At 62.5% G+C, this 55,998-nt stretch carries 53 protein-coding genes and 1 pseudogene (1 of these 54 only partly in view); 27 read left to right on the forward strand and 27 right to left on the reverse strand.

Going from position 1 to position 55,998, the window contains the following annotated elements:
* Positions 1-448 precede the first annotated feature (448 nt).
* On the forward strand, positions 449-2,992 hold the full coding sequence (nirB, locus tag J1N02_RS27940) for a nitrite reductase large subunit NirB (protein ID WP_368959992.1): 2,544 nt from the start codon (positions 449-451) through the stop codon (positions 2,990-2,992).
* Entirely contained in the window at positions 2,992-3,354 is a 363-nt protein-coding gene (nirD, locus tag J1N02_RS27945; protein ID WP_027608485.1) for a nitrite reductase small subunit NirD, read from the forward strand. The genes nirB and nirD overlap by 1 nt, the downstream gene beginning before the upstream one ends.
* Positions 3,355-3,405: 51 nt before the next feature.
* Here the strand turns inward: nirD and J1N02_RS27950 are convergent, their stop codons facing one another.
* Both J1N02_RS27950 and J1N02_RS27955 read right to left on the reverse strand, forming a co-directional pair.
* Entirely contained in the window at positions 3,406-3,630 is a 225-nt protein-coding gene (locus J1N02_RS27950) for a hypothetical protein (protein WP_027608484.1), read from the reverse strand.
* A gap of 2 nt (positions 3,631-3,632) precedes the next feature.
* Entirely contained in the window at positions 3,633-5,216 is a 1,584-nt protein-coding gene (locus J1N02_RS27955) for a phytoene desaturase family protein (RefSeq protein WP_027608483.1), read from the reverse strand.
* A gap of 164 nt (positions 5,217-5,380) precedes the next feature.
* Here J1N02_RS27955 and J1N02_RS27960 point away from each other — a divergent pair, with 164 nt between their 5' ends.
* Positions 5,381-5,821 (forward strand): winged helix-turn-helix transcriptional regulator, encoded by a 441-nt coding sequence (locus tag J1N02_RS27960; protein ID WP_421148068.1) that lies wholly within the window; start codon positions 5,381-5,383, stop codon positions 5,819-5,821.
* On the opposite strand, the gene J1N02_RS27965 is transcribed toward J1N02_RS27960, so the two are convergent.
* On the reverse strand, positions 5,809-6,735 hold the full coding sequence (locus tag J1N02_RS27965) for a LysR family transcriptional regulator (RefSeq protein ID WP_421148069.1): 927 nt from the start codon (positions 6,733-6,735) through the stop codon (positions 5,809-5,811). The genes J1N02_RS27960 and J1N02_RS27965 overlap by 13 nt on opposite strands.
* Before the next feature lie 297 nt (positions 6,736-7,032).
* Between J1N02_RS27965 and J1N02_RS27970 the strand changes: the two genes are divergently transcribed.
* The 11 genes from J1N02_RS27970 (at position 7,033) to J1N02_RS28020 (ending at position 18,757) form a co-directional block, all read left to right on the forward strand.
* Positions 7,033-8,160: an FAD-dependent oxidoreductase gene (locus J1N02_RS27970; protein WP_027608480.1), complete on the forward strand. Its 1,128-nt coding sequence runs from the start codon at positions 7,033-7,035 to the stop codon at positions 8,158-8,160.
* Positions 8,161-8,175: 15 nt separating this feature from the next.
* Positions 8,176-9,192: an SMP-30/gluconolactonase/LRE family protein gene (locus J1N02_RS27975; protein ID WP_027608479.1), complete on the forward strand. Its 1,017-nt coding sequence runs from the start codon at positions 8,176-8,178 to the stop codon at positions 9,190-9,192.
* Between the two features lie 29 nt (positions 9,193-9,221).
* Positions 9,222-10,505: a histidinol dehydrogenase gene (hisD, locus tag J1N02_RS27980; RefSeq protein WP_027608478.1), complete on the forward strand. Its 1,284-nt coding sequence runs from the start codon at positions 9,222-9,224 to the stop codon at positions 10,503-10,505.
* Positions 10,505-11,257, forward strand: coding sequence for an SDR family NAD(P)-dependent oxidoreductase (locus tag J1N02_RS27985; protein WP_092356973.1), 753 nt, complete (start codon positions 10,505-10,507; stop codon positions 11,255-11,257). The genes hisD and J1N02_RS27985 overlap by 1 nt, the downstream gene beginning before the upstream one ends.
* An 11-nt stretch (positions 11,258-11,268) precedes the next feature.
* The gene (locus tag J1N02_RS27990; protein WP_027608476.1) at positions 11,269-11,700 is read left to right on the forward strand and encodes a VOC family protein; all 432 of its coding nucleotides are present in this window, start codon (positions 11,269-11,271) and stop codon (positions 11,698-11,700) included.
* Entirely contained in the window at positions 11,697-12,689 is a 993-nt protein-coding gene (locus J1N02_RS27995) for a fumarylacetoacetate hydrolase family protein (protein WP_027608475.1), read from the forward strand. Before J1N02_RS27990 ends, J1N02_RS27995 begins: the two co-directional genes overlap by 4 nt.
* 1 nt (position 12,690) lies before the next feature.
* Positions 12,691-13,632, forward strand: coding sequence for an NAD-dependent epimerase/dehydratase family protein (locus J1N02_RS28000; RefSeq protein ID WP_092356976.1), 942 nt, complete (start codon positions 12,691-12,693; stop codon positions 13,630-13,632).
* A 48-nt stretch (positions 13,633-13,680) separates the two neighbouring features.
* Positions 13,681-14,919: an MFS transporter gene (locus J1N02_RS28005; protein ID WP_421148070.1), complete on the forward strand. Its 1,239-nt coding sequence runs from the start codon at positions 13,681-13,683 to the stop codon at positions 14,917-14,919.
* 81 nt (positions 14,920-15,000) lie between these two features.
* Positions 15,001-16,425: a carbohydrate porin gene (locus tag J1N02_RS28010; protein ID WP_027608472.1), complete on the forward strand. Its 1,425-nt coding sequence runs from the start codon at positions 15,001-15,003 to the stop codon at positions 16,423-16,425.
* Positions 16,426-16,590: 165 nt separating this feature from the next.
* Entirely contained in the window at positions 16,591-17,565 is a 975-nt protein-coding gene (locus J1N02_RS28015; RefSeq protein WP_027608471.1) for a VOC family protein, read from the forward strand.
* Positions 17,566-17,590: 25 nt separating this feature from the next.
* Complete coding sequence (locus tag J1N02_RS28020) at positions 17,591-18,757, forward strand: alpha/beta hydrolase family protein (protein ID WP_027608470.1); 1,167 nt, start codon at positions 17,591-17,593, stop codon at positions 18,755-18,757.
* A gap of 26 nt (positions 18,758-18,783) precedes the next feature.
* Here the strand turns inward: J1N02_RS28020 and J1N02_RS28025 are convergent, their stop codons facing one another.
* The 6 genes from J1N02_RS28025 to J1N02_RS28050 form a co-directional block, all read right to left on the reverse strand.
* On the reverse strand, positions 18,784-20,115 hold the full coding sequence (locus tag J1N02_RS28025; RefSeq protein WP_027608469.1) for an ABC transporter substrate-binding protein: 1,332 nt from the start codon (positions 20,113-20,115) through the stop codon (positions 18,784-18,786).
* A gap of 28 nt (positions 20,116-20,143) precedes the next feature.
* A complete protein-coding gene (locus J1N02_RS28030; protein WP_027608468.1) occupies positions 20,144-21,211 on the reverse strand; it encodes a branched-chain amino acid ABC transporter permease in 1,068 nt (355 codons plus the stop codon).
* Between the two features lie 22 nt (positions 21,212-21,233).
* Positions 21,234-22,115, reverse strand: a complete 882-nt coding sequence (locus J1N02_RS28035; RefSeq protein WP_027608467.1) for a branched-chain amino acid ABC transporter permease — start codon at positions 22,113-22,115, stop codon at positions 21,234-21,236.
* Positions 22,116-22,117: 2 nt separating this feature from the next.
* Entirely contained in the window at positions 22,118-22,894 is a 777-nt protein-coding gene (locus J1N02_RS28040) for an ABC transporter ATP-binding protein (RefSeq protein WP_027608466.1), read from the reverse strand.
* Between the two features lie 10 nt (positions 22,895-22,904).
* Positions 22,905-23,960: an AMP-binding protein gene (locus J1N02_RS28045; RefSeq protein ID WP_421148071.1), complete on the reverse strand. Its 1,056-nt coding sequence runs from the start codon at positions 23,958-23,960 to the stop codon at positions 22,905-22,907.
* Positions 23,961-24,162: 202 nt separating this feature from the next.
* Positions 24,163-24,726, reverse strand: a complete 564-nt coding sequence (locus J1N02_RS28050; RefSeq protein WP_027608464.1) for a TetR/AcrR family transcriptional regulator — start codon at positions 24,724-24,726, stop codon at positions 24,163-24,165.
* 139 nt (positions 24,727-24,865) lie between these two features.
* Here J1N02_RS28050 and J1N02_RS28055 point away from each other — a divergent pair, with 139 nt between their 5' ends.
* A complete protein-coding gene (locus J1N02_RS28055; protein WP_098479358.1) occupies positions 24,866-25,558 on the forward strand; it encodes a glutathione S-transferase family protein in 693 nt (230 codons plus the stop codon).
* Here the strand turns inward: J1N02_RS28055 and J1N02_RS28060 are convergent.
* Together J1N02_RS28060 and J1N02_RS28065 are read right to left on the reverse strand one after the other, a co-directional pair.
* Complete coding sequence (locus J1N02_RS28060) at positions 25,515-26,192, reverse strand: aspartate/glutamate racemase family protein (protein ID WP_027608462.1); 678 nt, start codon at positions 26,190-26,192, stop codon at positions 25,515-25,517. The genes J1N02_RS28055 and J1N02_RS28060 overlap by 44 nt on opposite strands.
* Before the next feature lie 101 nt (positions 26,193-26,293).
* The gene (locus J1N02_RS28065) at positions 26,294-26,857 is read right to left on the reverse strand and encodes a cysteine hydrolase family protein (protein WP_027608461.1); all 564 of its coding nucleotides are present in this window, start codon (positions 26,855-26,857) and stop codon (positions 26,294-26,296) included.
* Positions 26,858-26,985: 128 nt separating this feature from the next.
* Here J1N02_RS28065 and J1N02_RS28070 point away from each other — a divergent pair, with 128 nt between their 5' ends.
* From J1N02_RS28070 to J1N02_RS28080, 3 genes are all read left to right on the forward strand, one after another.
* Positions 26,986-28,392 (forward strand): XAC2610-related protein, encoded by a 1,407-nt coding sequence (locus J1N02_RS28070; RefSeq protein WP_421148072.1) that lies wholly within the window; start codon positions 26,986-26,988, stop codon positions 28,390-28,392.
* 120 nt (positions 28,393-28,512) lie between these two features.
* The gene (locus J1N02_RS28075) at positions 28,513-29,640 is read left to right on the forward strand and encodes a saccharopine dehydrogenase family protein (RefSeq protein ID WP_146476157.1); all 1,128 of its coding nucleotides are present in this window, start codon (positions 28,513-28,515) and stop codon (positions 29,638-29,640) included.
* Positions 29,641-29,643: 3 nt separating this feature from the next.
* A complete protein-coding gene (locus J1N02_RS28080) occupies positions 29,644-30,141 on the forward strand; it encodes a DUF2269 family protein (protein ID WP_146476159.1) in 498 nt (165 codons plus the stop codon).
* A gap of 124 nt (positions 30,142-30,265) precedes the next feature.
* Here J1N02_RS28080 and J1N02_RS28085 read toward each other — a convergent pair whose 3' ends face one another.
* From J1N02_RS28085 to J1N02_RS28105, 5 genes are all read right to left on the reverse strand, one after another.
* Positions 30,266-31,603, reverse strand: a complete 1,338-nt coding sequence (locus J1N02_RS28085) for an MFS transporter (RefSeq protein ID WP_092356996.1) — start codon at positions 31,601-31,603, stop codon at positions 30,266-30,268.
* A gap of 149 nt (positions 31,604-31,752) precedes the next feature.
* Positions 31,753-32,688 (reverse strand): EamA family transporter, encoded by a 936-nt coding sequence (locus tag J1N02_RS28090; protein WP_027608456.1) that lies wholly within the window; start codon positions 32,686-32,688, stop codon positions 31,753-31,755.
* Positions 32,689-32,822: 134 nt separating this feature from the next.
* Positions 32,823-33,443 carry a LysE family translocator gene (locus J1N02_RS28095; protein WP_027608455.1) on the reverse strand — a complete coding sequence of 207 codons (621 nt, stop codon included), beginning with the start codon at positions 33,441-33,443 and terminating at the stop codon, positions 32,823-32,825.
* A gap of 140 nt (positions 33,444-33,583) precedes the next feature.
* A complete protein-coding gene (locus tag J1N02_RS28100; protein WP_027608454.1) occupies positions 33,584-35,149 on the reverse strand; it encodes a methyl-accepting chemotaxis protein in 1,566 nt (521 codons plus the stop codon).
* Between the two features lie 106 nt (positions 35,150-35,255).
* Positions 35,256-36,410 carry a GGDEF domain-containing protein gene (locus J1N02_RS28105; RefSeq protein WP_043293903.1) on the reverse strand — a complete coding sequence of 385 codons (1,155 nt, stop codon included), beginning with the start codon at positions 36,408-36,410 and terminating at the stop codon, positions 35,256-35,258.
* Positions 36,411-36,620: 210 nt separating this feature from the next.
* Between J1N02_RS28105 and J1N02_RS28110 the strand changes: the two genes are divergently transcribed.
* Positions 36,621-38,819, forward strand: a complete 2,199-nt coding sequence (locus tag J1N02_RS28110) for an OsmC domain/YcaO domain-containing protein (RefSeq protein WP_421148073.1) — start codon at positions 36,621-36,623, stop codon at positions 38,817-38,819.
* Positions 38,820-38,883: 64 nt separating this feature from the next.
* Here the strand turns inward: J1N02_RS28110 and J1N02_RS28115 are convergent, their stop codons facing one another.
* Complete coding sequence (locus tag J1N02_RS28115; RefSeq protein WP_146476165.1) at positions 38,884-40,050, reverse strand: cystathionine gamma-synthase; 1,167 nt, start codon at positions 40,048-40,050, stop codon at positions 38,884-38,886.
* A complete protein-coding gene (locus tag J1N02_RS28120; protein WP_027608450.1) occupies positions 40,047-41,423 on the reverse strand; it encodes a pyridoxal-phosphate dependent enzyme in 1,377 nt (458 codons plus the stop codon). Before J1N02_RS28120 ends, J1N02_RS28115 begins: the two co-directional genes overlap by 4 nt.
* Positions 41,424-41,669: 246 nt before the next feature.
* Here J1N02_RS28120 and atzF point away from each other — a divergent pair, with 246 nt between their 5' ends.
* A complete protein-coding gene (atzF, locus tag J1N02_RS28125) occupies positions 41,670-43,466 on the forward strand; it encodes an allophanate hydrolase (RefSeq protein WP_421148074.1) in 1,797 nt (598 codons plus the stop codon).
* Positions 43,467-43,468: 2 nt separating this feature from the next.
* A complete protein-coding gene (locus J1N02_RS28130; protein ID WP_043293882.1) occupies positions 43,469-44,161 on the forward strand; it encodes a GntR family transcriptional regulator in 693 nt (230 codons plus the stop codon).
* 282 nt (positions 44,162-44,443) lie between these two features.
* Here J1N02_RS28130 and dapA read toward each other — a convergent pair whose 3' ends face one another.
* The 4 genes from dapA to J1N02_RS28150 form a co-directional block, all read right to left on the reverse strand.
* Entirely contained in the window at positions 44,444-45,307 is an 864-nt protein-coding gene (dapA, locus tag J1N02_RS28135; RefSeq protein ID WP_027608447.1) for a 4-hydroxy-tetrahydrodipicolinate synthase, read from the reverse strand.
* A gap of 322 nt (positions 45,308-45,629) precedes the next feature.
* Entirely contained in the window at positions 45,630-46,109 is a 480-nt protein-coding gene (locus tag J1N02_RS28140; RefSeq protein WP_146476170.1) for a VOC family protein, read from the reverse strand.
* A 33-nt stretch (positions 46,110-46,142) separates the two neighbouring features.
* A complete protein-coding gene (locus J1N02_RS28145; protein WP_146476172.1) occupies positions 46,143-46,535 on the reverse strand; it encodes an ester cyclase in 393 nt (130 codons plus the stop codon).
* Between the two features lie 9 nt (positions 46,536-46,544).
* Positions 46,545-47,165, reverse strand: a complete 621-nt coding sequence (locus tag J1N02_RS28150) for a LysE family translocator (protein ID WP_098479372.1) — start codon at positions 47,163-47,165, stop codon at positions 46,545-46,547.
* A 235-nt stretch (positions 47,166-47,400) separates the two neighbouring features.
* Between J1N02_RS28150 and J1N02_RS28155 the strand changes: the two genes are divergently transcribed.
* Both J1N02_RS28155 and J1N02_RS28160 read left to right on the forward strand, forming a co-directional pair.
* Positions 47,401-48,462: an NAD-dependent epimerase/dehydratase family protein gene (locus J1N02_RS28155; protein WP_027608443.1), complete on the forward strand. Its 1,062-nt coding sequence runs from the start codon at positions 47,401-47,403 to the stop codon at positions 48,460-48,462.
* A gap of 7 nt (positions 48,463-48,469) precedes the next feature.
* The gene (locus J1N02_RS28160) at positions 48,470-49,459 is read left to right on the forward strand and encodes a helix-turn-helix domain-containing protein (protein WP_027608442.1); all 990 of its coding nucleotides are present in this window, start codon (positions 48,470-48,472) and stop codon (positions 49,457-49,459) included.
* A 177-nt stretch (positions 49,460-49,636) separates the two neighbouring features.
* On the opposite strand, the gene J1N02_RS28165 is transcribed toward J1N02_RS28160, so the two are convergent.
* The 3 genes and pseudogenes from J1N02_RS28165 to J1N02_RS28175 form a co-directional block, all read right to left on the reverse strand.
* Entirely contained in the window at positions 49,637-50,074 is a 438-nt protein-coding gene (locus tag J1N02_RS28165; protein WP_370671255.1) for a methyl-accepting chemotaxis protein, read from the reverse strand.
* A 102-nt stretch (positions 50,075-50,176) separates the two neighbouring features.
* A pseudogene (locus tag J1N02_RS28170) lies at positions 50,177-50,950 on the reverse strand (PAS domain-containing protein); the annotation flags it as partial.
* A gap of 41 nt (positions 50,951-50,991) precedes the next feature.
* Complete coding sequence (locus J1N02_RS28175) at positions 50,992-51,846, reverse strand: AraC family transcriptional regulator (RefSeq protein ID WP_092357020.1); 855 nt, start codon at positions 51,844-51,846, stop codon at positions 50,992-50,994.
* Between the two features lie 117 nt (positions 51,847-51,963).
* On the opposite strand from J1N02_RS28175, the gene J1N02_RS28180 reads away from it, so the two are divergent.
* From J1N02_RS28180 to J1N02_RS28195, 4 genes are read left to right on the forward strand one after another with little or no spacing between them, the layout of a single operon-like run.
* Complete coding sequence (locus tag J1N02_RS28180) at positions 51,964-52,152, forward strand: DUF1656 domain-containing protein (protein WP_166655288.1); 189 nt, start codon at positions 51,964-51,966, stop codon at positions 52,150-52,152.
* Positions 52,153-52,162: 10 nt separating this feature from the next.
* Positions 52,163-53,071, forward strand: coding sequence for an HlyD family secretion protein (locus J1N02_RS28185; protein WP_027608438.1), 909 nt, complete (start codon positions 52,163-52,165; stop codon positions 53,069-53,071).
* Positions 53,071-55,026, forward strand: coding sequence for an FUSC family protein (locus tag J1N02_RS28190; protein WP_146476178.1), 1,956 nt, complete (start codon positions 53,071-53,073; stop codon positions 55,024-55,026). Before J1N02_RS28185 ends, J1N02_RS28190 begins: the two co-directional genes overlap by 1 nt.
* Positions 55,023-55,220 carry a hypothetical protein gene (locus J1N02_RS28195; protein WP_027608437.1) on the forward strand — a complete coding sequence of 66 codons (198 nt, stop codon included), beginning with the start codon at positions 55,023-55,025 and terminating at the stop codon, positions 55,218-55,220. The genes J1N02_RS28190 and J1N02_RS28195 overlap by 4 nt, the downstream gene beginning before the upstream one ends.
* An 85-nt stretch (positions 55,221-55,305) precedes the next feature.
* Here the strand turns inward: J1N02_RS28195 and J1N02_RS28200 are convergent, their stop codons facing one another.
* The gene (locus J1N02_RS28200; RefSeq protein WP_421148075.1) at positions 55,306-55,890 is read right to left on the reverse strand and encodes a DUF6630 family protein; all 585 of its coding nucleotides are present in this window, start codon (positions 55,888-55,890) and stop codon (positions 55,306-55,308) included.
* A gap of 74 nt (positions 55,891-55,964) precedes the next feature.
* Positions 55,965-55,998, reverse strand: the end of a protein-coding gene (locus J1N02_RS28205) for a hypothetical protein (RefSeq protein WP_027608435.1). 605 nt of this gene lie beyond the right edge of the window; only the last 34 of its 639 coding nucleotides appear in the window; its start codon lies off the right edge, out of view; its stop codon occupies positions 55,965-55,967.

Genomic DNA, 55,998 nt, shown 5'->3' on the forward strand with positions numbered 1-55,998 from the left:
GGGCTGCGCAGCAGCCCTAAACCCAGGCACCTCAGTCCTTACAGGAAGTAAGCAGCGGCAGTGATGGGGCGGCTTCGCCACCCAGCGCGGGGCAAGCCCGCTCACCACAGCAAGCCCGCTCTTCTGTGACCCTTTGATTTTTATCCGGGAATGCACTTTTTTGTCGCGGGATGCACCAGTTGGAGGCGCTGAAGTGTGCATTCAGACTCGATGAGTACCGCCAGAAGGCGTCGCAGTAAGGCTCGCGACCAATTGGCACAGACCCTGCAAGCTCCCCCCTCAACCCACCTCGGTCAACGACGATCGACAACAGGGGTATAAAGCGGTAGATCCGGCGCAGTCGCCGATCCGATCCCGCATAAGAACAGGCAAAGGCGCCTGGAACCGCAAGGTTTCAGGCGTTTTTTTTTGCTTTTTAAACCGTGATGAACGTTGTCGGGTGCTTGCTATGAACAAACAGATGAAAACCCTGATCGTCGTCGGCAATGGCATGGTCGGCCACCATTGCGTGGAGCAATTGATCGAACGCGGCGCGCTGGATCACTACCGGTTGCACGTGTTCAGCGAAGAGCCGATGCGTGCCTATGACCGCGTGCACCTTTCCGAGTATTTCACCGGCCGCGATGCCGAGTCCCTGGCGTTGTCGGACGCCGCGTTGTACCAGACGCCGGGTGTCACCCTGCACCTGGGTGTACCGGTGCTGGAGATCGATCGCGAACGCTGTGAAGTGATCACCGCCCAGGGCTGCGTGGGCTACGACAAGCTGGTGCTGGCCACCGGTTCCTATCCGTTCGTACCGCCGATCGAGGGCGCCGAAGGCGACTCGCGCCTGGTGTATCGCACCCTCGAAGACCTCGACGCCATCCGTGCCGCAGCCGCCAATGCCCGCCGTGGTGTGGTGGTGGGCGGTGGCCTGCTCGGCCTGGAAGCCGCCAACGCCCTGAAAAGCCTGGGCCTGGAAGCCCATGTGGTGGAATTCGCGCCGCGCTTGATGCCGGTACAGCTGGATGATTTTGGCGGCCTGGCCCTCAAGGCCCAGATCGAGCGGCTCGGCGTCGGTGTGCATCTGTCCCGCGCCACCCAGTCGATCAGCGCCGGCGAGCAGTACCGCTATCGCATGAACTTTGCCAATGACGAGTTCCTTGAGACTGACCTGATTGTGTTCTCCGCCGGGATCCGCGCCCAGGATGCCCTGGCTCGCCAGGCCGGCCTGGACATTGGCCCGCGCGGCGGCGTGGTGATCAACGACGAGTGCTTGAGCTGCGACCCCAACATCTATGCGATTGGCGAATGCGCTTCCTGGAACGGCAGCCTGTTCGGCCTGGTTGCGCCGGGTTACCAAATGGCCCGTGGCGTCGCCGCGCTGTTGTGCGAGCACAGCGCCGAGCCGTTTGTCGGCGCCGACATGTCCACCAAGCTCAAGTTGCTGGGCGTGGACGTGGGCTCCATCGGCGACGCCCACGCCCATACGCCGGGTGCGCGCAGCTACCAGTTCATCGACGAGGCGACCGCCAGCTATCGGCGCCTGGTGGTGGATGCGAGCGGCAAACACGTGATTGGCGCGGTGCTGGTCGGCGACAACAGCTACTACGACACCTTGCTGCAATACATGCAGAACAGCATCGCGCTGCCGGCCGAACCGGCCAGCCTGATCCTGCCATCGTCCAGCGGCGCACCGACCCTCGGCCCAGGCGCCTTGCCGGACTCGGCCACGGTGTGCTCGTGCCACAACGTCAACAAGGGCGCGATCTGCTCGGCCATCGACGGCGGTTGCAGCGACCTTGGCCTGCTCAAGTCGCAGACCAAGGCCTGCACCGGTTGCGGTGGGTGTGCCGGGTTGCTCAAGCAGGTGTTCGAGCACGAGCTGATTGCCCGTGGCGTCAGCGTCGACAAGAGCCTGTGCGAACACTTTGCCTATACCCGCCAGGAGTTGTATGCCCTAGTGCGCGTGGAAGGGGTGACCACCTTCGAAGAACTGCTGGCCAGGCACGGCCGTGGCCACACCGGCTGCGATGTGTGCAAACCGGCGGTGGGGTCGATCCTGGCCTCGTGCTGGAACCAGCCGATCATGGACGCGTCCCTGGTGCCGTTGCAGGACACCAACGACACCTTCATGGCCAACATGCAGAAGAACGGCACCTACTCGGTAGTGCCGCGTATTCCGGGCGGTGAGATCACCGCCGACAAGTTGATCGTGATTGGCGAAGTGGCGAAGAAATACGACCTCTACACCAAGATCACCGGCGGCCAGCGCATCGACCTGTTTGGCGCGCAACTGCACGAGTTGCCGGACATCTGGGCCGAGCTGATCGCGGCCGGGTTTGAAACCGGCCACGCCTATGGCAAGTCCACGCGCACGGTGAAGTCCTGCGTGGGCAGCACCTGGTGCCGCTACGGTGTGCAGGACAGCGTGAAAATGGCGCTGCTGATCGAGGACCGCTACAAGGGCCTGCGTTCGCCGCACAAGCTCAAGTTCGCGGTATCCGGCTGCACCCGCGAATGCGCCGAGGCGCAGAGCAAGGACGTGGGCGTGATCGCCACCGAGAAGGGCTGGAACCTCTACATCGCCGGCAACGGCGGCATGCGCCCACGCCACGCCGAACTGTTCGCCACCGACCTGGATGACGCCACGCTGATCCAGTACATCGACCGCTTCCTGATGTTCTACATCCGCACCGCCGACAAATTGCAACGCACCTCGGTCTGGCGCGAAAGCCTGGAAGGCGGCCTGGATTTCCTCAAGGACGTGATCCTGCACGACAGCCTGGGCCTGGGCGCCGAGCTCGAAGCGCAGATGCAACTGGTGGTCGACCGCTATGAATGCGAGTGGGCCAACGCCCTCAAGGACCCGGAAAAACTCAAGCGCTTCCGCACCTTCGTCAACGACAAACGCCCCGACCCGGACATCCACTTTGTCCAGGAACGCGGCCAGCGTCGGCCGATCATGGCCGCCGAACTCAACCTGATTGCCGTCACCGAGGAGCTTGCCTGATGAGCCAGTCCAACACGCAGCGCAACCTTGCCACCTGGAAAAGCGTGTGCAACGAGACCGACCTGGTGAGTAATTCCGGCGTCGTGGTGTGGCTGGACGGCGCCCAAGTCGCGCTGTTCTACCTGCCCGGCGCCCGGGACCAGACGCTGTACGCCATCGACAACCACGACCCGGAATCCGGCGCGAATGTGATCGGACGCGGGCTGGTCGGCAGCATCAAGGGCGACCTGGTGGTGGCCGCGCCGATCTACAAGCAGCATTACCGTTTGGAAGACGGCCAGTGCCTGGAGGCACCGCACCAGCGTTTGCGGGTATGGCCAGTGCGGCTGAGCGGTGGGGTGGTGGAGTTGGGAGTGGACTGATGCAGCGCTGCAGGTGAGTGGCCAAGCCGCTCTCCTGCAGCACCCTGGCGCCTACTTGCCGGCTTTGCGGCTGGCCGGCCTGAACAGCAGGCTCAAGAGGAACACAGCCGTCTTGATATCAAGCAGGCGCAAGGCTGCACGTGCTTCTTCCGGTCGCACCCTGGCCAGCATGGGCATGGCGCCGAAGATCTTACCCTTGAGTACCAGGTCGTCACCGCTGCGCTCTATGGCGCTCACGGTCATCAGCTCGCTGTTGTCGCTGCCGAATATTTTCATGATCAGTTCCTTGTCACACGGTCGAAATCGATGCCCAGGTCATCGAATATTTTGATTGCGGTGCCCCGGCCGGCGCCGAATACGCCGCCGCCCGGGTGCATGAAAGGACCCACCAGGTACAGGTTGTCCAGCCCGGGTACGCTCAAGCGGCCGAGGTCGGGCGTAGGGCGGTGGGCGAAACTCTGGTAGAAGTAGGGGGCGACGCCGTGTACATCGCCCTTGACCATGGAGTTGGGCGAACTGCGTTCCAGGTCCAGCGGCGAGCACACCTTGCGGGCGATGATGTTATCCGGCGTAAGGTTCTTGACGAACTTGCGGTACGCCTGGAGGCTCAGATCGCCGAATTCCTCCTTGTACTCGTCCCAGCGTGCGGCACCGCCTTCGGCGAGGTCATAGGGTGCGAACGTCATACCGTGGAACATGCCCTTGCCTGGCGGCACGCGGGTCGGGTCGTTGATGCTCTCGTCGCCACCGGCCACCAGCCTGCGCCTGGACACCCGCCCACGGCGCAACTCGTCGAAGTCGTCGAGCATGTCGCTCAGGCGGTCGCAGCTCATCATGGTCAGCATCGTGGCGCGACCGACATCGGCGCCGGCATGAAACTCGGCCTGCCGGTGCAAGTCGTAGTGGCTGACGAACAGGCTGAATGGGGCCAGCGTGGCGCGTTCGGCGCGTGCGGTCACCCCAGGATCAAGCCCGTCGACGAAGCGTTTGATGACATGGGGGTGCAAGGCGCCGACCACCGCGTCTCGGGCCAGAATTCGCTCACCGTCGGCCAGCTCCACACCGTTGGCGCGCCCGCCTTCGACGATCACCTTGCGCACTTCGCTGTTACAACGGATCTCGCCGCCGTGGTGCTCGATGCAGCGCACCAGGGCTTCTGAAAGCTTGCCACTGCCACCCACCGGTTGCGACACGCCGTAGGTGTGCATGATGCCGACGAACACATACACACCCATACCTGTACCCAACTCGTCCGGGGCTTGCAGGTTTTCGGCGATCACCCGCAACAGGTGGATCTTGACCTTGTCGTGCTCAAACAGGTTGTCGACGATGTCCAGGGTACTGCGCTGCATGGCGTCGAACATCTCGCGGCCTTCCTGGCTCTGGTCAAGCATGGCGACCATGGCCCCCATGGGCGGCGGGGGCGAATAGAAACCGGAGAGGAACATCGGCAGCAGTCCGGCGGCCTTGGTCGCCAGCTTGCGATAGGTCTCTGCGTCGCGAGGCGACACGCTGGCGATGGATTCGCAGGCCTTGTCCAGGTCGCGGTAGGTGATCAGTGCGCTGCCGTCTTCGAAGACGGTCGCATGGGGCACATCGGAGTAGTTGTACTTGAGGCCGAACCGGCTGAACAGACCGAGCTCGTCGCGGGTGATCATGGGGTTGCCCTGGATCATGATATGCACGCTGGAGTGCTCGTCATGCCAGAAGCCTGGAGTGTTAAGCTGGCGCGTTGTCACGCCACCGCCCACATAGTCCTTGCGTTCCAGCACGAGGACTTTTTTGCCGGCCTTGGCCAGATAGGCTGCGGCCACGAGGCCATTGTGCCCGCCGCCGATGGCGACGATATCGTAATGATTCATAGGATCTTCCGCTTCTGTTGTTTTTGTTGTCGGCGTACTGCCCGGGGGCAGGGCGCCGCTGTGCCGGATACTGGGGCAGCGGGCCGGCAGGCGGAAGACGGCACTTTAATGTAGGTCGGTTACCTGAATGTACGTACCCCCCAGGGGCTGGCAGGGAGAGAGGGATGCACAAAGGTGAAGGCTCGATGCATGTGGTCGACAAGATTCAGCGCCAGGCGCTGGATGATCTGAAAGCGCGGGTGCTGCGCGGCGGCAATGATCCCCATGGGCCTGTGCGTGAATCCCTGGCTCGGCTTGGCGACCGCTGGACCCCGTTGCTGTTGCTGGTGCTGCACACCGGTACGCTGCGTTTTACCGAACTGCAACGGCAGGTCAACGATATGGCGGAGGGTAGCTTGTCGCAGCGCATTCTCACCCTCAAGCTGCGTGCGCTGGAACGTGACGGCATGCTCGAACGTCGTGTGATCGCTACCATTCCGCCGCAGGTGGAATACAGCCTCAAGCCATTGGGCGTTTCATTGGTCACCCAGTTTGAGGCGCTGCTGGTGTGGCTCGAACAACAGGCCCCGGTCATCGAGGCCGCCCGCCAGGTCTACGATGCCTGATCGGGATCCATCGAGGCGGCGGTCTCGATGATCAGGTTGCGCAACCAGGCCAGCCCGGGGTCGAGTTGCTGGTATTTGTTCCACTGCATGGACATGGTCAGCGGCGGCGCGGTCCAGGGGGCGGACACGATCCGCAGCGGCAAGTATTGTGCCCATCTCTCCGCCAGGCGACGGTGCATGGTGGCGACCCGCAGGGTACCGATCAGAAACGGCGGCACACTGTTGAAGGTGTTGGTGGTCACTTCCACCCGGCGTGTGAACCCGAAACTGCGCGCAAACCACTCATCAGCCATCGGGGCGCGATGTTCGCCGCCCCAGCGCACCAGCACGTGCCCCAGCGCCTTGTAGTCATCCATGGACAAAGGCCCATGGGCCGCCGGATGGTCCTTGCACATCACGCACACGTATTCATCGCTGAACAGCGCCACACAGGGGTGTTCCTTGAGGATGTTCTTGTCCGGCAGCACCAGGAAGTCCACGTGCCCACGCTCGATCTCAAGGGCGGCCTCATCCGTGGGCAGGAACTGTTCGATGGAGCATGACGGTGCCAGGGTGTTCAGCCTGCGACTGACCTCGGGCAGCAGCACCATGCCCACATAATCCGACGCCATCAGCGTGAAGTTTCGGCGTGCCAGGTCCGGCTGGAATCGGCTGCGGTTTTCCAAGGTGGAGCGCATCTGGATCAGCAAATCACGAATCGGCTGGGCCAGGGTTTCGGCCATCGGTGTACGGACCATCCTGCGACCGACCTGTACCAGTAAATCATCTTCGAAATAGTCGCGCAGGCGTGACAACGCCGCACTGGTGGCCGGCTGGCTGAGGTGCAGGCGCTCACCGGTACGGGTGATGTTCTGCTCCGCCAGCAGCATGTCCAGCACCACGAGGAGGTTCAAATCCAGACCGTGAAAGCGCATGGCGTTACTCCGTTTTTTATGATTGTGCTTACGGGCATCCAGGCTTGTTATACCTGCCTGGCAAAGGATTTGAAACGCAAATAGCGGTGGCTGTTGGGCTATCCATCTGATGGATGGGACCTATCCGAACAAACAATTTCCGGCATACCTGAGGGGTGAGTAAGGTTGGCCCATGTTCAGCCAGCCCCCTGTGAGGCCGGCCATAACAACAATAAATATGGAGAGCAGTCCTGTGTCCCACCTCACGCTTCCAAGCCTGTGTGCCCACTTCACTCTGCATCCAAGAGGAGTGCGTTGATGAGCGCCATCAAGCATGTGCTGATCGTCGGCGGTGGCATTGGCGGCCTCAGCGCCGCCATCGCCCTGCGCAAGTCCGGCGTAGTGGTCGATATTGTCGAAATCAGCCCCCAGGCCAAGGTGTATCACGTGGGTATCGTGGTCCAGGCCAACTGCATTCGCGCCATGGCGCAACTGGGTATTGCCGACGCGGCCGTGGCCGCGGGTTTCCCTTACAAGGGCCTGCGCATCTGCAACCAGCAGGGGGAGGTAAAAGCCGAACTCAGTGGTGCACGGCTGGCCGGCGAGCAGTATCCCGCGAACCTCGGACTGACCCGTCCGGCGTTGCATCAGGTATTGCTTGATGCGGTGGCCGCCAGTGGCGCCAACCTGCGTCTGGGCCTGACCTTCAGTGATATTTCTCAACATGAACACGGCGTCAGCGTGGGGTTCACCGACGGCAGTCGGGGTGATTATGACCTGGTGGTGGGGGCCGACGGTGTGTACTCCAAAGTGCGTACGACGGTATTCGGCGAGCAGTACACGCCGCAATTCACGGGGCAGGGCGTGTGGCGCTACAACCTGCCACGGCCCAAGGACCTGCTCTGGTCGCACATGTTTGAGGGCAAGCCGGGCGGCAAGGCTGGCTACACGCCATTGACCGAAGACAGCCTGTACATCCTGTCGGTGTTCGAAGAACCCGGCAACCCGTTCTTCGACCCAGACACGCTGGCCGCCGAGTTCCGCCGACGCCTTGAAGGCTACGGCGGCCTGGTGCCGGAGCTGAGCGCCCAGATCACCGACAACACCCAAGTGGTCTATCGCCCGCTGGAAGCCCTGTTGATGCCGGCCCCCTGGTACCGCGGGCGCGTGTTGTTGATTGGCGATGCCGCGCACGCCACCACGCCGCACATGGGCCAGGGCGCCGCGCAGGCGGTGGAGGATGCCGTGGTGCTGGGTGAACTGTGTGGCGCCGAGCTGAGTCTGGCCGAGGTGCTCGAAGGTTTCATGCAGCGTCGCTACGAGCGTTGCAAATTCATCAACCAAGGGTCCGTGCAGATCGGCGAGTGGGAGCAGCGGCCGACACCGGATGCCAACTTCGCCGGTTTGATGAAACAGATGATCGATGTGGTCGCCCAGCCTATCTGACCCAAGGACATGCTCATGCAACGTAATCCGCTCAAAGGCTGGCAGGTCGACCGCGACGCTATCGGTTTCGTCGGCCACGATCTGCAACGCCCCGAATGCATCATCGCCCAGCCCGACGGTAGCCTGTGGTCCGCCGACGCACGTGGCGGGGTGATGCATATTACCGCCAATGGCGAGCAGACCTTGTTGGCGCCCACGCAGGTGGAGGCGCAGGCGGCGTCCTTCGAATCGCGCTATGTGCAGTCCCAGGGCGCGTCGCTGCCCAATGGCCTGGCGCTGACGGAGCAGGGCGACTTCATCATCTGCAACTGGGGCCTGGACCGTATCGAGAAGCTCGACCGCCAGGGACATGTCCAGGTGCTGTTTGACCAGCTCGACGGCAAGCCCCTGGGCAAGACCAACTTCCCTCTACGGGATCGCAAGGGGCGTATCTGGTTCACGGTGACGACCACGATGCAACCGTGGACCGACTCGATCAATTCCGGCGTGCTGGATGGCTACATCGGCGTGATCGACGCCCAGGGCATTCGCATCGTCGCCGAAGGGTTTGGCGGCACCAACGAAATCCGCTTCGACGACAACGAAGAATGGTTGTACGTGGTGGAAAGCAATGTGCGGCGAATCTCCCGCCTGCGCCAGCAGGCCGACGGCTCGCTAGGGGAGCGTGAAGTGTTTGGCCCGGCGGAGCTGGAGGGCTTTCCCGACGGTTTTGCCTTCGACAGCTTCGGCAACCTGTGGGTGACCTTGGTGATGAGCGACAAGCTGATTGCCCTGACCCCCGATGGCGAAGTACTCAACCTGCTTGATGACGGTAACCCGGTCGCCACAGCGTTGCTGAACCAGCACTACCGGGCCAAAACCCTCACCCCGCAGATCATGCAGGCTGCCCACGGCACACTGGCACCGTGGATGGCCAGCCTGACGTTTGGCGGGCCCGATTTGAAAACCGTGTACCTGGGCAGTCTGCAGGGCACACGCATTCCGTTTTTCCGGGCGCCACTGGCGGGCCAACCGCTGATCCACTGGCGCTGAATACCGAATAACAAGACAGGAACCGGCTCATGATTCGTTATCTGAAAAAAGGCAAACCGGCGGAGCACAAGGCGGCACTCAACGCCCAGGTGCGCGACACGGTCGAACAGATTATCCATGCGATCGATCAGCGTGGTGAAGCGGCTGTGCGGGAGTACTCGCAACAGTTCGACGGCTGGAACCCGCCGAGCCTGCGGCTGAGCCAGGAGCAGATCCAGGCGTGCATAGACAGCCTGTCGCCCCAGGCCATTGAGGACATCACCTTCGCCCAGGCCCAGATCCGTCGCTTCGCCCAAATCCAGTTGCTGTCGATGCGCGACGTGGAGGTCGAAACCCTGCCGGGCGTGGTGCTCGGGCACAAGCACATCCCGGTGAGTTCGGTAGGCTGTTACATCCCTGGCGGCAAGTACCCGCTGCTGGCCTCGGCGCACATGAGCGTGCTTACCGCCAAAGTGGCCGGTGTGAAACGCGTGATCGCCTGTGCACCGCCATTCGATGGCCAGCCGTCGCCGGAGATCATCGCCGCGATGGCCATGGCGGGGGCTGATGAAATCTATGTGATGGGTGGCGTGCAAGGTGTCGCTGCCATGGCCCTGGGCACCGAACACATCGAGAAGGTCGACATGATCGTCGGTCCGGGCAATGCCTACGTGGCCGAAGCCAAGCGTCAACTGTACGGTCGCGTCGGTATTGACCTGTTCGCCGGGCCTACGGAAACCATGGTCATCTGCGATGACACGGTGGATGCCGAACTGGTGGCGGTCGACCTGCTGGGCCAGGCCGAACATGGGCCGACTTCACCGGCGTTTTGCGTGACCACCAGCCGCCGTATTGCCGAAGAATTGCCGGCGGCCATCGAGCAGGTGCTCGCGCGCCTGGACACCGCTCCGGTGGCCAGTGTGGCCTGGCGCGACTATGGCGAGATCATCTTGTGTGACAGCGACGAAGAGATGCTCGCCGAATCCGAGCGCATCTGCTCTGAACACGTGCAGGTGATGACCCGCGACCCGGACTGGTTCCTGGCGCGCATGACTCACTATGGCGGCCTGTTCCTGGGGCATCGCACCAATGTGTCCTACGGCGACAAAGTGATCGGCACCAATCACACGCTGCCGACCATGGGCGCCGGGCGTTACACCGGCGGGCTCTGGGTGGGCAAGTTCATCAAGACTCATACCTACCAGCGGGTGCTCACAGACGAAGCCAGCGTGGCCATCGGTGAAGTCTGCTCGCGGTTGTGTGCACTGGAGCATTTCTCCGGCCACAAGGAACAGGCGGATATCCGTGTGCGTCGCCTGAAGAAGGCCTCCTGATGGGCCGCCTGGAAGGCAAGGTCGCCGTCGTTACCGGAGCCACCGGCGGGTTGGGGGTGGTGATCTGCCATGCCCTGGCCCGCGCGGGTGCCAGCGTAGTGGCGGGGTACAACCGCTCCAGCGATGCCGCCCATACCCTGGTGACTGACCTGCCGACTGTTGCCGGTGGCCACCTCGCCGTGGCGGCACCTGTCACCGACAGCGCCATGCTCGAGCGACTGGCCACTCAGGTACAGAGGCACTTTGGGCGTTGCGACATTCTGGTCAATTGCGCCGGCACGACGCGGTTTGTCGAACATGCCGACCTTGAGGGTCTGGATGACGGGCTGATCGACAATATCCTGGCCATCAACGTGCGCGGTCCGATCGCCTGTATCCGGGCCTTGGCACCGCTGCTCAAGGCCGGCGGCGATGGGCTGGTGGTGAACATCAGCTCGATTGCCGCGCGTACGGCGATGGGCAGCAATATTGCCTACTGCGCGAGCAAGGCGGCGGTGGACAACCTGACCCGGTCCCTGGCCCGTGCCCTGGCGCCTCAGGTAAGGGTGGTGTCGGTGGCGCCGGGGTTGGCCGATACGGAGTTCGTCCAGGGCCTGGCCCAGGGCTGGCGTGACGAGCAAGCCGCACGTACCCCGTTGGGTCGCCTGGCCTTGCCCGAAGAGGTCGCCCAGGCGGTGTTGGCCCTGGCCTGCCACCTGACATTTACCACCGGCGCGGTCATCCCAGTGGATGGCGGTCGGGCACTGAACTGAGGAAGGCTGCCATGTTTGCGATCAAACCCCACCACGGCGGGATCAGCGTCCCCGACCTGGAGGCGTCCATCGGCTGGTACCGGCGGATGCTCGGTTTCGAGCTGGAAAGCCGCGCCTACATTGACCGGATCCCGGCGCATATCGCCTTTATCCGCTGCGGCGACTACCGCATCGAGCTGTTCCAGCTGGACCAAGCGCACCCGTTACCGAGTGACCGTCGCGAGCCGCACCTGGACCTCAAGACCCACGGCCACAAGCACTTGTGCTTTGCCGTGCAGGATGCCGCGACTGCCTTCCACGCGTTGCGCGGCAAAGGTGCCGACATCGTTTTTGAGACGGTCATCGAAGGCAGCCCCATGGGCTTTGTGCGCGACAACAGCGGCAATCTGCTGGAACTCATTGAATGCCCGGCCCTGTGGTCCGGGCCAGGAGCACACCGATGAAACTTGCAACCCTGAAGGATCACACCCGCGATGGGCGCTTGGTGGTTGTCAGTCGCGACCTGGGCCGCGCGGTGCTGGCCAGTGGAATCGCCGGCACCCTGCAGGCTGCGCTGGAAGAATGGCCCCGCTGCGAGCCGGCATTGCAGCAGTTGTCCGCCGCACTTAACGCAGGCCGGGCACCCCAGGCGTTCGATTTTGACCCGCGCGCGGCCATGGCACCGCTGCCCCGTGCCTACCAATGGGCCGATGCCTCGTCGTTCCTCAACCACGGCAGCCTGATGGAGCGTGCGTACAATCTGGACATCAAGAAAGATCCCGGCGTGCCTATCATCTACCAGGGCGCCGGGGACGATTTCTTCGGTGCCTGCGACGATTACCCGGTGCCCGGCGAGGACCACCAGATCGATTTCGAGGGCGAGGTGGCAGTGGTGCTTGATGATGTGCCCATGGGCGTTCAGCCAACGGCAGCGGCGGGGCATATCAAGTTGCTGATGCTGCTCAACGACGTGAGCCTGCGCGCGCATCTGTTCAAGGAGGTGAGTATCGGTTTCGGTCCACTGCGGGCCAAACCCAGTACGGTGTTTGCGCCGGTGGCGGTCACCCCGGATGAACTGGGCGAAGCCTGGCACGACGGCCGCGTCAAGCTGCCGCTGCATGTGCAGTGCAACGGCCAGCGTTTCGGCGAACCCAACGGCGATGAAATGGACTTCAGCTTCCCGGAACTGGTAATGCACCTGGCTCGTACCCGCAACTTGCGCGCCGGTACGGTGCTGGGCTCGGGCACCTTCTCCAACCGTGACTACACCGCCAAAGGCTCGGCCTGCCTGGCCGAGCGACGTGCAATAGAAGTGATCGAGCAGGGTGAGGCGAACACGCCTTTCCTGAAATTCGGCGACCGTTTGCGCTTTGAGATCTTTGGCCTGGACGGGCAAAGCCTGTTCGGCGCCATCGATCACCGGTTTGTTCCAGCCCCCGTGCAGGAGCACTGACATGCATGTATTGATCACCGGCGCCAATGGTTTTGTGGGCGCCACCCTGGTACGTCGCTTACTGGCCGATCCCTATGCACTGCCGGGCTGGACACGTTTGACCCTGCTGGACCTGGCGTTTCCTCAGATACCGCCGGACCCCCGCGTGCGCTGCCTTGCCGGCAGTATCGCCGACCTGCGGTTGCTGGCCGATGCCCTGGAAACGCCGGTCGATATCGCCTTCCATTTGGCGAGCATCCCCGGTGGGGCCGCCGAGCGCGACTACAGCCTGGGCCGTCGAGTCAACCTGGATGCCACGCTGGCGTTGCTGGAAGGGCTCAAGGATCAACCCAACCCGGCGCGGGTAGTGTTCGCCAGCACCATCGCGGTGTATGGCTCGCCCTTGGCGACCGCGGTAGACGACCACACGCCCCTGCACCCGCAATTGAGTTACGCCACCCAGAAATTGATGGGTGAGTTGCTGATCGATGATTTCAGCCGCCGTGGCTGGATCGATGGCATCAGCCTGCGCTTACCGGGCATTGTGGCCCGCCCGCCGCAACCTTCCGGGTTGTTGTCGGCGTTCATGAGCGAGGTGTTCTGGGCGCTGGCGGCGGGCACGCGTTTCGAGTGCCCGGTATCGCCGCAGGCGCAGGCCTGGTGGATGTCGGCGGCACGCTGTGTCGATAACCTGCTGCACGCCGCTACGCTGGCGCCCGAGCGACTGGTGGCGCGGCGAGTGTTCGCGCTGCCGGTGTTGCACCTGAGTATGGCGCAGTTGGTCGACGGGCTGTGCAGGCGTTTCGGCGAAGACCGCCGTGCACAGGTGGAGTACCAGCCTGATGAACACCTGGAGGCGAATTTCGGCCGCTATCCGCCCTTGCATGCCGAGGCATCCGAAGCCCTGGGCTTGCGCCATGATGGAGGCATCGAGCAACTGATCGAGCGAACCCTGCAGTTGTAATACCCAAGCGTGCGTTTCACCCTTTAATAATAACAATCCGGAGAGGCCATGAACGCTCCTACCCGCGTCACCCAGTCAAAGGCGACCCTCGCTACGTACCTGTTGTTGTTGATCAACTGTCTGTCACCGATGGCGGCCATCGTGGTAGCGCCGAGCCTGCCACAGATGCAGGCGCATTTTTCCGACGTGCCTAACGTCGAGTTCCTGATCCCGGTGGCACTGACTATTCCCGGCTTGCTGGTGGCGTTGCTCAGCCCGCTGGTGGGCGTGTTGGCCGATCGGTATGGGCGCAAGCAATTGCTGGTGGCGTCGATTGTCGGCTACGGCGTGTTCGGCCTGATGCCGATGTTCCTCGACTCGCTCTACGCAATCATCGTCAGTCGTATCGCCCTGGGCTGCGTGGAGGCGGTGGTGGTGACCATCAGCACCATGCTGATCGGCGACTACTACAGCGGTGCGCAACGCCAGAAGTACCTGGCGCTGCAAACCACCTTTGCGTCGTCGTCGGCGATCCTGTTCTTCATGGTAGGCGGCGCCTTGGGTGAACTTGGCTGGCGCATGCCCTATGTAGTCTACGCGGTGCCCCTGGCACTGGCGCTATTGAGCAAGGTCATGCTGTGGGAACCGCGCGCAGCCAGCATGGCGTCGGACGAAGAGCAGGCGCGCAACAACGTGAGCTTTCGGCCGGTGCTGATGCTGGGGATTTGTGTGGTGACCTTCATCGGCGCGGTCATGTTCATGATCCTGCAGATCCAGATGGCCTACCTGCTCGGGGACATCGGCGAACCGTCCCCGCAGACCGCCGGCCTCGTCGCGTCGGCGTGCAGCGTGATGATCGTGCTGGGTACTCTTAGCGTGCACCTGCTGACTCGCCTGGGCCTGCGTACCCCCCATTGCCTGGCCCTGGCCTTTGGCCTGATCGCTACCAGCTTTCTGTTGATTCCGGCGATGCACACCTGGCAGGCAATCATGGTTGTTGCACTGATCAACGGCCTGGGCTGCGGCCTGATGTTGCCCACCCTGGCCATCTGGAACATGCGTGAACTGCCGTGGCAGCGCCGCGGGTTGGGCACTGGCATGTGGTACGGCAGCTACTGCCTGGGCATGTTTTTCAGTCCGATCCTGGTCGTGGCCGTTGGCAAGGTCAGCGGAAGCCTGGCCACCACCATTGGCTGGGCCGGCTGGCTCTGCCTGCCGGTGGTACTGCTGGCACTCGGCGCCAGCCTGGTGAAGTGCCGGGCGGCACGCAACCTGCGCCTGACCGGCGTCAATCTCGAAGACGCCTGACCCTGGAATGACCGAACACTCCGGTGCCCTGGTACCGGAGCAGGCCCCCTTATCTCATAAAAACAACAAAAGAGACTGAACATGACGATTCGAATGGTGGTTGGTTGTGCATTGATCATCGTGACGGCAGGCCCCGCCCTGGCTGCCGACGCGCCGAGCGACGAGTACCCGAATGAAAAAGTCGGTCCGCGCGTATTGAATGTGGAGCCCAATGTGCCACCCAAAAGTGGCAAGCTTCTTGAGGCGCAGGGCAAGTGGCTCAACGACCATGGTGTGAGCCCGCACCTGTCGATGACTGAGATTTACCTGCGCAACCCCAGCGCCGGCCTGTACACCGGTAACCACGAGTCACTGACCATCTTTGCCATCGGCGCCGACTTCAACCTCGACAAGCTCATTGGCCTGCCCGGTGGGACGATCCACTTCGAGCAGCTGTACGTGCCCTGGACCAGCAACCTGGACTACGGTCGGCAGGTGGGTGATGTGATTGCCGGTAAACCGGGCCCTTACATTCCGAATGTCAGCCACCTGAGCCTGTTCACCTACGAGCAGAAATTGCTCGACGACAAGCTGTCCATCGAAGCGGGCAAGAGCAACGCCGGCAACTACTTTGCGCTGCCGCTGTGCAACGTGCCGCTGGGATGCGTGAACGCGATCCTGCAGGACACGGCCGGTATCAACCCGCCGCCCTACGCCAACTGGGGCGCGCGCGTCGGCTACGATTTCAGCCCCGCCGTGCGCGCGCAGGTCGGTGCGTGGCGCAGCAACAATGCCTATCCCTTCACCAATGGCTGGGAGCGCGACGTCGGCGAAAGTGGCGGCACCTTGAGTACGGTGTACCTGGCGAACCTGGCCTATCGCACCGACTACCGCATGCAAGCCTACCCGCAAACGTTCGAGGTGCTGGGCTTTCACAATAACGGGCAACAGACCGACCCCTATTTCACGGTCAACGGCACCTCGAAAGTCACTGACACAACTGCCGCTGCCGATACCCGCAAGGGCGTGACAGGTTTCTACCTGGGCGCCAAGAAAACCGTCTGGCGCCAGGACGGCGGCGCCACCCAAGACCTCAACCCAACGGCGGTAGCGGCCTATGCCAGCTTGACCCACACACTTGATGAAGGCACCACCAATGGCGTCGGCACCCAAGGCAACGCAGGGCTGATTCTTTCCGCACCCTTTCGCAGCCGACCGTTCGACAGCTATTCGGTGAACGTCAACTGGGCACAACTGACCAGTCGCGAGCAACGCTTCCTTGAAGAGGCCCACGCGGCATCGGGCGGTGGCAGTTACCGCCCCGGGCGCAACGAGTATGCGGTCGCGCTGGACGCCAACTTCATCCTCACCGACAGCATCGTCCTCAGCCCCTTCGTGCTGCGTACGTGGGGAGCCAGCAGTTGGTTGAACCCCTACACCGGCGTCAACCCGCGCGATGGTTATGCCGCCGGGCTGCTGTTGCATGTGCAATTCGACGAGATGCTGGGTTTGAACAGCCGTCACTGATTCGCCGCACTCCATGGCGGGCGCCTGAAGCCATCCACGCCATGGATAGAACCCATGTCGACAAACGATTAGTCGGCATGGGCCGGGCTTCTTACTCTGGCCTTAGACCCCTGTTTGACGAGGACACAACCATGCAGCGCAATTTCACTTTCCAGGAGACCTGAGATGGCGATCATCGGCATCGACACCCTGTTGTATGGCGTCGAGGACCTGGCCCTGGCCTCGCGCTTCTTTGATGATTTCGGCCTGGTGCGCCTCAGTGCCAACGATCAGGAAAGCCTGTATCGACTGGAGGAAGGCTCGACCATTATCGTGCGCGAAATGCATCACCCCTCTATTCCGGCGTCGCGCTACGAAGGCTTCGGTGTGAAGGAGACCATCTGGGGCGTGGACAACGCTGAAAACCTGGCGCGGCTGGTCGCCGACTTGTCCAGCGACCGTGAGGTTCTCCTGGGCGATGATGATGCCTGGCACTTTCTCAGCGATTGCGGCCAGGCCTTGGGGCTTCGCGTGTTCAACCGCAGGAAAGTCACTTACGCCCCCGACCCGGTCAACGCTGCCGGCAACGTCAACCGTCTCAACCAGCACCGCAAATGGCGCACGCGGGCTCGACCTAAAACCATCAACCACGTGGTGTTTGCCGTGGATGACTATTGGCAGAGCTTTGCGTTCTTTCGCGACCGTCTGAACTTTCGCCTGTCCGACCATCAGAAAGGCGTGGGTACCTACCTGCGCGCCGACGGTGCCAATGAGCACCACAACACCTTCCTGCTCAATAACAAGGCACCGGGGGCGGGCGGGGTGCCGCGTTTTCATCACACCTGCTTCGGGGTCGAGGACTTCGACGAGGTGATGGTCGGCTCCAATTACATGACCCGACGCGGTTGGCAGCATGGCTTTCTCGGTACCGGCCGCCACCGCATCGCTTCGGCAATCTTCTGCTACTTCAACTCACCCACCGGTGGTGAGGCCGAGTACGGCGCCGACACCGATTACCTCGACGACAGTTGGGTACCGCGCGAATGGGAGTTTCGCTTCGGCACGGCCCAGTGGATGGGCAACCCGCCTGCGTTCATGCAGGACGACATTCCCTGGGACGTGACCTTTTACCAGGGCGAATTCCCGGCTATGCGCCGCTGATTTTCACAAGGATTGACCCATGAGCATGTTCCAGTATTTCGAAACCAATTATGTGTGGAGCCTGGCAGTTGCGGCAGCCATCGAGATGGGCGGCAAGATCGGCGAGATCGACACCATGTGCCGGCCGCTGCTGGAGGTAGCCCGCCAGGGTGACGATGCGGGCACCCAGGCGTTTATGGCCGCCTGGGAGGCTGGAGGCGACAACCTGGTGGCCTTGGCGCAGGAAGACAAGGCGGCCGGCAGGTGGCTCAGCGCCGGTGACAAGTTGAACCGCGCGGCGGTGTATTTCATCACTGCCGAGCGTATGCAGGCTCACGGTCATGCGCCTCGCAAAGCGTTGTACGCCAAGTTTCTGCGCACCTTCGCCGAAGGCGTCGAACTGTCTGGCGAAAATACCCGGCGGTTTGAAATTCCCTACGACGGTGCCCATCTCGCCGGGCTGTTCACCCCGGCTGAGGGCGTAACTGACGCGGCGCCGTGTCTGGTGGTGATCAATGGCCTGGACAGCACCAAGGAGATGGTCCATCGCGCCGGGCTGTTCCCGCAATTGCTTGCCAAACGCGGCATCTCCAGCCTGTTCATCGACCAGCCCGGCACCGGCGAAGCCCTGCGCCTGCATGGCATGACCGCAGTCGTCAACACCGAACTGTGGGCCAGCCCGCTGATGGACTACCTGCAAACCCGCCGCGAAATCGACCCGCTGCGTATCGGCTTGCTGGGGGTGTCCCTGGGTGGGTATTACTGCCCGCGCGCTGTAGCGTTCGAACCGCGCTTCGCCCTGGGCGCAGTGTGGGGGGCGAACCATAACTGGGGCGAAATGCAGAAGCGCCGCCTGGCCCGCGAAGGTGAACGACCGGTGCCGCACTACTGGGAGCACGTGTGCTGGGTGTGGGGTGCGAGCAGCATGGAGGCGTTCATGACGCTCGCCGAGCAGGTGCACCTCAACGGGGTAATGGAGCGTATCAAGGTGCCGTTCCTGGTGAGTCATGGCGAGGCCGACCGGCAGATTCCGCTGGCGTACGCGCATCAGTCCTATGACCAACTCACCAACAGCCCGGATCGCGAATTGAAGGTGTTCACCCCGCGTGAAGGCGGTATCCACCACAGCAGCCTGGACAACACCTCGAACGCCGGCGCCTGGATTGCCGATTGGGTTGCTGAGCGCCTGGGCGGTACTACCCACTCCGGGTGAGCGCTCAACAACGGTCTATTTCGGGCTTACTGCTCTTTGCTGCAATCCCGCGGCGTGATGCCTTTCTCCTTGGCGTACTGCGCCGCCGAGGCTTCGATGATCGGCCGCAGCAGGGCGCGGTCGGCCTGTACCCAGTCGCTGATCAGGTTCCAGCGTTGGCCATCCCATTGCTGGAAGCGCACGGCGCCGCCGCCTTCGTGGTCGGCGCAGGACAGTTTCAGCGGTTGCACCAGGCCCTTGGCGCCCAGGGCCTGCAGGCGTGCGTCGTCGAGGTTCAGGTGTTCGAAGCCCCAGCGTACCTGCTCGCCGGTCAGTGGTTTTTGCCCGTATTTTTCCTGGGCCAGGCGCAGGGCTTCGACGTTGAGGATGCCGTTGACCACGCCCAGGTTGTAATACACGGTGCCGAAACGCTTGGGGTCGGCCAGGTTGCCCTTGCCGGCGTCTACCACGCTTTGCTTGATCCCTTGCAGCACCGGGAAGTCGGTGCCCGACGGGTGGGTGGTGATCGAGATAAAGCCTTTGGCGGCGGCGCCGGCCGGTACCACGTCTTCTTCAGAGTTGCTCCAGATATTGCCGATGATGTGATCGGCCGGGTAGCCGACTTTCTGCGCGGACTTGAGCGCCACCGGGTTCATCACGCCCCAGCCGCGCAGGATCACCCAGTCGGGCTTGAGGCGCCGGATGTTCAGCCACTGCGATTGCTGCTCGTTGCCGGGGTGCGGCACTTCCAGCAGGGTCAGTTCGAAGCCGGCGTTTTTCGCCAGGGTTTCGAGCACGCCATTGGTTTCCTTGCCGTAGGGCGAGCCGTGGTAGAGCACGGCGATTTTCTTGCCCTTGAGCTTGTCGGCGCCGCCTTCGCGTTGGCCGATGTAGTTGATGATCGCCGAGACTTCCGAATACGGGTTGAGCTGCAGCGGGAACACGTAGGGGAACACGCTGCCGTCGGTGGAATCGGTGCGGCCATGGTTGATGGTGATCAGCGGCAGTTTGTCGGCGGTGGAGCGGTCCAGGGTGGCATAGGCGATGCCGACTGACAGCGGGTTGGTGGCGGCGGCCGGCGCACCGTTGAGCCCACCCTTGAGGCGCTCATAGCATTCAACGCCTTTTTCCACCACGTACTCGGTCTCGCATTCGCTCCAGGTCAGCTTGACGCCGTTCACCCCGCCCTTGGCATTGATGTATTGCAGGTAGTCGATAAAGCCCCCGAAAAAACCGGTGCCACCGGCCGCGTACGGGCCGACCCGGTAGCTCTGCAACGGGAAGTATTGTTCGTTGGCAGCCTGGGCGCCGGCCGTGAGCCCGGCGGTGATCAGGGCCAGGCCCAAGGCCAGGCGGCGCAGCGATAAGCGATGTGTCATGGAGGTGATTCCTGGGGGGTTATTGAGTTCAGTAACGCAGCGGCCAGACCCTGGCCCGTTGACGAAAGCGCTGCCACAGACGGGCCAGCCCCTCCGGTTCCTTGATCAAAAACGCGATGATCAGCGCGCCAAACAGCATCTTCTGGATGTTTTCCAGCTGTCCGGCATCCATCAGTCCGGCGGGCAACAGCGCGAAGAGATTGGCCAGCAGAATCGGGAACAACACGATGAATGCCGCGCCAAGGACGTTGCCGAGCACGCTGCCCAGGCCGCCGATAATGATGATGAACAGCACCTGGAACGAGCGGCTCAGGTCAAAGCCGTGGGGCTCCACCGTGCCGAGGTAGGCGAACGCCCACAGTGAACCGGCGATGCCCAGGTAGAAGCCGCTGATGGCAAACGCCAGCAGCTTGGCCTTCAACAGGCGAATGCCGATGACGGCAGCGGCGGTGTCCATGTCGCGCACCGCCATCCAGTTGCGGCCCAGTTCGCTGCGCACCAGGTTCTTGCCCAGCCAGAACAGCGTCACCACCACGGCCAGCGTCAGCACGTAGCGGCCGCGCGGTGAGCTGAAATCCAGCCCGGCAATCAGCAGTGGCGGCGAGGTGATCACGCCCGAGGCGTTGTCGTTGGTAAACCAGCTGAAGCGGGTGAGCACCCACTCCACCACGAACTGCGCGGCCAGGGTCGCCACCAGCAGGTAAAAGCCCTTGATGCGCAGGCTCGGCAAGCCGAAGAACACCGCCACCGCGGCGGCGATCACGCCACCCAGGGCAAAGCTCACCAGCAGCGGCAGGCCGGGCACCCGCAACTGCAGGTTGTAGGCGGCAAACGCGCCCACCGCCATGAACGCCGCCGAGCCGAGTGAAAGTTGCCCGGCGTAGCCCGTCAGCAGGTTGAGCCCAAGCCCGGCCAGCGACAGCACCAGCAGCGGCACCAGGATCGCGCTGAACCAGTAGTCATTGCCCAGCCAGGGCACCGCAAAGAACGCCACGCCCAGCAGCAGCCACAGCGCGACGCGGTCCTGGCGCAGGCGAAAGGTGCGGCGCTCGGCCGCGTAGGAGGTGCTGATTTGACCGACTTCTTGATACAACATGCAGGCATTTCCCCAAGGACAATCAAACCCGTTCGATGGCGCGCTCGCCGAACAACCCGGCAGGCCGCACCAGCAGGAACAGCAACGCGAGGACGTAGGGCACCCAGTTCTCGATGCCGCTGCCGATGATCGGGCCGAGGTAGATCTCGGCGACTTTCTCCGCCGCCCCGATGATCAGGCCGCCGACAATCGCCCCGCCGATGGACGAGAACCCGCCGATGATCAGCACCGGCAGCGCCTTGAGCACCACCAGCGAGAGCGAGAACTGCACTCCCAGGCGTGCGCCCCAGAGCAACCCGGCCACCAGCCCGACGAACCCGGCCACCGCCCACACCAACGCCCAGATGCGCGGCAGGCGAATACCGATGGCCATGGACGCCAGCGGGTCATCGGCCACCGCACGCAACGACAGGCCCACCCGGGTCTTGTTGAACAGCAGCGACAGCACGATCACCAGGGCGGCGGCGGTGCCGGCGGCAAACAGGTCGAATTGCGAAAGCAGCATGCCGCGGATTTCCAGCGGTTCGTCGGCGATGCCCAGGTCCAGCCCGTGCACCTGCGCACCCCACAGGAACTGCGCGAAACCTTCGATCAGGTAGGACAGCCCGAGGGTGGCCATGAAGAGGATGATCGGTGGGCGATTGACCAAGGGCCGCAGCACCACTTTTTCGATCAGCAGCGCCAGCACCACCATGCTCGCCAGGGTGATCAGGAACGCCCAGGCAAACGGGAAGCCGCGCTCCAACAGGCTGACAAACGTCAGCGCGGCGAACAGCACCATGGCGCCCTGGGCAAAATTGAACACGCCGGAGGCCTTGTAGATCAGTACAAAACCAATCGCTACCAGGGCATACATCACGCCCGCCAGCAGGCCGCCGATCAGCACTTCGAAGAAAAATTCCATGCTCAGGTCCCCAGGTAGGCGGCGATGACATGGGGGTTGGCGCGCACCTGTTGCGGGGTGCCGTCGCCGATCTTGCGACCGTAGTCGAGGACCACCACGTGGTCGCACAAGCCCATGACCACGCCGATGTCGTGCTCGATCAACACCACGGTGGTGCCGAACTCGCGGTTGATGTCGCGGATGAACTGGCTCATCTGGGCTTTCTCCTGGGCGTTCATGCCGGCCATGGGTTCATCCAGCAACAGCAGGGTCGGTTCGGCGGCCAGGGCGCGGGCCAGTTCGACACGTTTTTGCAGGCCATAGGGCAGGGTGCCGACCAGCACGTGGCGCCAGGGATGGATCTGCAGGAAGGCAATCACCTTTTCCGCGTGCAGGCGGTGGGCGTCGTCCTCCCGTGGCGCACGGCCCACGCGCAGCATCTGCTCCAGCCAACTGCTGCGGCGCTTGAGGTTGCGCCCGGTAAGCACGTTGTCGAGCACGCTCATGCCCTTGAACAGCGCGATATTCTGGAAGGTCCGCGCAATCCCGCCTTCGGCCGCCTGGTGCGCACGCATGCGCCGCCGGGTCTGGCCGGCGTAGCGGATGCTGCCGCCCTGGGGGTGGTAGACCCCGTTGATCACGTTGAGCAGCGAGCTTTTACCCGCGCCGTTGGGGCCGATCAGGCCGCAGATGTCACCGGCCTTGACCTCGAAACTGATGGAGGTGATGGCCTTGATGCCCTTGAACGACAGGGAGATGTCATCGAGCCGCAGTAATACCGCTTCAGTGGGTGTGGGCATGGAAGGCTCGTCAGGCAGATTGAGGCAGCAAGTGGTCACTGGGTTCGTGGCGGGTGGACGGCTCTTGCCAATGGCCGGGACGAATGCCCAGGGCCGCAAAGAAGGCGGCACTTTCCGGATGCAGTGGCGGTCCGACCAGCAAGGGCACGCGCAGGCGGCTCATGCCCAGTACATCCAGCAAAGGCCGCCGCACCAGCCAATGGCCCAGCCAGCGGCGCACGGGGGAGGGGGTCGGCTGCATGGCCCAGTCGTATAAACGATGGCTGAAGCTGCCCGGCAGTGGCAGGCGTTCACGCACCCATTGCTCCAGGCGCCCATAGGATTCGCGGGTGCCCAGCACCAGGGTCGGGCCCAGCTCGCGGCGGTCGGTGTCGCGGGTGGCCAGGGCCTCGGGGAAGTTCAGCCGAAAGCCGGCGTGCAGCCAGGGCGCGAGCAGGTAGCGTGCCTGCCCGCTGGCGGCAAACACCCGTGCGGCGAGGGCTTCGTCGTCGGCGCCGAGGTGTTCGCGGTCGATCAGCGTCCGCGCGCCCGCGAGCAGTTGCCCGTGGGTCAAGTGCAGGGAGGTGTCGGCATGAAAGACGAAGGCGGTGTCGCTCGGCTGCGGGGCGTGGGCGGGTGGCGGTGCATCGGCACGCAGCTCGGCATAGTCGATCAAATCGGTGTCTGCGAACTGGCTCAGGCCACGCCCGTCAAGAAACACCACCACCCCGCGTTCACCGAGTTGTTGCAGCGCTTCCAGGTCTTGCACGAGCACGAAGCGCGGTCGCAGCCCGGCCAGCAGCGCCCGGTTGTCGCGGTCCGGGTCCAGCAGCGTGACGCTGGCGCCCAGCCATTGCGCGGCCAGCGCCAGCAGCAACGCTTCGGGGCGCGCCTGGCTGAGGATCAACAGGTTATCGTCAGGCCCGAAGCGGCGCTGATGCAAGGCGGCAGCGAGCTGGCTGACCTCGTGCGCCACCTCGCTCCAGCTGCGCTCATGCCAGATACCCAGGCGCTTGAAGCGCAAGGCAATCGCCGACCCTCGGGTGTGGGCTTGGCGCAACAGCGCTTGGGGCAGTGTCTGGGGCATGGGGGTATCCTTCGTCAGTATGCGAAGGCGATTGCACGCGTCATGCCAGAGGATTAAATGCTTTTATTTCAATGGGATATGTGGATTTTTTGGGGAGGAGGCGTGTGTTGATTCAGCACAAGCTGTCCAAGCAGTGTTGTTGGGCCAACAGCGATGGGGCCATTGCTGGAGCGCTACCTGTCGCCGGCAGGGCTCCAGCTTGTCACGCCGGGATAAGCCCCGCGTCCCGATAACTCTGGACCAGTTCGTCGTACAAACCGAGATCGGCCCGGGTGCGGGCAATCAACTGCGCGCCGGCAATGGCGGTGTAGATGGCACGCGCGCGACGCTCGCATGCCTCTGTATTGCCGGGTTCGATCTCGGCAAGCAACGCCCCCAGCCAGGCTACGTTGATATTGGCAAACGTCAGTATCTCTTCCTTCACCGGCTCCGGCAGGTCCTGATATTCGGCCGCCATAAAACTGGACAGGCACAAGCGGTTGCCGTCTTCGAGTGATTTTCGAAAGATGCTCGGATAAGCACGCAGGCATTGCAGCGGCTCCGGGTTCTCGCTGCGTATCGCCGCGAGGGCGCTGGCGGCGTCTTCCCAATAGCGCCTGGCAACGGCTGCGCCGAGATCGGCTTTGCTCGGGAAGTGGTAATAGATACTGGCGTTCTTGATCCCCACCGTTTCGCCGATGCTGCGGAAGTTGATGCCACTGTAGCCGTAGTGCTGAGCGGCGAGTCTGGCGGCTTCCAGAATCGCTTCGCGGGCATTTTCACTCACGGGTGGATTGCTCTTAAATGTGGGTAGGGGCGAATTCTACGCTGATAAGGTTTTACCTGCCAACTGGTAGGTAATGCTTGACGGCCTGAAATAATACCTTCAATCTCTACCTACCATTTGACAGGTAGGCGAGCAGATCATGACGTTCCAACAACCACAACCCGACGTATCCCAACCTCCGTTGATGAAAATTTATGATTGGTACAACGGCCCCTATCCAGCGCGCGTTCGTATAGCGCTGGCCGAGAAAGATCTGTTGCCGCGCGTTGAGTTCGTGTCGGTCAACCTATGGAAAGGGGAGCACAAACAACCTGAGTTCCTGGCCCTCAACTACTCCGGCACCCTGCCAGTGCTGCAACTGGACGACGGCACGTTCATCGCTGAATGCACGGCTATCACCCAGTACCTGGACACGCTCGATGGCAACCCGACCCTCACCGGCAGGACGCCGACCGAGCAAGGCTTGATCCACATGATGACCAAGCGCGCAGAGATTGAATTGATGGATGCGGTCAGCGTGTATTTCCATCATGCCACCCCTGGGCTTGGGCCTGAGGTCGAGCTTTATCAGAACGCCGAATGGGGCATGCGCATGCGGGACAAGGCGGTCAGGGGGATGCACTATTTCGATAACGTGCTCAAGACCCGCGCCTTTGTGGCAGGCGATGCCTTCTCAATGGCCGATATCGCGTTACTCGGCGGCATGATCTTCGCGGACCTGGTGCAATTGCCGGTGCCGCAGACGTGTGAAGCCCTGCGCGCCTGGCAGGCCAGGGTCAACGAGCGACCTAGCGTTCAGGCCTGGCGTGCAATGGTTGCACAACCGCACTGAGGGCAACGGCCCGCATAGCGGCCGCCAGCCCGGCCGCTGCGCTGGTGAGGGGCAGCGGGCCGGCCGTTACCTGCACGGCGGCCGCGCTCATCGACGCCTGGCCCAGCGCAACCCGTGTCATTCCATCCCTATAGGCGGCATCGGCAGCTTTGGCGATTGTCGCCAGGTAGCCGTCGATGTCACCCGCCTTGAACAAGCGCCATGCCCCCGGAACCAGCCGCACTTCGACGACCGCGTTCGATTGCAGCGCGGCCTTGTGAAACAGCCGCGCGGTCGGTTCGAGGGTGGTTTCCACCGCGCACAGCACCGCAATTTTTCCGCCCGCCTGCACCGCCGAGGCGGCCAGCGCTTCGTCTGTCCTCAGGATCGGGACACTGCTGGAGATACCTTCAACAACCGGACCCAGGGTCGAGCAGGTGAGCACCACGGCATCGGCCTGTTCAGCCAGTGCAAGCAGGGCTGATGCGGTGGATGCGCAGATGTCGGCGCTCAGATGACCGGCGTTTTCGGCAGCAGCCAACAGGTCGGCGCGCACTTCATGGCGTAGCACATCAGCGCCGATACCCAGTGCTTTCGCGGCGGTTTCAAACACGCTGATATTGCTGGCTGCGGTATGAAGGCAGGCGATGCGCATGGGCTGTTTCCAGTGCTGAAAATGTCGACGATGGTTAAGATGCAGCCCGCACTTGCCTATAGCAAGGGCGCGAGTTGACATGCTGGTGCAAGCCGGCGTGTTCAGCGCATAGCGCCGAGAATCCCGGCCGTTTCGACCACCCTGGCGTAGTCCATGGCCAGGTTGCTCAGCGACAGCGCGTGCACGTCCTCCGCTGGCCACAGGCGTCCGGATCCATCGGTTTGATCGAAGGTGTAGCAGGCGTCTGCGGCGACGAGCACGTCAAAGCCCAGGTTGCCGCCTGTGCGTGCCGTTGCTTCGACGGAATTGTTGGTGATCACCCCGGCGATCACCAGTTGCTTGATCGATCGCGCGTGCAGCCAGCGGTCCAGCCCGGTGGCGATAAAGGCACAGGGTACGTTCTTTTCCACCACGTGTTCGTGGGCCAGTGGTTGCAGCGCAGGCTGAAATTCGCAGCCCGGCTGGCCCGGCCAGAATACCGAGCCGGGGGTACGGGAGATGTGCCTGACGTGCACCACAGGCCGCCCCGACTGCCGCCAGGCGCCGAGCAATTGCTGCAACTGTTGCTCGGCCTGCGGGTTGTTGCGGCGCCCGAGCTTCGGGTCATTCATGCCCTGCTGCATGTCGATGATCACCAGTGCAGCGTTGGTGGCTAACGGTTCCATGGCACATCCTTTGGCTCGTGAGGCACAAAACATAGCAGCCATTGAGTGCGCCTAAACAGCGATTTGTTCGATGCCTTTGCCATTTGCCTTTACACTGCCGCCCCCGAATTTCAGCAAGGATGCGTTGGATGCGTACGCGACTCAGCGGTGTACTCCTCTCCCTGGCCCTGGCCGCTCCCGTCATGGCCGAGCCCCGTTCGTTCTCGGTCAATGACCCCAGCGGTCAATACCTGGTCGAGGTGTTGTTCCCGGACGTGCCGCAGGACTTACAGCACCTGGCGCCGGCGCTCATCACCCTGCGCGACAAACGCTCCCTCGAAATCCTTCAGCAATTGCAGACCCCGGATGCCCAGGTGCCGCTGGATCAGCAAGGCAGAACCGTGGACTGGCGCCTGATGGGGGAGAACGGCGTGGTGTACTTCGCCGATATCAACCAGGATGGCCGCCAGGACCTGGCGATCCGCAATGGCACCGGGGCGGACAAGGACTTCCAGTCCAGTTACGACGTGTATCTGCAAGACCCGCACACGTCCCACTGGGTGCTGAATGGCCCCTTGACCGACCTGGCCAACGAGACCTCCGGCGGGATGTTTTCGATCAATCCCAAGGACGGCATTATCCATTCGCAGACCGACCGGGGTTGCTGCTGGACCCGCGCCAGCCGCTATCAGATGCGCGACGGCAAACTGGTGCGACTCAGCGCGTACACCCAGGCGGAAGTGCCGGCGACGGACGATGACGCCAACAACAGCATGCCCAGCGGCTACATGTTGCGCACCACCGGTGAGTGGAAGGACGGCCAATGGCTGGAAACGCCCAGGCTGGAAGGACCGGTCAACGAAGACCCCGAGTTCCTGGCCGGCACCCTCAACGGCAAGATCCCGGTGCAGCTCTGGTACCAGCAACAGGGCGCGGTGCTGATCGGTGAGGTGCGCTACACCAAAAGCGGCAGCGGCAAGCCGATCAAACTGGTGGGGGATCAGGGTGAATACGGCGACCAGTCGTTTATCTACCTGCACGAATACGCCGATGATGGCCGTCAAACCGGCATCTGGCGCATCACGCGGGAAACCGTCGAACCTTATGCCTACGCGGGCACCTGGGTCCGTGGCGCCAAGGGCGACCAGCCCGAGCTGCAGATTCAACTGCACAGGCAGGACCGGGCGCCTGAGTACGACAAACTCGGCGACGTGGCCCGCGACCAGCGCGATGGCCATTACCAGATGCGCGATGACTTCCTCGGCCGCGACGGTGACCTGGACCTGAAAATCCTTCCCGAACGCGACGCCCAGGGCCGGGAAGTGGCGGAACTCAACGTGACGCTCAAAGACACCGGCACCGACAAGATCATCATCACTACGCACCAACGCGTGCCGATGGAAACCGCAAACCTGATCATCGTGCGCACACCCCAGGCGCCCCCTCGGGCCGGGCCGTATCACATCCAACTGGTGAAGGGCTTTGCCGTGATCGAGCACAACTCGGCGCCGGACAGCCAGGACTACCTGACCGGGTTTTATCGTAAGCAGCCCTGAAACCGGGGAGTAATGCCGCCTGAGTGTCGATCCTGGATCAGGCGGTTAGACACATCGGGTATCTTCAACCGCCGGCCGCTTCAGGCTCGGCGCACAATTGATTGATCAAGGAAGCAGGCAATGGCACTCAGGGTGATGGTGATCGGCGGCTACGGCAACTTTGGCAGCATCATTTGCCGGCACCTGGCGGGCGCGCCGGGCATTGAACTGGTGGTCTCGGGCCGCAACTCACACAAGTTGCAGGGCAAAGTCGACGGGTTGAAAACGTCCTCGGGCCGCGAGTGCGAAAGCTGGTGCGGCGATGCCATGGCGGCCGGGTTCGCTGGCGTCTTGCAGTCGATGGACATCCAGTTGGTGATCCACACCGGCGGCCCGTTCCAGGGGCAGTCCTATGCCGTCGCCCAGCACTGCATCGACGCGGGCGTGAACTACTGCGACCTGTCGGATTGCCGGACCTTCGTCAATGGCGTCGGCGTGCTGGATGCGAAAGCCCGGCAGGCGGGCGTGGCCGTCCTCAGCGGTTGCAGCTCTGTGCCGACGTTGTCGTCCGCCCTCATCGATCAGTACCGCTATCGCTTCATGCGCATCGACACCATCGAGCATGGCATTTCTTCTTCGGCGAAGATGCCGGGGCTGTCGACCATCGAAGGCGTGCTTGCCTACGCGGGCAAACCGATCAAGCAACTCAAGCAGGGCCAGGTGCACGAAGTGCTGGGCTGGCAGGACCTGACCCTGCGCAGGATGCCCCAGCTCGGCACGCGGGTGCTGGCCAATGTGGACGTGCCCGACATGGATATATTCGCTGGCCGTTATGGCGCCCATACCCTGCGCTTCAAGGCCGGTGCGGGGCTCAAGCTGGGCGGTGTCGCCAATTATCTGCTGGCGCAAGCGCTACGCATGGGCATTGTGCGCGACCACCTTGCATGGGCCGCCAGACTGCATCGCCTGGGCACCTGGTTCGAACGATTTGGCGATGGCAAAAGCGCGATGTACATCGACGTGCAGGGTCTGGGCATGCAAGGCCAGCCGCTGTCCCTGGCGGTGCAACTCACGGCCCTGGACGACAAGGGACCGGAAATCCCCAGCTGCGCGGCCGTCGCCCTTGCCATCAAAATGGCCCACGGTTACGTGCCCGAACCCGGTGCCCGCCCGTGCGTAGGTGAAATCAGCGTCGACGAATACATGGCCGCCATCAACGAACCGACGAAGCTCAGCCTGGCGGTGCGCTTCTCTGACGGGAAGGCCTGACCGATGCTCTACCTGTGCCTGAAGTACCTGCACATCATCGCGGCGATTTTCCTGTTCGGCTTCGGCATGGGCTCGTACCTCTACCTGATCGCCGCCAGTCGCACGGCCAACCCGCAAGTGATCGCCCAAGTGGCGCGCATGGTCGTGCGGTTTGATACCTGGATTACCACGCCGGCGGGCGTCATTCAGATCATCACGGGCTTGCTGCTGATCCAGCTTGCCGGGCTGCCTGTGACCACGGAATGGGTACTGACCGCGTTGATCATCTTCCTCGGCGTGGGCTCGCTGTGGCTGCCGGTGCTGGTACTGCAGAAGCGCATGCAGCAGATGGCCTCGCGGGCGGTCGAGACCGACACGGAGCTGGATGATGGATACCGTGGTGTGTACCGGCAATGGTTCTGGCTGGGCGTCTTCGGCTTCCTGGGGATGTTTGTGATCGTGATGATCATGGTGACGAAGATGACGCCGTGGCAGTTGGTCGGGCTGTTGGCGGCGGGCTGAGTGCCCGCTCAAGGCTTGGCATCCCAAACCGGTGCAACGATGCATAGCGCTGTGTTCATAGCGGCCCCCTCAAAAAGCGCTGCTCATGCGTCGGCCGCTGCTACGGTTTGGACGGTGTGGGTGCTTAACGCGAGAGCAGCGGCGCCGGGCTTTTGTCCTCTGCGCCCACGTCGTGCAGGGAAATCCTCGACGTCTCCGGCAATGCCAGTCCGCCCGCCAACGCCAGCAATGCCACGGCTATCAGGTAGAACGCCGGTGACAGGTTGCTGCCGGTGGTGCTGATCAACCACGTGGCCATCAGCGGCGCGGTGCCGCCGAAGATCGTATACGCCATGTTGTAGGTAATCGCCGAGGCGGTATAGCGCGTGCGGGTCGGAAAGGTCTCCGACAGCAACGCCGCCGTCACCACACCACACAATACTGCGCCGACCGCCAGCAACATCACCCCGACAATGGACGCCGTGAACGAACCGGAACTGGCCATCAGGAACGACGGATACACCACCACCATCAACAACACGCACGCCGTCATCACCGTGACCCGACGCCCCACGCGATCCGAATACAGCCCCGCCAGCGGGCAAATCGCCGCGGCGAAGATCAACGCGATCAGCGACACCAGCAACGCCATCGCCCGACTCAGCCCACCGGCCACTTGCAGGTACGTGGCGAAGTAGGTGGTGAACATATAAAACGACAGCGCCGTCAGTGACACAAAAGCGCCCAGGCAGCAGATCGCCGCACCATGGTTGCGCAAGGTTTCCTTGAGTGGTGAGTGGGCCACCGCGTGCTCCTGCTTCACGGCCTGGAAGGCGGGCGTCTCATCCAGCTTCCAGCGCAGGTAAAGGCCCACCAGGCCCAGCGGCGCGGCGATCAGGAACGGCAGGCGCCAGCCCCAACTGCCCATCGCCTCGGCGGACAACGACGCTTCGAGTGCGTACGCCACCACGGCGGCGGCGGCGAAGGCAGAGAACGTCGACACCGGCACGAAGCTGCCGTACCAGGCGCGTTTGTCCCGGGGCGCGTGCTCCATCAGGTAGGCACAGGCGCCGGCGTATTCGCCGCCGGCGGAGAAGCCCTGGGCGCAGCGGATCAGCGATAACAGGATCGGCGCCGTGACGCCGATGGCGGCGTAGGTGGGCAGCAGGCCGATCAAGGTGGTGGCGCCGGCCATCAGCAGGATGGTCATGGCCAGGGTGCGCTTGCGCCCGATACGGTCGCCGAGCATGCCGAAGAAAATCCCGCCCAGGGGCCGGAAGGCGAAGGCGACGGCGAACACCGCGAAGGTTTTGAGCAAGGCCGCGCTGGCATCGCCGCTGGGGAAGAACTGTTGGGCGATGGTGGTAGCGAGGAAACCGTACACGGCGAAGTCAAACCATTCGACGAAGTTACCGATGCCGGCGGCGATGATGACCTTGCGCAGGGTTTGGGGGCTTACCTGTTCGGTGGAGGGGCTCGTCATGGGGAAGGCCTCGGAAGGGGGTCGGAGATGCTGGATTATCCGGGGAGGGTGTTGGGCGGCCGGGCTCAAAAGAGTCGTCCGCGTAGTCAGTAGCGACCGGGTGGGATGAGGGAGGCAGGAATTGGGCCAGGTCAGGCGGGGATTTATCGTTACCGGGCAGACGTGCGATAGGTCAGCAGCACAATCCCGGTCACCACGATGACGCCGCCGACTATCTGGCCGGCGCTGAGCATTTGATCGAGCACGACCCAGCCCATCAACAGCGTGGCCAGCGGCTCAATGTTCATGACCGGCGCATTGCGCGGCATGTCCAGGCGCGGGACCGACATGAACAGCACGATAAAACCGGTGCCGTACAGCACCACCAACGTTGCGAGTGCCAGCCAGCCGGTACCCGTGGCCGGCGGGTTCAGGCCGCCGGGGAGGGCGCCGCTGAGGCCGGCGAGGTTGACACTGCTGAATACGATGAAGATGGTCAGCAGGCTGCGCACGGAGCCGCGCACCTGGGACAACTTGTGGTCGGTGATCCACAGCGCGCAGGCGAACACGAACGCGGCGCAGAGGGCCAGGCCGACGCCGAGCAGCCAGTGCGGGCCGATATCGGCATGGCCTGAGAGGCGGCCGGGTACGTCCAGCACAAACACCAGGCCCACCAGAATCAACCCCATCAGCAAGGCGGTGCGCGCCGTCGGACGTGGGCCGCCGAATGCCCAGGTGAGCAGGGCGAGCAGAATCGGGAACACGTTGCCCACCAGCAGCGCCAGCGCCACCGGCACACGGGCGACGGCGGAGTAGAGGCACAGGCTCTGGGTAGCGATAAGCAGGCCCAGCAGCACTTGCCAGCGCCATGCACCTGCGGGCAGGCGCAGGCTTTGGCGTTGCCACAGTACCAGCACCGCCAGCACCAGCAAGGTGCCACCCGAGCGCAGCAGAATGGCCAACAGCACACCGGCACCATCATCGAAGGCGACCCGAGCGGCGATGTGATTGCCGGCGAAGGCACAGCCCATGCAGAGCAGAATCAACACGGCAATGGGGCGGGAGAACAGGGCGGGGGCAGTTTGCGTCGGGGCAGGCGGAGTCATACTGGGGCTCGGGCGGTTGGCGCCATCGTCGGGGATGGCGATTTATTTTTAGGTTGTCGTACAACTTCGCGACGGGGTGATTTGTAGCGTGTTTGCGCCGAGGGAGCAAGGAGGGATTTGGTCTGGAAAAAAACTCAGCGCCTGCTGAGCGCGAGTTTTGCGGCAAACAGCAAGAAGATCACACCGGTGGTGCGATCCATCCACTGGATGACCTTTTCGCGGCGCAGGAACCCGGACAGCGACTGCGTGGCGCCGATCAATACCAGCGACCACAGCAGCCCGAGCAGCACATGGATGCTCACCAGGCCGAAGGTCCAGGCAATCAGCGAATGCCCTTGGGGGATAAATTGCGGCAGGAACGACACGTAGAAAATCCCCACCTTGGGGTTCAGCACATTGCCCAGCATGCCCTTGATAAACCAGTTGCCGCCGGGCTTGCGGTCGTCTGCGGCCGGTGCCAGTGAGCGACGCGGACGCACCAGCATGTTCAGCCCCAGCCAGGCCAGGTAAGCCGCGCCGCAGTACTTGAGCAGGTTGAACGCCATCTCCGACACCGCGATCAACGCGCCCAGGCCAAACGCAACCGCGGCGCCCCACACCAGGCAACCCGCGTTGATGCCCAGCGTGGCCTGCAGCGCCTGGCGCTTGCCTTCCACCGTGGCGGTGCGCAGGACCAGGGCGGTGTCGAGCCCGGGCGTGAGGGTCAGCAGGGTGGCGGCGAAGGTGAAGGCGATGAGGTTGTCGGCGATGGACATGAGCGGGCTTCATGCAGAGGGATGAGTGGGCGTTAACCCAAGCTTGGCATGAGTGGTTATCTTGTGGCGAGCGGGCTTGTTGTGGTGAGCAGGTTTACTATGGTGACCGGGCTTGTTGTGGTGAGCGGGCTTGTCTGCCTTCAGCGGTTGAAGCGTTCAACCAGCGCGTATTGGGTGGACGCGGTATTGGTCAGTTCCTTGCTCAGGTCCGTGGATTGATGGGCTTGTATCGAGGTCTGGTCGGCCAGTTCGGCGATGGTGGTGATGTTGCGGCTGATCTCCTCGGCGACGGCGCTTTGTTCTTCGGTGGCGGCGGCGATCTGGGTGGTCATGTCGGTGATATGCGACACCGCTTCGCTGATCCCCACCAGAGCCTGGTCCGCTTCCAGCACCCAGGCCACGCCTTCCTGGGCCTGGCGCTGGCCGTTTTCCATGCTTTGCACCGCGTTGCTGGAGGATGCCTGGAGCTTGGTGATCAGCCCATGGATCTGGGTGGTCGATTGTGACGTGCGCTGGGCCAGTTGGCGCACTTCGTCGGCTACCACGGCAAAGCCTCGGCCTTGCTCGCCGGCCCGTGCCGCTTCGATTGCGGCGTTGAGGGCGAGCAGGTTGGTTTGGTCGGCGATGCCTTTGATCACATCCACCACGCTGCCGATTTCGTCGCTGTCCCTGGCCAGTTGCGCCACGGTCACCCCGGTCTCGCCGACCATGGTGGACAGACGCTCGATGGCTTCACGGGTATCGCGCGCCACTTCGCGGCCGCGCCCGGTCAGCACGTTGGCCTGTTGGGTGGCGTCGGCGGTGCGTTGTACATGGCTGGCGACTTCCTGGGTGGTCGCGGCCATCTGGTTGACGGCCGCCGAGACCTGTTCGGTTTCCACGCGCTGGCGGTTCAGGCCTTTGGCACTGGCGGCAGCCAACTGATCGGATTGCCCCGCCAGGGTACTCAGTTGTTCGGCGCTGTCCTGCAGGCGGGTGAGGCAGGTTTTCAGGCGCGCGGTCTGGCTGAGGAACGCGGTTTCCAAACGCGACTGTGGGCCGCGTGCGTCACTGTACATCTGCGCGATCAAGGCATCCGACGTCGAGGGTTCGACCCCCTCCAATAGACGCAGGGTACTGCCCTGGCGCCAGCGCGAGCACAGCAGGCCCACCGGCAGCGCGACCGCCACGGCCACTGCGACGGCCGCCGGTGCACTGAGGAACAGCCCGGCGACGCTGCCCGCCACACCGGTGGCCATGTACGGCACGCAACTCACTGCCGCCGGCAGCCAGGCATCCTGGCGCGGCACGCCCGGCTTGCCTTGGCTCAGACGCCGGTAGAGGGCCTGGGCGCGGCGGATTTCATCGGCCGTGGGCTTGACCCGCACCGACTCGAAGCCAACGACACGGCTGCCGTCGAAGATCGGCGTGACGTAGGCATTGACCCAATAGTGGTCGCCGTTTTTCGAGCGGTTCTTGACGATGCCCATCCACGGCAGGCCTTGCTTGAGCGCGCTCCACATGTGGGCGAAAACGGCGGGTGGCACGTCGGGGTGACGCACGATGTTCTGGGGCGCGCCGATCAGGTCGGCGCGTTCAAAACCGCTGATATCGACGAAGGCGTCGTTGCAGTAAGTGATCATCCCTTGAACATCGGTGGCGGAGATGAGTTTTTGCGAAGGCGCGAGTGAAATCTCGCGCTGTGTTACAGGCTGGTTGTTGCGCATTCCGACTACTCCCTGAATTGCCATAAGTTCATCGGCATCACACGGAATAAGTTGATGGCGATTGTTTGATATAAACCGAGACGTGACGAATGGCGTTCAGGAGGGCCTAAATGGCGAATTGTCCTGGTGCGATACGAAAACAGTTTTTGCCTGCGCGCTTGGCTTCATATAACGCACCATCCGCATGGGCAATCACTGTTTGTGCACAGGTATGTGACGTACTGTCGGCGCCTTCAAAGAGGGCAATGCCGATGCTGGCTTGCAAGGCATAGGGAAGAGCGCAACGCTCAGAGGCCTGTCGCAATGTGTCTATAATTCGTTGCGCTGCAAGGGTGGCAGAGGTCATGCCGGAATTATTCATCAGCAGAATAAATTCGTCTCCGCCCAAGCGGCCGGCACAATCCTGGTTTAGCCTGACAATCGATTTAAGTGTTGCGCCAAATTCGGCTAACGCCTTGTCACCTTCGGCATGTCCGTGGTTATCGTTGATGCCCTTGAAACCATCCAGATCTATGTAGAGCACCGCAAAGTGTTTATCGGCATGCCGGCTGCGGGCCAGGGTGTTTTCAATCAGTTCGAGTATCCCCATACGGTTGTACAGGCCCGTGAGGGGGTCATGGGTCGCGCGGATTTGGTTTTTGGCCTCGGCCAGTAACGCGCGCACCAGGTTATCGTTCAACGTGTTGAGCAGTAGCCACATGCCCGTCAAGTACAGCGGGGCCTGGAGCAGGAATATCCTGAGCAGCGGTTCCGGCTGAAACAAGGTGGCGAGCTTCATGGGCACATCCGTCAGCAATATTTGAGTGAATGCGTAGCGCGGTACGCCTTGGTTGCGCATGGCGATCGCGGCATTCACGCTGACCATTGACGTGCACCCGAGAACTTGAAGAATCGCATCGCCGCTGATCAGGCAACCAGCGGTACCCAGGCCCAGCTCCGCCGCCCAGACCAGGCCCAGTAATAACGATAGATCAATGACATAAGGATATTTTTGGCCGCCGTATGTATTGATCCAATACAGCAGTGCTAATCGTGAGACCCAGATCATCGAATCAATGATGAGCCAGGCAATGAAGAATTGGCTCGGGCGCAGTGTAACCACGACTGTGCATATCACCAGGCTGTTAAACCAGCCGACCCACAGCACCCCCTTCGAAGAAAAAGGCCCGGCTATAAGTTCGCTGCGTATGCGTGTGTCATACGGCGCGTCTGCATTTGTCAGCCATCTCATCGCCTTTGTTGCAGGGAGTTGATATTCCATATTGACCCTCACCTGAAGCGCTGAAATTAAATGATGGCACATAGCCATGCTGGCACTGTTCCAGCGGCTTTTCAAATGCTATGAGATAAAGAATCGCGCCGGCAGAAACGCTATCCATCACCCCGCATGATTGAAAAGCCTGAAACTTCCCGATGAAAAACCTCATAATGGCGGCCATTTTTGTTTAGCCCGTTATTCTGGTGTGCCCCCATGGAAATCAAGGTCAACTTTCTCGACAACCTCCGGCTTGAAGCCAAGTTCGATGACTTCACGGTGATTGCCGACCAGCCTATTCGCTATAAAGGCGATGGCTCGGCACCGGGGCCGTTCGATTATTTCCTGGCCTCGTCGGCGTTGTGCGCGGCGTACTTCGTCAAGTTGTACTGCAGCACGCGCAACATCCCCACGGACAATATTCGCCTGTCGCAGAACAATATTGTCGATCCGGAAAACCGCTATAACCAGATCTTCAAGATCCAGGTCGAGTTGCCGGCCGATATTTCCGATAAGGACCGCCAGGGCATCCTGCGTTCCATCGACCGTTGCACCGTGAAGAAAGTGGTGCAGGCCGGGCCGCAATTCGTGATCGAAGAAGTGGACAACCTCGACGCCGATGCCCAGGCCCTGTTGATGCCGGGCGCGGGCAGCGAGGCGGGCACTTATATTGCCGGCAAGGACCTGCCGCTGGAGCAGACCATCGCCAACATGTCCGGGATCCTTGCCGGCCTGGGCATGAAGATCGAGATTGCCTCGTGGCGCAATATCGTGCCAAACGTGTGGTCGCTGCATATCCGCGACGCCCATTCACCGATGTGCTTTACCAACGGCAAGGGCGCGACCAAGGAGGGCGCCCTGGCGTCGGCGTTGGGCGAGTTCATCGAGCGGCTCAACTGCAACTTCTTCTACAACGACCAGTTCTGGGGTGAGGAACTGGCCAACGCGCCGTTCGTGCATTACCCGGACGAGCGCTGGTTCCAGCCGGGCCCGAATGACGAGCTGCCCGGCGAAATCCTCGATGCCTACTGCCTGAAGGTCTACAACCGCGACGGCGAGTTGCGCGGCTCGCACCTGTTCGACACCAACTCCGGCAACGAAGCGCGCGGCATCGTTTCGCTGCCGTTCGTGCGCCAGTCGGATGCCGAGGTGGTGTATTTCCCGTCCAACCTGATCGAGAACCTCTACCTCAGCAACGGCATGAGCGCGGGCAACACCCTGGCCGAGGCCCAGGTGCAGTGCCTGTCGGAGATTTTCGAGCGTGCGGTGAAGCGCGAAATTATCGAGGGCGAATTTGCCCTGCCGGACGTGCCGGCTGACGTGCTCGCTAAGTACCCGGGCATCCTGGCGGGTATTGCAGGCCTGGAAGCCCAGGGTTTCCCGGTGCTGGTCAAGGACGCGTCCCTGGGCGGCGAATTCCCGGTGATGTGCGTGACCTTGATGAACCCGCGCACCGGCGGCGTGTTCGCCTCGTTCGGTGCCCACCCGAGCCTGGAAGTGGCGCTGGAACGCAGCCTTACCGAACTGCTGCAAGGCCGCAGCTTCGAAGGCTTGAACGACCTGCCGCAGCCGACCTTCGAAGCCCAGGCGGTGACCGAGCCGAACAACTTCGTCGAGCACTTTATCGACTCCAGCGGTGTGGTGTCGTGGCGCTTCTTCAGCGCCCAATCGGACTACGAATTTGTCGAGTGGGACTTCTCAGGCGAAGGTGAAGACTCCAACGCCCAAGAGGCCGCGACCTTGTTCGGCATCCTCGAAGGCATGGGCAAGGAAGCCTATATGGCGGTATACGAACACCTCGGCGCAACCGCCTGCCGCATCCTGGTGCCGGATTACTCGGAAATCTACCCGGTGGACGACCTGATCTGGGACAACACCAACAAGGCGCTGTTCTTCCGCGAGGACATCCTCAACCTGCACCGCCTGGACGAAGCGGAATTGCAGGGGTTGGTCGAGCGCCTGATCGAAAGCGAGCTGGACGACTACACCGACATCACCACCCTGATCGGCATCGAGTTCGACGACAACACGGCCTGGGGCCAACTGACCATCCTCGAATTGAAGCTGCTGATCTTCCTCGCCTTGCAACAGTACGAAGAGGCCAAGGAGTGCGTGGAGATGTTCCTGCAGTACAACGACAACACCGCCGAGCGTGGCCTGTTCTACCAGGCGTTGAATGCGGTGCTGGAGATGGAACTGGACGACGACCTGGAACTGGCGGACTACGAAGCCAACTTCCGCCGCATGTTCGGCAATGAGCGGATGGACGCGGTGATCGGTTCGGTCAACGGCAGTGTGCGCTTCCATGGGTTGACGCCGACCAGCATGAAGCTGGAAGGGCTGGACCGGCATTTGCGCTTGATCGAGAGCTACAAGAAGCTGCATTCGGCGCGTGCCAACATCGTCCAGGGGTGACGCATACCCAATGTGGGAGGGAGCAAGCCCCCTCCCACAGTTGATCTTTGTTTTCTGGGGGGATTTATATCCGGGCCAAGGCCTGGGCGAGGTCTGCCCGTAGATCCTCCACGTCCTCAACCCCCACCGACAACCGCACCAGCCCGTCGCCAATCCCCAACTGCGCGCGGGTCGCCGCCGGGATGCTGGCGTGGGTCATGATCGCCGGGTGTTCGATCAGGCTTTCCACGCCGCCCAGGCTCTCGGCCAGGGCGAAGAGCTTGACGGTTTCCAGGAAGCGCGTGGCGCCGTTCAGGTCGCTGTTCAAGTCCACCGAGATCATCCCGCCAAACCCGCGCATCTGCCTGCGCGCCAGTTCGTGCTGCGGGTGGGACGCCAGGCCTGGGTAATAGACCCGTGATACCTGCGGTTGCTGCTCCAGCCAGGTCGCCAGGTCGAGGGCGTTGCTGCAATGGCGCTCCATGCGCAGGGCCAGGGTTTTCACGCCGCGCAGGGTGAGGAAGGCGTCGAACGGGCCGGCGATGGCCCCAACCGAGTTTTGCAAAAAGCCCACGCGCTCGGCCAACTCGGGGTTGTCACCGACGATGGCGATGCCGCCGATCACATCGGAGTGACCATTGAGGTACTTGGTGCTGGAGTGCACCACGATGTCGACACCCAACTCCAGCGGGCGCTGGATCCACGGGCTGGCGAAGGTATTGTCGGCCACGCAGAGAATGCCGCGGCTGCGGCAGATCCGGGCGATGGCGGCGAGGTCGGTGAGGCTCAGCAGCGGGTTGCTTGGGGTTTCGACCCAGACCATCCGCGTGTCGTCCTGCAAGGACGCTTCGAACGCCGTCACATCACTCAGGTCGACAAAGCTGAAACGGTGCCCGGCACTGCGCTGGCGCACCTTGTCGAACAGGCGGAAGGTGCCGCCGTAGAGGTCGTTGCCGGACACGATATGGGCGCCGGCATCCAGCAACTCCAGCACCGTGGAGATTGCCGCCAGCCCGGACGCGAAGGCAAACGCCTGGCTGCCGCCTTCGAGGTCGGCCACGCAGCGCTCCAGGGCAAACCGCGTGGGGTTGTGGGAGCGGCCGTAGTCGAAGCCCTTGTGCACGCCGGGGCTGTCCTGCAGGTAGGTGGAGTTGGCGTAGATCGGCGGCATCAGCGCGCCCGTGGTCGGGTCGGGTGACTGCCCGGCGTGGATCACACGGGTGGCAAACGCGCTTTTATCGGGCTGGCTCATGCAAGGGATCTCCGCAGGTGGTTGAGCAGGTCGACGCGGGTGATCAGGCCGTGAAAGCCCGCCGCGTCGGCAATGATGGCGACCAGGCCGCGGTCCAGTTCGGCCTGCAATTCGGCCAGGCTGGCGCCAGGGGCCAGGGTGTGGACTTTGTCGCTCATGGCGCTGGCGACCATCATGGAGAAGTCCGCCGCGTCATGGTGCAGGCCCAGCAGGATGTCGGACTCATCGATCACCCCCACCAGTTCGCGGCCGTCCACCAGCACCGGCAGTTGCGACACGTCCGCCAGGCGCATGCGCTGGAAGGCGGTGAGCAGGGTGTCGTCGGGGCTTACGCTGATCACGCGGCCATCTTCGAAGCGCCGCGCGATCAAGTCGCGCAGGTCGCCGTAGTGCTTGTAGTGCAGCAGGCCCGCATCGGTCATCCATTGGTCGTTGTAGACCTTCGACAGGTAGCGGGTACCGGTGTCGCAAACGAAGGTGACCACGCGCTTGGGCACGGTCTGCTCGCGGCAATAACGCAGCGCGGCCGCGAACAGGGTGCCGGTGGAGGAACCGCCGAGAATGCCCTCGGCCTTGAGCAGCTGGCGGGCGTGATCGAAGCTGTCTTCATCGCTGATGGAGTAGGCGTGGCGCACGCTGGACAGGTCGGCAATCGACGGGATGAAGTCCTCGCCGATGCCTTCCACCGCCCACGAGCCAGGTGTTTCCAGCTTTCCGCTGCGGCTGTATTCGGCCATCACCGAACCCACCGGGTCGGCGAGGACCATTTCCAGCTCGGGCTGCACCCGTTTGAAGAAGCGCGTCAGGCCGGTGAGGGTGCCGGCCGAGCCGACACCCACCACGATCGCGTCCACATCGTGTTGGGTCTGTGCCCAGATCTCCGGCGCGGTGCTGGTCTCGTGGGCCAGGGGGTTGGCCGGGTTGTTGAATTGGTCGGCGAAGAAACAGCCGTCAATTTCCTTGGCCAGCCGCGCGGCCATGTCCTGGTAATACTCGGGATGGCCCTTGCCCACATCGGAGCGGGTGATATGCACCTCGGCGCCCATGGCCTTGAGGTGCAGCACTTTTTCCGTGGACATCTTGTCGGGCACCACCAGCACCACCCGATAACCTTTCGCCCGGCCCACCAGCGCCAGGCCCAGGCCGGTGTTGCCGGCGGTGGCTTCAATGATGGTGCCGCCGGGGCGCAGGCGGCCGTCGCGTTCGGCGGCGTCGATCATGGCCAGGCCGATGCGGTCCTTGATGGAACCGCCGGGGTTTTGGGATTCAAGCTTGAGGAACAGCGTGCAGGGGCCGGTATCGAAACGGCTGACCCGAACCAGCGGCGTGTTGCCGATCAGCTCGAGTACGGCAGGGCGGGGGAGCGTGGGCATGTCGTCACCTGAAGGCTTAGGGTGGGGGACAGCAAATGGCAGAGCATGGTCTGGAACAGTAGGTCGGTATCGGGTCGGTCGCAACCGAGGGGTCGATTGAATGTCTTTTTTTGGCGCATGGACGATGCCCGGGTGCGCTATCTAAGCGCACGTTGTGCGGCGATACCTGCGTAATCACTGGCAGAGTGACCTGGCGTGGGCTTTGCTTTAGAGAAATCCAAACTTGGATACAAGATGGAGTTTCCCATGCACAACGTTTTTGGCTGGACCCTCGGTGAATGGCAGGCTGCTTACCGCAGCGGCGCGATCACGCCGGACATTTTGCTCACCCTGGCCGCGCAATACCCCCCCGAGGACAGCGCCTGGATCGCCCGCGCCCAGCCGTCGTCATTGGCCGAGCAGTTGGCACAGTTGAGCGAACGGCTGGCAGCGCTGGGCGGTGATATGACCCAGCTGCCGTTGTATGGCGTGCCGTTTGCGATCAAGGACAACATCGACGCGGCCGGCTGGGACACCACTGCCGCCTGCCCAGAATTTGCCTACCGCGCGACCCGGGATGCCTCGGTCGTGCGGAAGCTGCGCGCCGCCGGCGCGATCCTGATGGGCAAGACCAACCTCGATCAGTTCGCCACCGGCCTGGTGGGCACCCGTTCGCCGTATGGCGCGGTGGGCAACAGTTTCAATGGCGATTACGTCAGCGGCGGCTCCAGCTCCGGTTCTGCATCGGTGGTCGCCCGTGGGCTGGTGGCGTTTTCCCTGGGCACCGACACGGCGGGCTCCGGGCGCGTACCGGCGGGGTTCAACAATATCGTCGGGTTGAAGCCGACCAAGGGGCGTTTGTCCAATACCGGCCTGGTGCCGGCTTGCCGCACGGTGGATTGCGTCTCGGTGTTTGCCTTGACCGTGGAAGATGCCGAGACCGTGGCGCACGTTGCGGCGGGATACGACGCCAGCGATGCCTATTCCCGCGCCAACCCCAACACGGCGCCAGTGGCGGTGGGCGCTTCGATCAAGCTGGCCATCCCGGCGGCCCTGGAGTTTTTCGGCGATACCCAGAACCAGGCCGTGTTCGAACACGCGGTCGAACACTTCAAGGCGCTGGGCGCGGTGATCACCCCGGTGGATTTCACTGCGTTCAAGGAACTGGCGGACCAGCTGTACTTCGGCCCCTGGGTCGCCGAACGCACCGTGGCCCTGGAAAGCATGCTGGAAAACCAGCCCGAGGCAATCAACCCGGTGGTGCGCGGCATTGTCGAGAATGGCCGCCAGTACAGCGCCTGCGACGCCTTCAAAGCCGAATACCTGCGGGCCGAACTGAGCCGCCGCATCAACGACAGCCTGGCCGGTTTCGATGCCTTGCTGGTGCCGACTTCGCCAACCCTGCGCACCATGGCCGAGATGGCGGAAGAGCCGGTGCGCTACAACTCGCAGTTCGGCTACTACACCAACTTCACCAACCTGGCCGACCTCTCGGCCCTGGCGCTGCCGGCCGGTATCCGCGCCGATGGCTTGCCCAGCGGCATTACCTTGCTCGCACCGGCCTGGCATGACACGGCGCTGGCGCACCTGGGCAAGCGCTGGCAAGCCAGCCTGGAGCTGCCTTTGGGCGCCACCCAGCGTTATCTGCCGTCACCGTCCGCACCCGCCCAAGCCCCCGGCTGCGTGCGCGTGGCGGTGGTGGGCGCGCACCTCACCGGCATGCCACTGAATGTCCAACTGACGACGCGTAACGCGGTGCTGGTGGAGCAAACCCTGACGGCCGACACTTACCGCCTGTACGCGCTGCCGGGCACGGTGCCGCCCAAGCCAGGGCTGGCCAAGGCGGACAGCGGTCGGGCGATCATTGTCGAGCTGTGGGACATGCCCCTCGCACGCTTTGGCGAGTTCGTCGCCGAGATCCCCGCACCGCTGGGGATCGGCAACCTGCTGCTGGCGGATGGGCGCAGCGTCAAAGGCTTCATCTGCGAGCCCTGGGCACTGGCCGACGCCCTCGATATCACCGAGTTCGGTGGCTGGCGCGCCTTTATTGCGAGCCGGGGCTGAGCATGGGGGCCAAGACACGCCCCGACAGCCTGGCCGAGCAGGTCTACGCGCAGCTCAAGGCGGATATCTTCGACTTCCGCCTGCTGCCGGGCGATCGCTTCAGCGAAGGCGAGGTGGCCGAACGCATGCACGCCAGTCGCACGCCGGTGCGTCAGGCGCTGTATCGCTTGGAACGGGAAGGGTATGTGGAGGTGTATTTTCGCAGCGGCTGGCAGGTGAAGCCGTTCGATTTCGCCTACTTCGAAGAGCTCTACGACGTGCGCATCGTGTTGGAACTGGCGGCTGTCGGCCGGTTATGTGCGATGGATGAACCGAACCCGATGCTGCAAGCGTTGCAGGCCACCTGGCAGGTGCAGGAGGGCGAGCGCCTGGAGGACGCCCAGGCCGTATCGGCGCTGGATGAGCGTTTTCATTGCGCGTTGGTGGAAGCCACCGGCAACCGTGAAATGGCGCGCATGCACTACGCCATCACGGAGCAGATCCGCATCATCCGGCGGCTCGACTTTACCCAGGCGCCCCGCATTGCGGCGACGTACGAAGAGCATGGGCAAATACTTGCGGCCATCGTGCAACGCCAGGCTGACCAGGCGCAGCACCTGCTGAAGCGGCATATCGAACTGAGCAAGCAGGCGGTGCGCGAGATCACGTTGCACCGGTTGCATACCGCCCGGCAGGTGGGGGGGCAGATTTCCTGATGCCCTGAGCTTCTGTGGTGAGCGGGCTTGTTGTGATGAGCGGGCTTGTTGTGGTGAGCGGGCTTGCCCCGCGCCGGGCTGCGCAGCAGCCCCAATCAGGCTCCCTGTGTTCTGTCAGGTAAACCGCAGCGCCTGGTTTTGGGTCTGCTTCGCAGCCCAGCGCGGGACAAGCCCGCTCACCACAAGTTACGAGTAGTCCTCAGATCACGTGGGGTGTGGAGGTGCAATGGGTGAGCCTGCGCAAGCTTATTGTGATGAGCGGGCAAGCTCGCTCACCACAGGTTATTGGGCCTGGCGTGAAAGCCTTTGCAGCTTTGCGATGACCGCCTCGGTTGCCCGCTGCATCGGCGCCCGCAACTCACTCTCGATCAAGCCCTCCAGCGCCAGTGCGGCTTTCACCGGCGCCGGGTTGGGCTCCATGAACAGTGTGTTGATCAACGGCACCAAGCCAAGGAACGTCGCCCGCGCCTCAGCCAACTGGTTGTCCCTTACCTGTTGCCACAGCGCCACAAACTGTTCGGTGCACACATGGGCCGACGCGGCAATCGCACCGCTGGCACCCAGGCACAGCGCATTGAAGATCTGCAGGTCCTCGCCACACAACACATCGGCCTCACCGCTGGCCAACACCGCCAGGGTATTGCCCAGGTTGCCGCCGCAGTCCTTGATCGCCACGATCTGCGGGTGCGCGACGATGTTCAGCAAGGTCGCCTGCTCGAAGGTCACGCCGGTACGGTAGGGAATGTCGTAGAGAATGATCGGCACGCTGGACGCATCGGCCACCGTGCGAAAGAACGCTTCAAGGCCGGCCTGGGAGGGGCGGATGTAACTCGGCGCGGGCACCAGCAAACCCGCCAGCGGGCGCTTGAGCACCTCGGCCTGGAATTGCAGCAGCTCAATCTGGTTGTTGCCCGCCAGACCCATCACCACACGGTGGGCGGGCACCTGTTGCAATACCGCATCCAGCACCGCCAATTGTTCCTGGCGGCTGAGAGATGCGGCTTCGCCGGTGGTGGTGCACACCATGATCCCGGCCACGTGCTTGTCCAGCAGGTGGCTGACCAGGCGGTGCAGGCCGACAAAATCGATGGCGCCGTCCTGGAACGGCGTGACCACGGGAACCCAGATACCTTGAAACGATGACATGCACTTTCTCCTGATGATTGACCGTTTGAGTCACCGTCAGAAAGGCATGGGCAATTGTGCAAGGGGGAGGGAGTCCGCGCTCAATGTCCTGTCAGCTCATCTGACGGGACAGCGCGCCCCGGTCACATGAGCGACTGTTTCTTCGATTTGAGGGCGTGCGCCACGCAACCTTGCGCCTTGGCAATCAAGCCAATGACGGAAAGGTTAACCACTGAGGTTGCGGACATAAGCTGACACACCCATGAAGACTGGGGCTATCTTCATGGAATATTACGAGGTGTGTCAACTTCCCCCGTGGCTTGAATGCGCCGGTGCAGGTGGATCAGCCTTTTATCGCGGCTTCAATCGCCGCAATGTCGATTTTGGTCATGGTCATCATCGCGTCGAAAGCACGTTTGGCTATTGTCGGGTCAGGGTTGGCCACCGCATCGGTCAACACCCGAGGCGTGATCTGCCACGACAATCCCCACTTATCCTTGCACCAACCGCAGGCGCTGGCCTGGCCGCCGTTGTCGATAATGGCGTTCCAGTAGCGATCGGTTTCGGCCTGGTCATCGGTGGCGACCTGGAAGGAAAACGCTTCGCTGTGGGGGAATATCGGGCCGCCATTGAGGCCGATGCACGGGATGCCCATCACGGTGAATTCCACCGTGAGCACATCGCCCTGTTTGCCGGACGGGTAGTCACCGGGGGCCAGGTGCACGGCGTCGACCGTGCTGTCGGGCAAGGTGCTGGCGTAGAAGCGCGCAGCCTCCTCGGCGGTGCCGTTGTACCAGAGGCAGAGGGTGTTCTTGGGTTTCATGATCGGTCTCCACGGACAATGGGTCCATGGAGTTTAGACGGCCAACTGCCGTTCGATCGCCGCCTTGTCGATCACCGACCAGACCTGGGCGATTTTGCCGTCGACGAACGTGTAGAAAACGTTCTCCGAGAACGCCACCTGGCGACCATTGATCGCCAGCCCGAAAAACTCGCCCCGGGGCGTAACATTGAAGTTCAGCCGGCTGGCGACGGTGGGCGGATCGGCGATCAGCAACTGGATGTGGAACACCAGGTCGGGGATCTCGCGAAAGTCGCGCTCCAGCATGGCGCGGTAGCCCTCCAGGCCGACCACCTGGGCGTTGTAGCACACGTCCGGGTGGACGAAGTCGCCCAGGCGGTTCCAATCCTGCCGGTTGAGGCAGTCGATGTAGCCGAGGTACAGGTCGGCAAGTTGGTTGCGGGTCATGTTTTTTCCTCAAGCCCTGCGCGCGGTCAACAACACCGTCGCCGCCGCCGACAACAACCCCGCACAGCAGCGATTGAATATCCGCTTGCCACGCGGCTCGGCAAACCAGCGGCGCATGTGCAGGCCCATATAGGCGTAGAGGCTGATGGCGATCCATTCCAACACCAGGAACAGCGCGCCCAGCACGGCGAATTGCGGGGTGATGGGTTGGCCGGGGACCACGAATTGCGGGAGGAACGCGGTGAAGATCAGGATGGCCTTCGGGTTGCCTGCCGCCACCAGGAACTCCTGTCGCGCCAGTGCCCACAAACCCACCTTCGCGCCTGCCGATTGCGCCTCAGCCTGCTGATCAGCCCGCCACAGCTGGAACGCCAGATAAAACAGATACGCCGCGCCCACAATCTTGATCGCGTAGAACAACAACTCCGACGTCTGCAGCACCACCGCCAAGCCTGCGGAGGCGAGGGCGATCATCCCGGCAAAGGCCAGCAGGCGACCGACACCGGCCAGGCACGAGGTGCGGTAGCCGTAGCGCGTGGCGTTGCTGACGGACAGCAGGTTGTTCGGGCCGGGCGCCATGTTCAGGGCGAAGCAGGCGGGGAGGAACAGGGCGAGGGTGGCGAGGTCCATGGCGGCTCCGGTTTTGGACGGACGGGGACCGTCGAGGATAAGGGGAGTGGAGGTGGTTGGACAATGTGCGCGTTGCTTTCGACCAACAGTGGACTCAGCGGCTCGTCTACTTGTCATGCCCAAAACCCTTCTCACGCGCATGTGGCGCATTATGCGAGTCGCTTGGCACCATCCGCTAGTGCTGCGAACCGGCAGAGCAGGCAAGCTGAGGGTAAATCTGAGCCAGGAGCCTGATATGCATATCGACAAAACCAAACCTGTAATGGTCACTGGAGCTACGGGCTATGTGGCCGGTTGGCTGGTCAGCCGCCTGCTGCAAGAAGGTTTGACGGTGCACGCTGCCGTCCGTGACCCGGATGATGCATCGAAACTGCACCCTCTGGCTGCGCTGGCTGAAAGCATGCCGGGCACTATCCACTTCTTCGCGGCAGATCTGCTTGCGCCGGGCTCTTACCAGAAGGCGATGCAAGGCTGCGAAGTCGTGTTCCATACTGCCTCGCCCTTCACCCTGGATATTCAGGACCCGGTCAAAGAACTGATAGAGCCGGCTCAACTCGGCACGCGCAATGTTCTGGAGTCTGCCAATGGGACGCCTTCGGTAAAGCGCGTTGTGGTGACTAGCAGCTGCGCCGCCATCTATGGCGACAATGCCGACCTGGCCAAGACCCCAGAAGGGCTGTTCACTGAAGAAATCTGGAACACCAGCTCCTCGGTCGATCATCAGGCCTATTCCTATTCGAAGCTGCTGGCGGAAAAAGAGGCTTGGTCCATTGCAAAGAAACAGGATCGCTGGCACCTGGTAACCATCAACCCTTCGCTGGTGATCGGGCCAGGAGTGAACCCCAACGGTACCTCCGAAAGCTTCAACCTCATTCGTCAGATGGGCGACGGCACCCTGAAGATGGGCGTGCCTGACATCGGCTTCGGTGTCGTCGATGTCAGGGATCTTGCGGAGGCCCACTTCCGGGGCGGTTTTGTCCCAGAGGCCAAAGGGCGCTTCATCGTATCAGGGCATAACACCAGCTTCCTGAAGATGGCTGAGACGCTGCTGGAACGCTATGGTGCGCGCTATCCAATCCCTCGTCGCAAGCTGCCCAAGTGGCTGGTCTGGACGGTCGGGCCACTTATGAACAAGGGACTCACGCGCAAAATGATCAGCCTGAATGTTGACCTGCCATGGCGAGCGGACAATCGTCGCAGCCGTGAGATATTGGGTGTGAGCTATCGTCCGATGCAGGACTCCATGAATGATTTCTTCGCGCAGCTGATAGAAAGTGGCCGCATAAAGGCACGTTGATCACATTATGGAACGATTCTCCGTCTCGTCAGGCTGGAAGGTACTGCTCGCAGACCTGGGCGTCCCGGTCCGCGAGTTCTTGGCTATGGCGCAACTGCCTAAAGACCTGTTCGAACGACGCGATGCCAGCCTGGCGAGCGCGGATTACTTTCGGCTATGGGAAACGCTGACAATATTGCTCGGTGATGCGCAGTTACCGCTGCGCATACTGCGTAATTTTTCAGCAGAAATGTTCGACCCGGCGACTTTCGCGGCATTTTGCAGCCCCAACCTGATTGTCGCATCCCAGCGTATTCAGCAATTCAAACCCCTGATCGGTCCAATGCACCTGGACATCGAGGTACACCCGGAGCGGCTGCGCCTGGGCATCCACTTCGGCGCGACCAGCGAGCAGCCCGCCACCGCGTTGATCGCTGTGGAACTGGGTTATTTCGTCCAGATTGCACGCATGGCGACGCGACAGGTTGTCGTGCCGCTGCGTGTCATTTCCCCCAGGACGCTCGAACCGAAACTGGCATACGAAGAGTTCTTTGGTTGTACCCTGGAGTTAGGTGACAGCATTGGCCTGGAGTTTTCCCGCGCCGACGCCGAGCGCCCGTTTATTACAGAAAACCAGGCCATGTGGGCACTGTTCGAGCCGAAGCTGCAGGAGCGGCTGGCCGAGCTGACCAGAGACTCATCCATAGCCAGCCAAGTGCGTAGTGTTCTGCTTGAGCTGGTGCCAAGTGGGATTACAGGTGCTGATGAGGTCGCACGCAAACTTGCAGTCAGTCGGCGCACCTTGCAACGACGACTCGCCGAGGAGAAAACAAGCTTTTCGCAAGTCCTGCACGGACTACGTGAAGAGTTGGCCCGCCATTACATCCGCAATTCAGAGCTGCCTTACACGCAGATTTCATTCTTGCTGGGTTACGACGACCCCAACTCTTTCTTTCGCGCCTTTCACGGCTGGACCGGGACAACACCGGAACGCTTGCGCCATGAGAACAAGCATTGATCCGAAAAAAAGCTCCACTTTAGTCGCTGGTTGTTGCAGGCATCCCAGGCATTGAATCTGGGGCAGGCGTACAGCAAATAGTTCCCTTGCATCCAACCCTCAAAAGACAGCCCCACAGTGGCCACCATTGATTTATATGTCATCGCTATCGAATTCGCCTGCGCCACTGCGGGCAAGCTAAGCCACCTGATTCGCAAACCTGCCCACCGCGTCGACCACCCGCTTGGCGCCGTCCTGAATTTCCACAATGACCTGGCCTGCCTGCGTGGCGAGTTCAAGACCTTGCTCTGCCTGGGATTTGCTGTTGGCCATTTCGGCGACGGTCTCATCCACCAGTTTCTGGTTCTGCAGCACCACCGAGGCGATTTCTTCCGTCGCCGTGCTGGTGCGCCCGGCCAGTTGCCGCACTTCATCAGCCACCACCGCAAAGCCTCGGCCTTGCTCGCCTGCACGGGCGGCTTCAATCGCGGCATTCAATGCCAGCAGGTTGGTTTGCTGGGCAATGCTGCTGATGGTCTGAATGATCGAACTGATCAGCAGTGACTGTTTTCCGAGGGCTTCGACTCCGCCGGCAGCCGCCTGCATATCAGCGGCGATTTTATGCATGGTATGCATCGTGTCGTTGACCACCACGGCTCCGCGCTCGGCACTGACATCGGTCTGCCGGGAAATTTCAAATGCGGTTTGCGCCGCGCCACTGACTTCCTGTTCCCGGGCAACCTGGTCGGAGACCACCGTGGCGAACTTGACCACCTTGCACAGTGCGCCTTCAGTGTCGTACACCGGGTTGTAGGTTGCTTCCAGCCACACGGTCTGGCCGCGGCTGTCAACGCGTTCAAATCGGCCGGCTACAAACTCGCCCCTGTTCAGGGTTGCCCAGAAATCCTTGTAGTGCTGCGACGAGGTTTCCTCCGGCTTGCAGAAAATCCGGTGGTGGCTGCCTTTGGCTTGCTCCAGGCTGTAGCCCATGGCGTGCAGGAACTGTTCATTGGCGGTGATGACATGCCCGGAGAGGTCGAACTCGATCACCGCCGTCGAGCGCAGCAATGCCTGGATGAAAGAGGTGTTTTCCGAGGCTTTTTCTACCCGGGCGGTAATGTTCGTTGCATAGCAGGTGACATGACTCAGCTGGCCGCTCGCATCCGTAATCGGCTGCCAATGTGCATGCAGCCATATCAATGAGCCGTCGGCATGCAGGTAGCGGTAATCGTCGGTAATGGACTTGCCAGCGGCGACCGCCGCTCGAAAATTATGAAAGCAGGGCAGCTTGGAGACGTACTGCGGCACGATCTCGGCCATGGCACGGCCTCGAAGTTGCTCCGGGGTGTAGCCCAACGACTTGGCAAAGTTGTCGTTGCATGCGGTGATCTTGAATGTCGAGTCGATGCTCAACGTCAGCATTTCACGGTTCAGGCCATCGCGCAGTTGGCGCAGTTCCAACAGCTCGGCTGCCTGGGCGTGAAGCTGGTTCTTGGCTTTTGTATTGAACATGGGAAACCGCCTCCTTGGGTTACATCCAGCCTATCGGCACGTCATTCTGCAAATTTAGACCGTTCGACGGGTAAAGCTTCATCAGCCAACCGGGATCCCCGCTGATGTGTTGCGGTCCGCCGCATGTACCGCGCCGGCGGCGAGCCCAGTGTCTTGCGAAACATGCTGATGAACGAACTGACCGACTCGTACCCGAGGGCTTCGGCGGTGCGTTGCACGGATTCGCCCTCGGCCAGGCTCTGCAAGGCCACGATGATTTGCCATTGCTTGCGCCATTGGCCAAAGGTTAGCCCAGTTTCGCTTTTAACCAAGCGCGCCAGGGAGCGCTCGCTCATGGCGACCTGGCGTGCCCATTGGGCCATGGTGCAGCGATTTGACGGGTCCTGGGCCAACCCCCGTGCGATGAAACGCAGCTGCGTTGTGGCCGGAAGCGGCAGGTACAGCTGTTCCGAGGGAGCCAGTTCCAACTGTTCGAGGAGCACGCTCGCCACGCGTGCATTGGCAGACGCCGGCGGATAGTCCTGGGCTTGGGCGCTCAGGTGCAGGATCAATTCCAGGACCAGCGGTGACAGCACCAGCGTGCAGCATGTGTGCGGTAGCGCGGCCGCACCGGGCTCTACGAACAGATAGCCGATCTTGCCGTTGGCGGTCACCCGGTTGCTGTGGGCAATACCGCCCGGGATCCATACGCCGAACCCCGACGGCACCATCCACACGCCATCCTCTACGGTGCATACGATGCCGCCGTGATACGCCACTACCAGTTGGCCTTTGCGGTGGGTATGGACGGGGAATTCGGTGTCGTTTCGCTGACTCCCCAGCATCAAAGCCACTGCGGGCTGGTCGAAACTGTCCAGTTCGAATTGATCCACCCCGTAGAGATGTGTCTCGTCCACGTCGCGCCACCTCGATTGTCTGAATTTGATTATATCTTGGCAGCATACTCAATATCGGCACGGCCTTGCAGTCCCTACCATCGTCAGCAAGGCCATTGCCGACTGCGAGATTCAACGATGCTGAGCGAAATCACAATTGCCCACCTCTACCTGCCGCCTTTCTTGCTCTACCTGGGCGTTACCGCCGTGGTTTACGCACTGCTGGAGCGGATCATGCGGCCCTGGCTGGGCTGGGCCTGGCACCCGAGCATGGCGCGTTTCTGCATGTCGTTGATCGTTCTCTCGATCCTTGTGCTGAAGTTTTGAGGCGCGGGCGATGACGATCAAACACCTGCTCAAGACCCTCGTCACCCTGGTGCTCGGCTTGACCGCACTGCTGCTGTGTACGCAGTTGTGGCGCGCCTATGAGTTGGCCCCCTGGACACGGGACGGGCGGGTCAGTGCGCAAGTCATCCGCATTGCCCCCGAAGTGTCCGGCCAGGTTGAACAACTGCTGATCGAGGACAACCAGTGGGTCGCCAAGGGCGCGTTGTTGTATCAGATCGACCGCAGCGCCTATCTGCTGGCCCGGCAACAGCGAACGGCCGAGCTTGCCGAGGCGCGCAGTGTGTTCGAACAGCGCCGCTCACAGCTCAGCCGTCGCCAGCAACTCGGCGATGCCATTGCGCGGGAGGAGACCGACAATGCGGCCCGGGACCTGGCGGTGGCCAGGGCGCGGGTGGACGCGGCCCAGAGCCAGTTGGCCCACGCGCAGCTGGATCTGCAGCGTACGACGGTTCGTTCACCGGTCGACGGGTATGTGACCCAGCTGCGGCTGCAGCCGGGTGACTACGCGGCGGCGGGCGATACCAATATCTTTGTGGTCGACAGCCATAGCTTCTGGGTCACCGCTTACTTCGAGGAGACCAAGCTGCCGGGTGTTCGCGTGGGGGCCGCGGCGTCCATCAAGCTCATGGGCTTTGCACCGCTGCTTGAAGGGCATGTGGCGAGCCTCGGCAGAGGCATTGCCGACGGCAACGAGCTGCGCAGTAACAGCGGCTTGCCCCAGGTGGCTCCTACGTTCAGCTGGATACGCCTGGCCCAGCGTGTGCCGGTTCGGATTGAGCTGGACAAGGTGCCACCGGGCGTGGAGCTGGCGGCGGGGATGACCGCGAGTATCGAGGTCGCCGAGGCGGGGGCCGCCCCCCATTGGCGGCTTACCCAGTGGCTGCAGGATTTCATGTGATGGCCGGTGCACTGCGAATGCTCGGGGCATGGTCGCCCGAGACCTCGGGGTATGTGCTGCGCAGTCTTGCGGCGGCGACATTGGCCCTGTGGCTGGGCTTCCAATTGCACCTGGAGGCGCCGTTCTCGGCGGCTTCGACCGTGTTGCTGCTGATCCATCCGCTGCAGGGCGCGGTGGTCGGCAAGGGCTTCAATCGCGTTCTGGGAACCCTGGTGGGGTTGCTCGCCGCCCTGGTCCTGACCGGCCTGTTCGCGCAAAAAATGCTGCTGTTCATCCTCGGGATCGGGGTGTGGCTCGGCCTTTGTGTCGGTGCCATGACCGTGCTTCGGCACTACCAGGCCACGGCGGCAGTGGTCGCAGGCTATACGGTTTGCCTTGCCCTGGGCCCGGCCATTGTCGCCCCGCAGCAAGGTTTCGAGCATATCGTGGCGCGGGGCACGGCCGTGGTCCTCGGGGTGTTGAGCCTGAGTCTGGTGGCGACGTTGTTCAGCCGCAAGACCGTCGAGTCCAAACTGAACAAGACGCTTGAGGACATCGCCGCCCGTACCTTGGAATTGCTGGCCTTGCGAATTGAGGGGGAGCAGGGCGCGCAACTGGCTAGTGCGCAGGGCCAACTCGCCATCGAGGTGAGTAAGGTGGACGAGCTTCTCGGGATCGGCCGAGGTGAGTCCCGCCTGATCCGTTCCAGGCTCGCGACCCTGCAGGCAGGGCTTGCGTATGTGCACGGGGTGATCCTGGACGAGTCACCGCTCAACCACGGTGGCTTGCCTTCCCTCGTTCGAATGGGCGCGCAACTGCAACAGCTGGCCGACGCAAAGCCGGGTTTTTCCGCGGCAGCCGAGCATGTCCGGGAGATGCAGCACTGCCTCGCCCAGGCCCATGAAAACCGTCAAAGCCAGCAGTGCTTGAGTGAACAATTGGCAGACCTGTCCAGCGCCTTGCTGAGCTTTGCCTGCCTTGAGCGCGCGCCCCGGACGCCGGCCCGCGCCGTGGGGTTCCACCGCCATTACGGCGACGCGCTGCGCAACGGTCTACGCGCCCTGGCGGCCACGCTTGCAACCGCTGCGGTCTGGTACCTGAGCGCCTGGGACCAGGGGCCAACCTTGCTGGCAGTGTTGGGCCCGTGCTGCACCTTGCTGGCCACCAGCCCGGCGCCCGCTCAAGGCATCGGCCGTTTCTTCGAGGGAACGCTGTACGGCATCGTAACGGCAGCGGCGTGCAAGTTCCTGGTGTTGCCGCACATCAGCGGGTTCGCGTTGCTCAGCGTCGTGCTGATCGCCTTCTGGACCGTCGGCATTCATGCCACCACCCGGCCGCGCCACGCCTTGCAGGGCATTGCCTACCTGATCGCGTTCAACACCCTCGTCGGCACCGGCGGCACGGCCCAGTACGACTTCACGGACTTCGCCAATCAAGCGCTCGCCTGGCTGGTAGCGCTTGCCATCTGCCTGCTGGCCTTCCAGCTACTGCCGGGGCAATCCGCCCGCCATGTACACGTCCTGACCCAGGCGCTGCACAGGGACACCCGGCGCTTACTCCGGCACGGGCGCCGCATGGACCTGCTCAAGTGGCAGGCCCGGCAACAGCACCGATTGGTTGCCTTGCAGGCACTCTTGGGCGCTGGTCACCAACCGGCGGGCGGCGCCGGCTCTGTGTCCCTTCAATTGAGCCGCCGGCTGCTGACTTTGCAACGCCAGACACGGGAGCTGGAACCTGACTCAGCAATCGCCAAATGTGCGCAAAGGGGCGAGCGGCGTATTTCACGGTATGCCTCCACTCCCGCGATCAGCGCGGCTCAGGCACGTCGGACGTCGAGATCATTGACCCGGCTGGGGGCTCACGCTCTGGCGGCTGGCTACCAGGATTTAGCCGGGCTGCTCGACACCTATTCAAGCATTACCAACGCGGATATCCGCATCCATTCCAGTTCAAACAACCAAGGTGAGATGAAATGAAGCAACTCCTTATCTGGACGCTTTTCGGCATGATCGCGTCGACGCCATGGGCCGTGCAGGCATCGGACGGGGCTGAGGCGCTGGCGCGCTGGCAGCAGCAATTCAAGCAGGAGCAAAAACAGCGGGCTGAACGCCCGAGGGGGGATCAGGGCTCGAGGTCCAAGGCCGCAATGATCGGGAAAGGGAAAACCTGATCGGATAGCGGCCGGGGCAGGGACATTCATCGGGCGAGGGCTTGATTGAACAGGTTCTGCAGAAGCCCCTCACCCCGCCGCAGAGTCAGAAGCTCTCAAGACGCACGTGGATTCCCGCTCGTCCAGCCAGCTCGATAACGTCTTCGAGTCGATCCGTGTCAACAATGAAACCGTCGTAATTTTCACCTCCGGAATCCAGGTGAAGAAACCGTTTACCGAACCGGGCGAGCCACTGATCAAAGTTATCGAGAACCTGTGGCATGGAGGTAGCGTTTTCCCGTACATAGGCGTAGGGCGTCTTCAAGCCACTGGCGCTTACCAGAAAGGGCGCTAGATACTCAAACACGTCATAGCCCCTCCAATCCACGCTGAGGAGTACAAGGTGTTCGAGTTTTTGCCCCTTGGCGTCATTCAGGAAACCTTCGGTGAGGGCACTGCAGGGGGCATCTCCCATCGCGTATCTGCGCATAACGCGGCGGACAAGTCTGGCGCCTTCTTTTTCCGCCGTGGTGGCCACCAGCGCCTGGGCAAAGGCTTCGAGGGCTTTTTTCTGGGAGGGGTCGCTGCGCTCGGGCCGCAGCTCTTTCATGATCGCTGAAGCGCTGAGGTTGGTTTCCTCGGGAGGAGGCATGGTAAAGCGTCCACCAAACAATCGATCCAAAATGCCCATGTCTGTCCCTGTATGAGTGTGAGGAAAACCATTGAGTCAAATGCAACTGCCGTTCAACAACTGCCCAGGGGCGATCAAGGCAAGGGCGCTGGGGTCACGGTGTACCAG

The sequence above is a fragment of the Pseudomonas sp. NFX5 genome (assembly GCF_049132125.1).
GTDB lineage: Bacteria > Pseudomonadota > Gammaproteobacteria > Pseudomonadales > Pseudomonadaceae > Aquipseudomonas > Aquipseudomonas marginalis.

What these genes read in the sequence shown, in the direction of transcription:
- nirB (WP_368959992.1), top strand. Translation starts at nt 449, where the DNA reads ATGAACAAACAGATGAAAACCCTGATCGTCGTCGGCAATGGCATGGTC.
- nirD (WP_027608485.1), top strand. Translation starts at nt 2,992, where the DNA reads ATGAGCCAGTCCAACACGCAGCGCAACCTTGCCACCTGGAAAAGCGTG.
- J1N02_RS27950 (WP_027608484.1), bottom strand. Translation starts at nt 3,630, where the DNA reads ATGAAAATATTCGGCAGCGACAACAGCGAGCTGATGACCGTGAGCGCC.
- J1N02_RS27955 (WP_027608483.1), bottom strand. Translation starts at nt 5,216, where the DNA reads ATGAATCATTACGATATCGTCGCCATCGGCGGCGGGCACAATGGCCTC.
- J1N02_RS27960 (WP_421148068.1), top strand. Translation starts at nt 5,381, where the DNA reads ATGCACAAAGGTGAAGGCTCGATGCATGTGGTCGACAAGATTCAGCGC.
- J1N02_RS27965 (WP_421148069.1), bottom strand. Translation starts at nt 6,735, where the DNA reads ATGCGCTTTCACGGTCTGGATTTGAACCTCCTCGTGGTGCTGGACATG.
- J1N02_RS27970 (WP_027608480.1), top strand. Translation starts at nt 7,033, where the DNA reads ATGAGCGCCATCAAGCATGTGCTGATCGTCGGCGGTGGCATTGGCGGC.
- J1N02_RS27975 (WP_027608479.1), top strand. Translation starts at nt 8,176, where the DNA reads ATGCAACGTAATCCGCTCAAAGGCTGGCAGGTCGACCGCGACGCTATC.
- hisD (WP_027608478.1), top strand. Translation starts at nt 9,222, where the DNA reads ATGATTCGTTATCTGAAAAAAGGCAAACCGGCGGAGCACAAGGCGGCA.
- J1N02_RS27985 (WP_092356973.1), top strand. Translation starts at nt 10,505, where the DNA reads ATGGGCCGCCTGGAAGGCAAGGTCGCCGTCGTTACCGGAGCCACCGGC.
- J1N02_RS27990 (WP_027608476.1), top strand. Translation starts at nt 11,269, where the DNA reads ATGTTTGCGATCAAACCCCACCACGGCGGGATCAGCGTCCCCGACCTG.
- J1N02_RS27995 (WP_027608475.1), top strand. Translation starts at nt 11,697, where the DNA reads ATGAAACTTGCAACCCTGAAGGATCACACCCGCGATGGGCGCTTGGTG.
- J1N02_RS28000 (WP_092356976.1), top strand. Translation starts at nt 12,691, where the DNA reads ATGCATGTATTGATCACCGGCGCCAATGGTTTTGTGGGCGCCACCCTG.
- J1N02_RS28005 (WP_421148070.1), top strand. Translation starts at nt 13,681, where the DNA reads ATGAACGCTCCTACCCGCGTCACCCAGTCAAAGGCGACCCTCGCTACG.
- J1N02_RS28010 (WP_027608472.1), top strand. Translation starts at nt 15,001, where the DNA reads ATGACGATTCGAATGGTGGTTGGTTGTGCATTGATCATCGTGACGGCA.
- J1N02_RS28015 (WP_027608471.1), top strand. Translation starts at nt 16,591, where the DNA reads ATGGCGATCATCGGCATCGACACCCTGTTGTATGGCGTCGAGGACCTG.
- J1N02_RS28020 (WP_027608470.1), top strand. Translation starts at nt 17,591, where the DNA reads ATGTTCCAGTATTTCGAAACCAATTATGTGTGGAGCCTGGCAGTTGCG.
- J1N02_RS28025 (WP_027608469.1), bottom strand. Translation starts at nt 20,115, where the DNA reads ATGACACATCGCTTATCGCTGCGCCGCCTGGCCTTGGGCCTGGCCCTG.
- J1N02_RS28030 (WP_027608468.1), bottom strand. Translation starts at nt 21,211, where the DNA reads ATGTTGTATCAAGAAGTCGGTCAAATCAGCACCTCCTACGCGGCCGAG.
- J1N02_RS28035 (WP_027608467.1), bottom strand. Translation starts at nt 22,115, where the DNA reads ATGGAATTTTTCTTCGAAGTGCTGATCGGCGGCCTGCTGGCGGGCGTG.
- J1N02_RS28040 (WP_027608466.1), bottom strand. Translation starts at nt 22,894, where the DNA reads ATGCCCACACCCACTGAAGCGGTATTACTGCGGCTCGATGACATCTCC.
- J1N02_RS28045 (WP_421148071.1), bottom strand. Translation starts at nt 23,960, where the DNA reads ATGCCCCAGACACTGCCCCAAGCGCTGTTGCGCCAAGCCCACACCCGA.
- J1N02_RS28055 (WP_098479358.1), top strand. Translation starts at nt 24,866, where the DNA reads ATGACGTTCCAACAACCACAACCCGACGTATCCCAACCTCCGTTGATG.
- J1N02_RS28060 (WP_027608462.1), bottom strand. Translation starts at nt 26,192, where the DNA reads ATGCGCATCGCCTGCCTTCATACCGCAGCCAGCAATATCAGCGTGTTT.
- J1N02_RS28065 (WP_027608461.1), bottom strand. Translation starts at nt 26,857, where the DNA reads ATGGAACCGTTAGCCACCAACGCTGCACTGGTGATCATCGACATGCAG.
- J1N02_RS28070 (WP_421148072.1), top strand. Translation starts at nt 26,986, where the DNA reads ATGCGTACGCGACTCAGCGGTGTACTCCTCTCCCTGGCCCTGGCCGCT.
- J1N02_RS28075 (WP_146476157.1), top strand. Translation starts at nt 28,513, where the DNA reads ATGGCACTCAGGGTGATGGTGATCGGCGGCTACGGCAACTTTGGCAGC.
- J1N02_RS28080 (WP_146476159.1), top strand. Translation starts at nt 29,644, where the DNA reads ATGCTCTACCTGTGCCTGAAGTACCTGCACATCATCGCGGCGATTTTC.
- J1N02_RS28085 (WP_092356996.1), bottom strand. Translation starts at nt 31,603, where the DNA reads ATGACGAGCCCCTCCACCGAACAGGTAAGCCCCCAAACCCTGCGCAAG.
- J1N02_RS28090 (WP_027608456.1), bottom strand. Translation starts at nt 32,688, where the DNA reads ATGACTCCGCCTGCCCCGACGCAAACTGCCCCCGCCCTGTTCTCCCGC.
- J1N02_RS28095 (WP_027608455.1), bottom strand. Translation starts at nt 33,443, where the DNA reads ATGTCCATCGCCGACAACCTCATCGCCTTCACCTTCGCCGCCACCCTG.
- J1N02_RS28100 (WP_027608454.1), bottom strand. Translation starts at nt 35,149, where the DNA reads ATGCGCAACAACCAGCCTGTAACACAGCGCGAGATTTCACTCGCGCCT.
- J1N02_RS28105 (WP_043293903.1), bottom strand. Translation starts at nt 36,410, where the DNA reads ATGGAATATCAACTCCCTGCAACAAAGGCGATGAGATGGCTGACAAAT.
- J1N02_RS28110 (WP_421148073.1), top strand. Translation starts at nt 36,621, where the DNA reads ATGGAAATCAAGGTCAACTTTCTCGACAACCTCCGGCTTGAAGCCAAG.
- J1N02_RS28115 (WP_146476165.1), bottom strand. Translation starts at nt 40,050, where the DNA reads ATGAGCCAGCCCGATAAAAGCGCGTTTGCCACCCGTGTGATCCACGCC.
- J1N02_RS28120 (WP_027608450.1), bottom strand. Translation starts at nt 41,423, where the DNA reads ATGCCCACGCTCCCCCGCCCTGCCGTACTCGAGCTGATCGGCAACACG.
- atzF (WP_421148074.1), top strand. Translation starts at nt 41,670, where the DNA reads ATGCACAACGTTTTTGGCTGGACCCTCGGTGAATGGCAGGCTGCTTAC.
- J1N02_RS28130 (WP_043293882.1), top strand. Translation starts at nt 43,469, where the DNA reads ATGGGGGCCAAGACACGCCCCGACAGCCTGGCCGAGCAGGTCTACGCG.
- dapA (WP_027608447.1), bottom strand. Translation starts at nt 45,307, where the DNA reads ATGTCATCGTTTCAAGGTATCTGGGTTCCCGTGGTCACGCCGTTCCAG.
- J1N02_RS28140 (WP_146476170.1), bottom strand. Translation starts at nt 46,109, where the DNA reads ATGAAACCCAAGAACACCCTCTGCCTCTGGTACAACGGCACCGCCGAG.
- J1N02_RS28145 (WP_146476172.1), bottom strand. Translation starts at nt 46,535, where the DNA reads ATGACCCGCAACCAACTTGCCGACCTGTACCTCGGCTACATCGACTGC.
- J1N02_RS28150 (WP_098479372.1), bottom strand. Translation starts at nt 47,165, where the DNA reads ATGGACCTCGCCACCCTCGCCCTGTTCCTCCCCGCCTGCTTCGCCCTG.
- J1N02_RS28155 (WP_027608443.1), top strand. Translation starts at nt 47,401, where the DNA reads ATGCATATCGACAAAACCAAACCTGTAATGGTCACTGGAGCTACGGGC.
- J1N02_RS28160 (WP_027608442.1), top strand. Translation starts at nt 48,470, where the DNA reads ATGGAACGATTCTCCGTCTCGTCAGGCTGGAAGGTACTGCTCGCAGAC.
- J1N02_RS28165 (WP_370671255.1), bottom strand. Translation starts at nt 50,074, where the DNA reads ATGCATACCATGCATAAAATCGCCGCTGATATGCAGGCGGCTGCCGGC.
- J1N02_RS28180 (WP_166655288.1), top strand. Translation starts at nt 51,964, where the DNA reads ATGCTGAGCGAAATCACAATTGCCCACCTCTACCTGCCGCCTTTCTTG.
- J1N02_RS28185 (WP_027608438.1), top strand. Translation starts at nt 52,163, where the DNA reads ATGACGATCAAACACCTGCTCAAGACCCTCGTCACCCTGGTGCTCGGC.
- J1N02_RS28190 (WP_146476178.1), top strand. Translation starts at nt 53,071, where the DNA reads ATGGCCGGTGCACTGCGAATGCTCGGGGCATGGTCGCCCGAGACCTCG.
- J1N02_RS28195 (WP_027608437.1), top strand. Translation starts at nt 55,023, where the DNA reads ATGAAGCAACTCCTTATCTGGACGCTTTTCGGCATGATCGCGTCGACG.
- J1N02_RS28200 (WP_421148075.1), bottom strand. Translation starts at nt 55,890, where the DNA reads ATGGGCATTTTGGATCGATTGTTTGGTGGACGCTTTACCATGCCTCCT.